The sequence below is a fragment of the Pedobacter sp. Leaf250 genome (assembly GCF_920984735.1).
Lineage (GTDB): Bacteria > Bacteroidota > Bacteroidia > Sphingobacteriales > Sphingobacteriaceae > Pedobacter.
The window spans coordinates 1-57,671 of the sequence record NZ_CAKLBU010000008.1 but is presented as its reverse complement, the minus strand read 5'-3'; the positions used below and the strand labels follow the sequence as shown (position 1 = coordinate 57,671).

The 57,671-nt window shown below is 37.1% G+C and carries 42 protein-coding genes; 22 read left to right on the top strand and 20 right to left on the bottom strand.

Annotated elements, in window-relative coordinates; all coding sequences use genetic code 11:
• Positions 1–24 precede the first annotated feature (24 nt).
• Together LUA91_RS08725 and LUA91_RS08720 are read right to left on the bottom strand one after the other, a co-directional pair.
• Positions 25–792: a phosphosulfolactate synthase gene (locus LUA91_RS08725; protein WP_231425669.1), complete on the bottom strand. Its 768-nt coding sequence runs from the start codon at positions 790–792 to the stop codon at positions 25–27.
• A 60-nt stretch (positions 793–852) separates the two neighbouring features.
• Complete coding sequence (locus LUA91_RS08720; protein WP_231425668.1) at positions 853–2,256, bottom strand: tetratricopeptide repeat protein; 1,404 nt, start codon at positions 2,254–2,256, stop codon at positions 853–855.
• A gap of 248 nt (positions 2,257–2,504) precedes the next feature.
• Here LUA91_RS08720 and LUA91_RS08715 point away from each other — a divergent pair, with 248 nt between their 5' ends.
• The gene (locus tag LUA91_RS08715) at positions 2,505–2,969 is read left to right on the top strand and encodes a nuclear transport factor 2 family protein (protein WP_231425667.1); all 465 of its coding nucleotides are present in this window, start codon (positions 2,505–2,507) and stop codon (positions 2,967–2,969) included.
• A gap of 77 nt (positions 2,970–3,046) precedes the next feature.
• Here the strand turns inward: LUA91_RS08715 and LUA91_RS08710 are convergent, their stop codons facing one another.
• Entirely contained in the window at positions 3,047–5,557 is a 2,511-nt protein-coding gene (locus tag LUA91_RS08710) for a M1 family metallopeptidase (RefSeq protein WP_231425666.1), read from the bottom strand.
• Positions 5,558–5,680: 123 nt separating this feature from the next.
• Between LUA91_RS08710 and LUA91_RS08705 the strand changes: the two genes are divergently transcribed.
• Both LUA91_RS08705 and LUA91_RS08700 read left to right on the top strand, forming a co-directional pair.
• Complete coding sequence (locus tag LUA91_RS08705; RefSeq protein WP_231425665.1) at positions 5,681–7,222, top strand: aldehyde dehydrogenase family protein; 1,542 nt, start codon at positions 5,681–5,683, stop codon at positions 7,220–7,222.
• A gap of 120 nt (positions 7,223–7,342) precedes the next feature.
• A complete protein-coding gene (locus LUA91_RS08700) occupies positions 7,343–8,059 on the top strand; it encodes a 3-ketoacyl-ACP reductase (RefSeq protein ID WP_231425664.1) in 717 nt (238 codons plus the stop codon).
• A 63-nt stretch (positions 8,060–8,122) separates the two neighbouring features.
• On the opposite strand, the gene LUA91_RS08695 is transcribed toward LUA91_RS08700, so the two are convergent.
• Positions 8,123–8,764 carry a GIN domain-containing protein gene (locus LUA91_RS08695; protein ID WP_231425663.1) on the bottom strand — a complete coding sequence of 214 codons (642 nt, stop codon included), beginning with the start codon at positions 8,762–8,764 and terminating at the stop codon, positions 8,123–8,125.
• A gap of 363 nt (positions 8,765–9,127) precedes the next feature.
• On the opposite strand from LUA91_RS08695, the gene LUA91_RS08690 reads away from it, so the two are divergent.
• From LUA91_RS08690 to LUA91_RS08675, 4 genes are all read left to right on the top strand, one after another.
• Positions 9,128–11,872, top strand: a complete 2,745-nt coding sequence (locus tag LUA91_RS08690) for an outer membrane beta-barrel family protein (protein ID WP_231425662.1) — start codon at positions 9,128–9,130, stop codon at positions 11,870–11,872.
• Positions 11,873–11,877: 5 nt separating this feature from the next.
• A complete protein-coding gene (locus LUA91_RS08685; protein WP_231425661.1) occupies positions 11,878–12,660 on the top strand; it encodes a GLPGLI family protein in 783 nt (260 codons plus the stop codon).
• Positions 12,661–12,714: 54 nt separating this feature from the next.
• The gene (locus LUA91_RS08680; protein ID WP_231425660.1) at positions 12,715–13,284 is read left to right on the top strand and encodes a Crp/Fnr family transcriptional regulator; all 570 of its coding nucleotides are present in this window, start codon (positions 12,715–12,717) and stop codon (positions 13,282–13,284) included.
• 171 nt (positions 13,285–13,455) lie between these two features.
• Positions 13,456–13,890, top strand: a complete 435-nt coding sequence (locus LUA91_RS08675) for a carboxymuconolactone decarboxylase family protein (protein WP_231425659.1) — start codon at positions 13,456–13,458, stop codon at positions 13,888–13,890.
• Positions 13,891–13,927: 37 nt separating this feature from the next.
• On the opposite strand, the gene LUA91_RS08670 is transcribed toward LUA91_RS08675, so the two are convergent.
• On the bottom strand, positions 13,928–14,725 hold the full coding sequence (locus LUA91_RS08670; RefSeq protein ID WP_231425658.1) for a rhamnogalacturonan acetylesterase: 798 nt from the start codon (positions 14,723–14,725) through the stop codon (positions 13,928–13,930).
• Positions 14,726–14,821: 96 nt separating this feature from the next.
• A complete protein-coding gene (locus LUA91_RS08665; protein ID WP_231425657.1) occupies positions 14,822–16,453 on the bottom strand; it encodes a glycoside hydrolase 43 family protein in 1,632 nt (543 codons plus the stop codon).
• Between the two features lie 336 nt (positions 16,454–16,789).
• Between LUA91_RS08665 and LUA91_RS08660 the strand changes: the two genes are divergently transcribed.
• The 11 genes from LUA91_RS08660 to LUA91_RS08610 all read left to right on the top strand — a co-directional run bounded on the left by LUA91_RS08660 (position 16,790) and on the right by LUA91_RS08610 (position 32,559).
• Positions 16,790–17,746, top strand: a complete 957-nt coding sequence (locus LUA91_RS08660) for a pectinesterase family protein (protein WP_231425656.1) — start codon at positions 16,790–16,792, stop codon at positions 17,744–17,746.
• A 159-nt stretch (positions 17,747–17,905) separates the two neighbouring features.
• Positions 17,906–19,579 (top strand): glycoside hydrolase family 28 protein, encoded by a 1,674-nt coding sequence (locus tag LUA91_RS08655; protein WP_231425655.1) that lies wholly within the window; start codon positions 17,906–17,908, stop codon positions 19,577–19,579.
• Between the two features lie 4 nt (positions 19,580–19,583).
• Positions 19,584–21,515, top strand: a complete 1,932-nt coding sequence (locus LUA91_RS08650; RefSeq protein WP_231425654.1) for a glycoside hydrolase family 88 protein — start codon at positions 19,584–19,586, stop codon at positions 21,513–21,515.
• Between the two features lie 123 nt (positions 21,516–21,638).
• Entirely contained in the window at positions 21,639–22,655 is a 1,017-nt protein-coding gene (pelA, locus tag LUA91_RS08645; RefSeq protein WP_231425653.1) for a pectate lyase, read from the top strand.
• Between the two features lie 89 nt (positions 22,656–22,744).
• Positions 22,745–24,256 carry a tagaturonate reductase gene (locus LUA91_RS08640; RefSeq protein ID WP_231425652.1) on the top strand — a complete coding sequence of 504 codons (1,512 nt, stop codon included), beginning with the start codon at positions 22,745–22,747 and terminating at the stop codon, positions 24,254–24,256.
• Position 24,257: 1 nt separating this feature from the next.
• Positions 24,258–25,904, top strand: coding sequence for a UxaA family hydrolase (locus tag LUA91_RS08635; protein ID WP_231425651.1), 1,647 nt, complete (start codon positions 24,258–24,260; stop codon positions 25,902–25,904).
• Between the two features lie 232 nt (positions 25,905–26,136).
• Positions 26,137–27,537 (top strand): glucuronate isomerase, encoded by a 1,401-nt coding sequence (gene uxaC / locus LUA91_RS08630; protein ID WP_231425650.1) that lies wholly within the window; start codon positions 26,137–26,139, stop codon positions 27,535–27,537.
• Positions 27,538–27,644: 107 nt separating this feature from the next.
• A complete protein-coding gene (locus LUA91_RS08625; RefSeq protein ID WP_231425649.1) occupies positions 27,645–28,700 on the top strand; it encodes a sugar kinase in 1,056 nt (351 codons plus the stop codon).
• Positions 28,693–29,355 (top strand): bifunctional 4-hydroxy-2-oxoglutarate aldolase/2-dehydro-3-deoxy-phosphogluconate aldolase, encoded by a 663-nt coding sequence (locus LUA91_RS08620; protein ID WP_231425648.1) that lies wholly within the window; start codon positions 28,693–28,695, stop codon positions 29,353–29,355. The genes LUA91_RS08625 and LUA91_RS08620 overlap by 8 nt, the downstream gene beginning before the upstream one ends.
• A 20-nt stretch (positions 29,356–29,375) precedes the next feature.
• Positions 29,376–30,815 carry an MFS transporter gene (locus LUA91_RS08615; protein WP_231425647.1) on the top strand — a complete coding sequence of 480 codons (1,440 nt, stop codon included), beginning with the start codon at positions 29,376–29,378 and terminating at the stop codon, positions 30,813–30,815.
• A 118-nt stretch (positions 30,816–30,933) separates the two neighbouring features.
• Entirely contained in the window at positions 30,934–32,559 is a 1,626-nt protein-coding gene (locus LUA91_RS08610; protein ID WP_231425646.1) for an NADP-dependent glyceraldehyde-3-phosphate dehydrogenase, read from the top strand.
• A 117-nt stretch (positions 32,560–32,676) separates the two neighbouring features.
• Here LUA91_RS08610 and LUA91_RS08605 read toward each other — a convergent pair whose 3' ends face one another.
• The 5 genes from LUA91_RS08605 to LUA91_RS08585 form a co-directional block, all read right to left on the bottom strand.
• Positions 32,677–33,420 (bottom strand): rhamnogalacturonan acetylesterase, encoded by a 744-nt coding sequence (locus tag LUA91_RS08605; protein WP_231425645.1) that lies wholly within the window; start codon positions 33,418–33,420, stop codon positions 32,677–32,679.
• Complete coding sequence (locus LUA91_RS08600) at positions 33,420–34,442, bottom strand: pectinesterase family protein (RefSeq protein WP_231425644.1); 1,023 nt, start codon at positions 34,440–34,442, stop codon at positions 33,420–33,422. Before LUA91_RS08600 ends, LUA91_RS08605 begins: the two co-directional genes overlap by 1 nt.
• Before the next feature lie 79 nt (positions 34,443–34,521).
• Positions 34,522–36,087: a DUF4957 domain-containing protein gene (locus LUA91_RS08595; RefSeq protein ID WP_231425643.1), complete on the bottom strand. Its 1,566-nt coding sequence runs from the start codon at positions 36,085–36,087 to the stop codon at positions 34,522–34,524.
• Between the two features lie 11 nt (positions 36,088–36,098).
• Positions 36,099–37,895 carry a RagB/SusD family nutrient uptake outer membrane protein gene (locus tag LUA91_RS08590; protein ID WP_231425642.1) on the bottom strand — a complete coding sequence of 599 codons (1,797 nt, stop codon included), beginning with the start codon at positions 37,893–37,895 and terminating at the stop codon, positions 36,099–36,101.
• Between the two features lie 22 nt (positions 37,896–37,917).
• On the bottom strand, positions 37,918–41,106 hold the full coding sequence (locus tag LUA91_RS08585; RefSeq protein WP_231425641.1) for a TonB-dependent receptor: 3,189 nt from the start codon (positions 41,104–41,106) through the stop codon (positions 37,918–37,920).
• Between the two features lie 267 nt (positions 41,107–41,373).
• On the opposite strand from LUA91_RS08585, the gene LUA91_RS08580 reads away from it, so the two are divergent.
• Both LUA91_RS08580 and LUA91_RS08575 read left to right on the top strand, forming a co-directional pair.
• Positions 41,374–42,408, top strand: a complete 1,035-nt coding sequence (locus tag LUA91_RS08580; protein ID WP_231425640.1) for a LacI family DNA-binding transcriptional regulator — start codon at positions 41,374–41,376, stop codon at positions 42,406–42,408.
• A 105-nt stretch (positions 42,409–42,513) separates the two neighbouring features.
• The gene (locus LUA91_RS08575) at positions 42,514–43,698 is read left to right on the top strand and encodes a class I SAM-dependent rRNA methyltransferase (protein WP_231425639.1); all 1,185 of its coding nucleotides are present in this window, start codon (positions 42,514–42,516) and stop codon (positions 43,696–43,698) included.
• 72 nt (positions 43,699–43,770) lie between these two features.
• Here LUA91_RS08575 and LUA91_RS08570 read toward each other — a convergent pair whose 3' ends face one another.
• Together LUA91_RS08570 and LUA91_RS08565 are read right to left on the bottom strand one after the other, a co-directional pair.
• A complete protein-coding gene (locus tag LUA91_RS08570; RefSeq protein WP_231425638.1) occupies positions 43,771–44,022 on the bottom strand; it encodes a DUF6814 family protein in 252 nt (83 codons plus the stop codon).
• A gap of 10 nt (positions 44,023–44,032) precedes the next feature.
• Positions 44,033–45,556 (bottom strand): MFS transporter, encoded by a 1,524-nt coding sequence (locus LUA91_RS08565; RefSeq protein ID WP_231425637.1) that lies wholly within the window; start codon positions 45,554–45,556, stop codon positions 44,033–44,035.
• A gap of 137 nt (positions 45,557–45,693) precedes the next feature.
• Between LUA91_RS08565 and LUA91_RS08560 the strand changes: the two genes are divergently transcribed.
• The gene (locus LUA91_RS08560) at positions 45,694–46,584 is read left to right on the top strand and encodes a bestrophin family protein (protein ID WP_231425636.1); all 891 of its coding nucleotides are present in this window, start codon (positions 45,694–45,696) and stop codon (positions 46,582–46,584) included.
• On the opposite strand, the gene LUA91_RS08555 is transcribed toward LUA91_RS08560, so the two are convergent.
• From LUA91_RS08555 to LUA91_RS08530, 6 genes are all read right to left on the bottom strand, one after another.
• Positions 46,581–47,210, bottom strand: coding sequence for a Pr6Pr family membrane protein (locus tag LUA91_RS08555; protein ID WP_231425635.1), 630 nt, complete (start codon positions 47,208–47,210; stop codon positions 46,581–46,583). The genes LUA91_RS08560 and LUA91_RS08555 overlap by 4 nt on opposite strands.
• A 102-nt stretch (positions 47,211–47,312) precedes the next feature.
• Positions 47,313–47,858 carry a peroxiredoxin gene (locus tag LUA91_RS08550; RefSeq protein ID WP_231425634.1) on the bottom strand — a complete coding sequence of 182 codons (546 nt, stop codon included), beginning with the start codon at positions 47,856–47,858 and terminating at the stop codon, positions 47,313–47,315.
• Positions 47,859–47,902: 44 nt separating this feature from the next.
• Complete coding sequence (locus LUA91_RS08545) at positions 47,903–49,273, bottom strand: S41 family peptidase (RefSeq protein ID WP_231425633.1); 1,371 nt, start codon at positions 49,271–49,273, stop codon at positions 47,903–47,905.
• Between the two features lie 268 nt (positions 49,274–49,541).
• The gene (locus LUA91_RS08540; protein WP_231425632.1) at positions 49,542–50,816 is read right to left on the bottom strand and encodes a hypothetical protein; all 1,275 of its coding nucleotides are present in this window, start codon (positions 50,814–50,816) and stop codon (positions 49,542–49,544) included.
• A 174-nt stretch (positions 50,817–50,990) separates the two neighbouring features.
• Positions 50,991–51,536: a hypothetical protein gene (locus LUA91_RS08535; protein WP_231425631.1), complete on the bottom strand. Its 546-nt coding sequence runs from the start codon at positions 51,534–51,536 to the stop codon at positions 50,991–50,993.
• Positions 51,529–52,086: an RNA polymerase sigma factor gene (locus LUA91_RS08530; protein WP_231425630.1), complete on the bottom strand. Its 558-nt coding sequence runs from the start codon at positions 52,084–52,086 to the stop codon at positions 51,529–51,531. Before LUA91_RS08530 ends, LUA91_RS08535 begins: the two co-directional genes overlap by 8 nt.
• A gap of 154 nt (positions 52,087–52,240) precedes the next feature.
• Here LUA91_RS08530 and LUA91_RS08525 point away from each other — a divergent pair, with 154 nt between their 5' ends.
• Complete coding sequence (locus tag LUA91_RS08525; RefSeq protein ID WP_231425629.1) at positions 52,241–54,478, top strand: S41 family peptidase; 2,238 nt, start codon at positions 52,241–52,243, stop codon at positions 54,476–54,478.
• 51 nt (positions 54,479–54,529) lie between these two features.
• On the opposite strand, the gene carB is transcribed toward LUA91_RS08525, so the two are convergent.
• Positions 54,530–57,367, bottom strand: coding sequence for a carbamoyl-phosphate synthase large subunit (gene carB, locus LUA91_RS08520; protein WP_231425628.1), 2,838 nt, complete (start codon positions 57,365–57,367; stop codon positions 54,530–54,532).
• Positions 57,368–57,671: the final 304 nt, after the last annotated feature.

Genomic DNA, 57,671 nt, shown 5'->3' with positions numbered 1-57,671 from the left:
CATTTCTTGCCAATGATGATGTATTTATTTAGTTTGATTTAGGAAATAGTCAAAAGTATCTCCACGTAAACCTAAACGAATGGTTTCTAATGGAATAACTTCTGCCGGTGCGATGTTGCCCAAGTTTACATTACTTCCAATTAATTTAATAAACCAAACTTGTTGTTCTTTTTGAGGCGCTTCCCAAATGATGGTTTCCTCAGGAATTTGAGTTAGTATTTCATCAACTAAACCTTCACGTACCTCTCCGCTTCCACGGTAAATACCAACATTTCCACCCTCACGAGCTTCTGCAATTACTTTCCAGGAGCCAGCCTGAATTTCTGCCTGCATTAATTTGATCCATTTGTACGGCGCAAAAATTTTCGCCGCATCCTTACTTCCAACTTCAGAAATTACAGTTACCTGTTTAGATAATTCGCTAATGTAATTGCATTTCAAATCATGTTCAATTTCGATTGATCCATCAGAAACTTCCGCATATTCCATTCCATATTGATCTAGAATACGTTGATAATCTTCAAACTGGTTACGAATAATAAATGCTTCGAAAAGCGTTCCACCGAAATAAGTTGGAATGCCTGCACTCTTATATAAAGCTAATTTTTCTTTAAGATTTGGGGTAACATGTGATGTAGCCCAACCTAATTTTACGATGTCTGTATAAACGCCGGCAACTTCAATAAAATCTTCTACCTGGCGAAGGCTTAATCCCTTATCCATAACCATAGTGTAGCCGCTTTGGCGTGGTTTAGATGGACGTTCGGGAACGTTTAATAATGGGTAATTCATATGCGTACAAAAGTGAAAAAAATTTTGAGATTTATTTGTTAAATTTTTCTCACAAGGCTGTTACCTAATATATCGGTTTATCACGTTGATAATGGCACTGTTATCCTGCAGTTGCGGCAAATATTCAAACAAAATATAATGCTTATCCGGGTCGGTTGTTAAAGCAGTTTCCAAATAACCAAGCGCATCGGCATAATTTCCCATTGCAAAAAGGTAGGCAACCATGCGGTAATACAATTCGGCAGCATCAGGGTTATTTTTAATTGCCTCTGCTATCGTTTCCGATGCCTCCAACAATTTCCCCTGCTCATAAAGTACTGTACTAAAATCTAACCATGCCTCAACATCAAGCGGATTATATTCTAAAACTTTCTCGTAAGCAGTAACAGATTCTTCAATTTGGCCAAGTTTGTAATAAGCATCTGCCATGGCGAACCAAAAATCAGCGTTTTCAGCTTCTAAATCGATGGCTTTTTTGTAAAAGTGCAGCGATTCAAAATAACGTTCTTCATGATTTAACGTTACACCAATTCCAAACCAGGCATCAGCCATTTTCGGATCCATTTTTACCGACTTCTTGTAGTAGGATCTGGCTTCATCCATCTTTTCAAGCTTTTCATAACACTCGCCCATTGCACAATAAGTATCTGCGTTTGGCTGCTCATACTCAAAAGTTTGCTTGTAAACTTCTATTGCTTCATCGTATTTGTCCAATTGAACCAGGGCATTCCCTTTATTGAAATATGCTGAGCTAAAATCTTCCTTGATCAGTATGGCATAATCGTAAGCATCAATTGCTTTCTCAAAAAGATTAAGCTTATGGAAACTGTTTCCCAGGTTATACCAGGCCGCATAAGAATAAGGATCAGTATCAATATATTGCTGATAAAATTTAATACTTTCCTCTTGTTTGTCAAGCACATCATAACAGAAAGCCAATTCGTATAAGCCGTCTTGGTTTTCCATATTTTGCTCTAAACTTAACTTGATATAAGTAATTGCACTTTCATAATCGCCCATACTTTGGTGTACGTATGCAATTTGCAGCAAAATCTCATCCGTACTTTCGGCAAGCAATAAAGCTTTTTCATAATTTTCTAAAGCTTCGCTAAACCGTTCGGTATTTTGAAAAATATTACCACGAAGCAAATAAATGTCTGGTTCTGATGGTTCCAATAATTCGGCCTTTTGTAAAGAGATAAAAGCCTGTTCATTATTATTGGTTAAAATAAAAAGATGCGCTTGTTTGATCAAAAATACAGTTGCATACGGATGCTGACTGATCGCAAAATCAACCACTTGCAATGCTTTTACCGGATCATTTTTTTCGATGTAAAAATCTACAATGTATTCGAAAGCGCCGGCATCGAAAAAATACTGATCCTGATTACGGAGCATTTCTTCGTAACGTTCCACAGAGCGTTGTGCGTCTTCGTTGGATTCAAAAAAGAATTCTTCTTCCATATCTAATAACTATTAAAGAACCGTGCCATAAGCAGAAAAACACATTATAATTTTACTGATTTTAATTATTCATTTTATAAATAATTATTAACATAAAATGTTAAAACAATCGTAAATAGCTGAAAATAAAGCTAATTGAATGTGATTAAGATGTCTGAATAATCAATTGTTTTATCAACATCGCGGTTCCTTTTCCCTTCTATTACAAAAATAATATAAATTTAGTGTAGTAACGTAATCGAGAAGTCATGAAAAGATATGCCATTTTTGCCCTATTTGTATGTATATTAAGTACAAATGCATTTGCTCAAAATGAGGAAGATGCTATTAAAAAAGCAGTGAATAATTTATTCACAGGAATGAAAAATAGTGATAGCACGCTGGCAAAATCTGCTTTTGCACAAGATTGCATCATGCAGACTATTGTGAATAAAAATGGTGTCGCTTCTGTGCGTACAGAAAAATTAGATGGTTTCTTAAAATTTATCGGTACACCAAACAAAGAAAAATATGATGAGCGAATCGTATTTACAAAAATTTTAATTGATGGTCCTTTGGCTTCGGTTTGGACTGATTATAAATTTTATGTTGATGAAAAATTTTTACATTGTGGCGTAAATTCTTTCCAATTGATTAAAGGTGATAAAGGCTGGAAAATTGCATACTTAATTGATACAAGGAGGAAAGAAAATTGTAATTCATTAGCTCAATAGTTATTGGTTTAAATAGATTTATTTATAAAAAAGCTCCACAGATTTACATCTGCAGAGCCTATTCTTTTTAAATATGCTTACTCCTTAGCTAAATCCGCAGCTGCTTTTTTAAATATATCAGCCTGTTTATTTAAATTCGTTTTTGCATCGCCACTTGCTGTTGAAGCTTGTTGCGATTTACCTTGAGCAGTTGCTGCATAAGCACTTGAAAGTTGTTTGTTCAAATAACTTTGCAGTTTTAAACGCTTAATAGCATCGCTAATATTTTTTACACCTTTTTCAGTAACAACAGGATTGGTATTTGCCCTTAAGTATTGGAAGTATTGACCAATTACGCCAAAGATTTTATTTCTGTCACCCGTGGCCAGAATGTTATCGTAAAAAGCCTGGTTTTCATCTTTTGGATCACTTACATATAATGATGCAATTGATGAAGCAATGTGGTCTTTTGTATCTTGATCCAAGGTAGAAAGAGCAACGCCTCCTTCTTGAGGAGCCAATTTTGATAATCCTGCAACCGAAGCAGCAATTACCTTGTACGATCTATCCTTAACTCCATCGACCAATAGCGCTTTATAGGTTTGATCTCCTGTTTCTGCTAATTTTGAAATCGCGGCCGCTCTTGCTTCTGTATTTTTATCCGTTTTTGCCATTTGCAACAGAATTGGCAAAGCAGCTGCTTTAATTTCAGCATCGTCTAAGTTTAAACCTTCAATACTTAAGGCTCGCAAATCTCCAGATTTATCTTTCAAAGCACCTAACAAAATCTGCTGGCCGCTTTTAGCTTTACTCTGCATAATAAACTGTAAAGCCTCAATTCTGTTGGCGTAAGTTGGTGCATTTTTATACTGAAAGTAATAATTTTCTGCAATCTTATTGTCGTTGATTTCGCCCACAATAATTTTATCTGCATCAAAATCGATCAACTCTGGTTTGGCACTTACATCGAAAGAAAAACTTTGCTCACGGCTATTAATTAAAATTTCTTTGGTAATTTTTTGTCCGCCGGCATAGATCACAACTTTAACAGGCAAAGTGAAAGTTTGCACAGCTGTATCTTGCGTTTGCTTTACATTAATTGTAGCTTTTCCATTGCTATAGCTATAATCGACGGCTAAAATTGGATGCCCGCCAGCGTAATACCATTGATTAAAATAAGGACTCCAATCTTTACCAGTAATGTCTTCCATGGCTAAACGTAACTGATGGGTTTCACCATTTTTAAAGGCATTTGTTGTTAAATATTTGTTTAAACCTTTATAAAAAGCAGCATCGCCCATTTGATTTTTCATTGCATATAAAATAACCGAACCTTTCGCGTAGCTGATATTATCAAACATGTCTTCTTTATCCTTGTAATAAAAACGGGCTAAAATCGGGCTTTCGCCGTTTTTGGTAGAACTGATATAAGACTGAAGTTTTTCGTAACGAGATTTATCCTCCGCATCTTTTCCTTCATCATAGCCATGCCAAATGATTTCTCCAAATGTGGCGAAAGATTCGTTCATGGTGAGATTAGACCATGATTCTGCTGTAACATAATCACCAAACCATTGGTGAAAAAGTTCGTGAGCAATAGTTCCTTCTTCGTTTCCATCCAATAACTCACGGTCGGTTTTTTGAATATGTTCTCCGTGAAGTGTTGCTGTTGTATTTTCCATTGCGCCCGAAACATAATCTCTAGCTACAACTTGTGCATATTTATTCCATGGATAATCTACACCTAAAATGTCGCTGTAGAATTTCATCATTATTGGCGTTTTACCAAAAATCTGTTTAGCAAAAGGCGCATATTTTGGCTCCAGATAATAGTTTACTTCTTTGCCTTTGTAGGTATCTTTTGTGATTTTGAAATCGCCAATGGCCATCATAAATAAATATGGCGAATGCGGTAAATCCATTTTCCAGGTATCGGTTCGGGTACCATTTGCATTCGGTTTCTGACTCATCAATTTACCGTTGGATAAAGTGGTGTATTTCGACTGAACCGTCATTGAAATTTCTTGAGTGGTTTTTTGATCAGGCTTATCAATAGTTGGGAACCACGCCGATGAGGATTCGGTTTCACCTTGCGTCCAAATTTGGATGGGTTTATTTTTATCAGCGCCATCTGGATTGATGAAATATAACCCTTTTGCATCAGTGATTGCAGCACTTCCCTGCACTTTTAATTCATCAGGCTTGGCTGTGTAGGCGATGTAAATAGTATATTTTTCTCCGTTGATGTACTTTTTATTCAAGGTTATTTTCAGTTTGTTATCACTGTAAGCATACTTTAAAGGCGTATTTCCTTTTGATCCAACTAAAGCAACATTTTTAATATCCATACCTTGTGCATCCAGCGTCAGAGAATCTGTTGCGTAAAAATGAGGCTTCAATGTTATCCATGCTTTACCATATAAATATCGTTTTGCGTAATCAAAAGAAACATCAAGTTTGGTATGTACCAGATCATTAATTTTTGTTGGTGTTACACGATACACAGATAAATTTGCCGATTTGTCTGCTGATTTTTCTTGCGCTAAAAGGGTGCTTGCCATAAAAACGGAGACGAGCATGGCGCTGCAAGCAAAAAATTTTTTATTCATATTTTAAAATTTAATAAGGCTATTGCGTTTAAAGCAATATATTAAGAATTGTGACAAAGTATAGTGTCAAATGTAACTTGCTTTATGGTAATTTTTTGTTTTTTTGTGTAAATCGTTAGATATATGAATACAGATATTCAATCCATTTTAAACAACCTTGGTGTTACAGAAAGCAATGCTGCATTTAGCACCGGAAGCAATTGGGGAGGCGAATCGAATGCAGAAATTCTAGAAAGTTTTTCCCCTGTTGATGGTAAACTTATTGCAAAAAGCAAAGTTGCAACTACTGCAGATTATGAAGCAATTATCGCCAAAGCCCAACTGGCCTTTGCAGATTGGAAAACCGTTCCGGCACCCAAAAGAGGAGAAATTGTTCGTCAGTTTGGCGATGCATTAAGAGAAAATAAAGATGCTCTGGGTACTTTGGTTTCTTATGAAATGGGGAAAAGTTTGCAGGAAGGTTTTGGTGAAGTGCAGGAAATGATCGATATCTGCGATTTCGCAGTGGGCTTATCACGCCAGCTTTACGGATTAACCATGCACAGCGAACGCCCGAGCCATCGCATGTACGAACAATGGCACCCGCTAGGAATTGTAGGAATAATTTCTGCTTTTAATTTTCCTGTTGCAGTTTGGGCCTGGAATTCGGCACTTGCTTTAGTTTGCGGAAACGTTTGTATTTGGAAACCATCAGAAAAAACACCATTAACAGCAATTGCTTGTCAGCATATTATTGCCAAAGTTTTTAAGGCTAATGATGTAGCGGAAGGTGTTTGCAATTTAATTATAGGAGATAAAATTGTTGGCGAATTAATGACAAATGACGGTCGGGTTCCATTGATCTCGGCAACTGGGTCTACACGAATGGGTAAACAGGTAGGTGCCGCTGTTGGTGCCCGTTTAGGAAAAAGCTTGTTAGAATTGGGTGGAAATAACGCCATCATAATCTCTGAACATGCTGATTTGGATATGAGTTTAATTGGTGCTGTTTTTGGTGCTGTTGGTACCGCCGGGCAACGTTGCACATCAACAAGAAGATTAATTATTCACGAGAGTGTGTATGATACTTTTAAAGAAAAACTGGTAAAAGCTTACGATCAGCTACGCATTGGCGATCCGTTAGATCAAAATAATCATGTTGGTCCATTGATTGATACCGATGCTGTTGCTGCTTATCTTGATTCGATACAGAAATGCAAAGCCGAAGGTGGAAAATTTGTGGTTGAAGGTGGTGTTTTAACTGGCGATCATTACAGCAGTGGCTGTTATGTTAAACCTTCTATTGCTGAAGTTAAAAATGATTTCAAGATTGTACAGCACGAAACCTTTGCACCAATTTTATATTTGATTAAATATAAAACTCTTGATGAAGCAATCGCATTACAAAATGGTGTTCCGCAAGGTTTATCATCAGCTATTATGACTTTAAATTTGAGAGAAGCTGAACAGTTTTTATCAGCAAAAGGATCTGATTGCGGCATTGCAAATGTGAATATAGGTACATCTGGAGCAGAAATTGGTGGTGCTTTTGGTGGCGAAAAAGAAACTGGCGGTGGCAGAGAAAGTGGCTCGGATGCGTGGCGTGCTTACATGAGAAGACAAACCAATACCATAAACTATTCTAATACATTGCCATTGGCGCAGGGAATTAAGTTTGATTTGTAGTAAAAAATTCGTCATTGCGAGGCAAGAAGCAATCTTAAAACGATCGCTATACTTTTAATCCCAATGCATTAAGATTGCTTCGTGCCTCGCAATGAAGTGACAGTAAAAAATAATATTAAAATGGAAAACATATCAGGAAAAAATGCTTTGATTACTGGCGCCGGTAAAGGCATCGGAAAAGCGATTGCTATTGCCTTAGCTATAGAAGGTGTAAACGTAGCAATAGTGGCCAGAACCAAAAGCAGTTTAGATGAATTGGCTGCAGATTTGAAACAATACAATGTTAAAATTGCAGTGACTATAATGGATGTAAGCGATATGAATTCGGTTAATGAAGCCGTAAAAGCGGTTCAATCTGAGTTGGGCTTTATCGACATTTTGATTAACAACGCTGGTATCGGCAAATTTGCTAAATTTTTAGAAATGGAACCAACAGACTGGCAAAATGTAATACAAACTAACCTATTAGGCACATATTATGTAACCAGGGCGGTGGTGCCTGAAATGATCGAAAAACAAACTGGTGATATTATTAACATTTCAAGTTCATCTGCTTTTAGTCCGGCAGCTGTAACCAGTGCATATTCAGCATCAAAAGCAGCCATTAATGCTTTATCAGTTTCATTGATGCAAGAAATGCGCAAGCACAATATTCGCGTAACGGCTTTATCGCCAAGCACAACCGCCACTGATATGGCTATCGACTTAAAATTGACAGATGGCAATCCCGATAAGGTAATGCAACCAGAAGATTTGGCCGAATTAATTGTATCTCAATTAAAGTTAAATAGAAGAGTGTTTATTAAAGATGCTGCTGTTTGGTCTACAAACCCATAAAAACAAAAAAAGTTACTAATCCATAATGGTTAGTAACTTTAACTTAAAATTTATGATGGATTATTAGAACAACTTTTCTAATAAGTCGGTCTTAATTTCATCGTAGCGAGAATTATTATTGCTGGCCAAAACCGGTTGAACAGCTACTTTTATGTTACTTTCCTGTGCTATAAAATCGTTCATTTTAATTTTCGATGTTGCACCCATTACTACCATGTGGTTTTCGGTAGAGCCATCTAAAGTTAAGCTCGCACCATCATTTACTGTGGTTGATAAATTAACAGTGTTTGATTTGATATTTGCTGTTGCATGATCATTCAAAACCACATCCAAATTTAGTAAATTGAATTTTCCTGACATTGTAACTGTTGAGTTATTCGATGCCTCGATGGATGAAACATTATTTACATGCGCTACTACGGTTAACATATTCTTATCAAAAGAACTTATTCTTAATTCAGCTCCTTGTTGCTGCACCAACGCATTTTTAGTATAATAAGCATCGTAAACTTCAACACTTTCTTTGGCATCCTGAACAAGAATTAATTTAACATTACCACTCACTACAATTTTGCTGATGTTTTTAACGTGAGTTAAAGCAGTATAGCTCGAGTTGTTTTCTGCAGCTTGTGCTGTCAAGGTTGCGCCGCTTAAAGTAACCATTACCAATGCTGCTGCGAATAAATTTTTGATAGAATTTTTCATGATCTTAATATTTTATGTTTGACAAATCTTTTTTTTAAAACCCTATTAATTAGGCGTTTTCTGTAAATAAGACGTGGGCAAGCTTAAAACGTTTCAGGCAAAACCGAAGCTTTATACCAGGGTGTTGTATTTATAGACGAACGCCTTAATTGTGTAGACCAAAAATGATTGGTTGATGGCAGCCAATATGTAATGTAATGATTTGGAGATATTTGTTAAAAAAGGTTAAAGCGTATAACTTAACTAACATATTAGTTTTATATTCGGCAAACAAAACTAATCAGATCTATGAAACGCCTTCTCCTATTGCTGTGCAGCATTGTGCTCTTAAATTTTAGCACAAAGGCACAAGTTTTACATTCCATGAAAGGAAGAACTATCGATACCGCATCTACAACTCTTTTAGCAGGATCGACAATTGCCATCTTAAATTCGAAAGATTCTACACTCGTAAAATTCACCCGATCGGCAGAAAACGGAACATTTGAACTCAATGGAATTAAAAACGGAAAGTTTATTCTATTGGTTTCCTATCCAAAATATGCCGATTTCGTTGATCATTTCACGCTTGATTCTACCATCCAGAACAAAGATTATGGTAAAATAAATTTAACAGGTATGGCAAAAATTCTGGCCGATGTAATTATCAAAGGAAACAGAAACGCCATCAAAATTAAAGGAGATACCACCGAATTTGATCCAAAGGCTTTTAATATTGAACCCAATTCGAAAGTTGAAGATTTAATTAAGCAGTTTCCAGGTATCCAAGTGGATAAGGATGGCAAAATAACTGCTCAAGGTAAAGCTGTACAAAAAGTATTGGTTGATGGAGAAGAATTTTTCGGTGATGACCCCACTTTGGTAACTAAAAATCTTCGGGCAGATATGGTTGAATCTGTTCAATTATATGATAAAGCCAGCGACCAAGCGAGTTTTACAGGCATAGATGATGGCGAAAAAACCAAAACCTTAAACGTTAAGCTAAAAGAAGATAAGAAAAATGGTTATTTCGGAAAAGTGCAGGGCGGTTATGGAACAGATGATTTTTACAATGGTCAGTTTATGTTCAACAAGTTTTGGGGTAAGAAAAAATTCTCTGCGTATGGTATTTTAGGAAATAATGGAACAGTTGGTTTAGGCTGGGATGATCGAGATAAATATGGTGGTTCGGGCGGAATGACGATGAGTGATGATGGCGGAATGTATTTCAGCAGCAGTGGCTCGGATGATTTTGACAGTTATGATGGACAATACAATGGTCAGGGAATTCCTGTTGCCCGCACTGGTGGTTTACATTTCGATAGCAAATGGAACAAAGACAAAGAGTCGCTAAACACCAATTACAAAATAGGATCAATTAGGGTTAAAGGCGATAGAAATACCATCAGCCAAAACAACTTAAGTTCTGGTGTAATTAATAACGTATCAAATCAATATACAGATAATGATATGTTTAGGCAGAAGTTGGATGCAACTTACGAAGTAAAACTCGATTCGACACTGACCTTAAAAGTGAATGTAGACGGAACCTTAAAACAGAGCAATACTTTTAACGATTTTAATACTTCAAGTACTGATGGAAACAATGATTTGCTAAACACCACGAAAAGATCCTTAAAAAATAAAGTGGATGAGCAAATGTTTAACATGAATGCTTTGTTTACCAAAAAATTCAAAAAAAAAGGCCGTACACTTTCATTAAACTTAAATCAGGCCATTACAAAAAGTAATAGCGATGGGTACTTAAATTCTGCAAATAGCTTTTTCGAAACCACAGGGAGAAGAGATAGTTTAATTAATCAATACAAAGTTAACGACATTACCAACAGTGCTTTCAAATCGAATTTGGCTTACACAGAGCCATTATCAAAAACCATGACTGTTATTGTTAACTATGGCTTAAGTTTGATGAACGGAAAATCTGATCGTAAATCTTTCAATCAATCGGCTAGTGGGAATTACGATATTTTAGATACTGAATTTAGTAACGATTACGAATTAGATCAAATTATCAATGCTGGTGGAGCAATCTTCAACTACAAAAAAGGCAAAACAGTAATCAATTTCGGATCGAAATTTAGCGGTGTAAATTTTAAACAAACTGATTTATACAACAACAAAACTTATGATCGTAATTTTGTGAATTATATGCCGCAAGCATCATATCAGTATAGGTTCTCTCAACAAAAATCTTTCCGGTTGAGCTACAGTGGAAATACAAACCAACCATCATTGGATCAAATTCAGCCGATTCGGGTAAACACCGATCCATTGAATATTTCTTTGGGTAATCCAGATTTGCGACCATCTTTCAGAAGTAATATTAATGCAAGTTATAATTCGTATAAAGTATTAACCAACCAATCTGTTTGGCTAAGTGGATCTTACACTTTTACTGCAAATCCAATTGTGAGTGATGTGACAACTGATGCTTCTACAGGTAGAAGTAGCTACAGAGCAGTAAATATTAACGATAAAATGTCGACCAATTTTTACGCTTATGCCCAAACCAGTAGAAAAATAAATGTGATTGATATGAATGCTGGTATCGGTTTAAATGCGAATGGCAACTCTTCGTACAACTACATTACTACTATAAACAATGGAGTGGCTACAACAGCGCTTAATAACACAAAAAATTATAGTTATGGGCTAGATATAAACGTGAATAAATATGTAGATAAGAAGTTTAACTTTTATTCACGTTTTGGTCCAACTTACAATATCTCAAGAGCCAGCGTAGGTAATTTTGGTAACAGCGACGGTTGGGGCTGGACTGGTTATGCTTCTGGAAATGTTCAATTACCTGCTAAGTTTGAAATTACAACCGATGCTCAATACGAATTCAGAGGTAAAACACAAACCTTTAACGAAACCTTCTCCCGTTTACTTTGGAATGCTTCGTTAACTAAAAAGTTTTTCAAATCAGATAACTTAAAACTCATGATGACGGTAAACGACATTTTAAACCAAAATGTTGGCTTCGATAGAACGGCTTATAATGGAAATATCACCCAAAGTAGCTACACCACTATCATGCGTTATTTCATGTTCTCGATAATATGGGATTTTAATAAAATGGGCGGCGGAATTAAAACTTCAAAATAATAATCATGAAAACTACATTTAAATATATCATCCTATTTGCTGTTATTTTCATCAGCAAAACTATACAAGCGCAAAATGTTCACTTTGTACAAAATGGCGTAATTGAGTTTGAAAAAAGATCGAACATGTATGCTTTAATCAAGAAAAAGATTAACAAAGAAAACGAATCATGGATTCTCCCTGCATACGAACAATATAAAAAGAACAACCCTCAATTTAAAGTTTCGAAAAGTATCTTAAGTTTTAATAAAGATAAAAGTTTATACAAATGGCCTCCCGTTGATGAGGTTATGAATAATAATTGGGTGAGCAGAGATATTTTTTCAGACTTGAAGAATACCATTTCAACTGATTTTGATACTCAAAGTAGTATCACGCAAAAAAGCATCTATGAAGAAACCTATTTGGTTAAAGATAGTGTGCGTAAAATCAATTGGAAAATAACGGATGAAACACGCGAAATAGCTGGTTATGAATGTCGTCGGGCGAATGCAATCATTATGGATTCGGTTTATGTGGTGGCATATTATTCCAACCAAATTGCAGTTTCAGGCGGACCTGAATCTTTTACAGGTTTGCCAGGAATGATTTTAGGATTAGCACTTCCTCATGAAAACATGACATGGTTTGCAACAAAAGTTACTGAAACAACAATTCCAGAAAAGGATTTAACCCCTCCGGTTAAGGGTAAGCCAACAGATAATAAAGGATTAACGGCTATTGTAACTAAAGCATTTAAAAATTATGGACCTGAAGCCTTGGCCGAACTCAAAGTTTACTCCTTTTAACAAGGGCTAACTTTAGAAGTTAATACCTAAATTGGTGCATCAATATCAATTGTGATGTATCAGGAATTATTTATCCATATTAATAAATTTATAGATTTGAGCAGTGAAGAGCAGGATATTCTTGCCTCACTACTCAAATCTTTTTCTTTTAAAAAGAAGGCTTATTTGCTCGAAGCCGGAGAAATTTGTCGTGCCAATTATTTTGTGGTAAAAGGATGCCTTCGTCTTTATTTTATCGATATAAAAGGTGTGGAGCAAACCACTCAATTTGCTATAGAAAATTGGTGGATTTCTGACTTAACCAGCTTCATTTTTGAGAAACAATCAGATTTCTATATTCAGGCTGCTGAGCAAACAGAAGTAATTGCTATTGAACATCATCACTATGAAGAAATGTTTGATAAACTTCCAAAACTAGAAAAATACTTTAGATCGATTTACCAAAAACTCCATCAGGCTTCACAAATCAGAATTAAATACCTTTACAGCCTAACCGCCGAAGAAAGGTATACCAGTTTTAATAAATTATTCCCCGAATTTGTGCAACGCATTCCACAATATATGTTGGCTTCTTATCTTGGTTTTACACCCGAGTTTTTAAGTAAAATAAGGGCAAAAAGGTAGGTTAAAGCGCAAAGAATTACAAAGGAAAATGTTGATTGTGAAGTACATAAAACTTTACATTTCTTTGCGAAAAATTTTGTGTTCTTTACGGTTAAATCATTTCTTAATCTACATTAAGTTTTTTGATTTCATTCTTCCAGATCTTTACATCGTAATCAAAAAATTAAGAAAATGGAAAATAGAATTAACATTCAAAAAGTTGAACCAGCAGCTTACCAGGCCATGTATGGTTTAGAAAAATATTTATCAACCAGCACTGTAGATCCTATCCTTTTGGAGCTGATTAAAATGCGTGCTTCACAAATAAATGGTTGTGCTTTTTGTTTGAATATGCATGCTGCTGATGCCCGTAAAATTGGCGAAACAGAACAACGTTTATATCTTTTGAATGCCTGGAGAGAAACTACCTTATTTACTAAAGAAGAACAAGCCGTTTTGGCTTTAACAGAAGAAGTTACTTTGATCAATAACCACGTTTCTGATGAAACATATAATAGGGCTGCCAGCTTTTTTGATGAAAAAACACTATCGCAAATCATTATGGCCATTGTAACCATTAATGCCTGGAACAGGATTGCTATTACCTCAAAACGGATGGTTAGCTAAAGCTAAGTATAAAGGCACTAAGTAAAATTTAGTGCCTTTACTTTTTATATTCAGTGTTAATTTTGGTCAGGGCATTATAAACCAACTTCGCTATTTCTTTAGCTCCATCAGGTTGAAAATGGGTATTGTCTTTTTGCCCTTTCGGATAAGCTTCGTACTTCCCAGAATCTAAATTCATGAAGTAATTTTTCGTGACAAAGTCGTTTCCTTTTGAGGTAAAAAATACTGCTGAAAGAGATGTTAAATCTATTACTGGCACCTTTAGTTCTTCCGCAACATCTTTTACAGCTTGAGGATATTCTCCATGTGCGCTGCCAAGCTTGCCATCTTTCCAGGGATAATTTCTTGTAACTGGTGTAATTAAAATTGGAATAGCACCTTTCGCCCTCGTTTCTTTTATATACATCCTTAAAAAATCTTTGTAACCTGGAATATCTACATAACGTTCAGGCTTATCTTTTGCGGCATCATTATGTCCAAACTGAATTAAAACCAGATCGTTTTTCTGTAGAGAATGAGCAACTTCTTTCCAGCGCCCTTCTTCAAAGAAAGTACGCGTACTTCTTCCCCCTTTTGCTTTATCAATAACAACAGCACTATCACTCTTTATTAATTGATGAAGATTTTTAAGATGATCTCTATCTAAAAACTGCTGAAAAACTTGTCCCCAACCCATTAAAGGAAAACGTTTTTGTTGATAATCTTTTTCCAAAGAATAATCAGCTACGGTGGAGTCGCCGATCAGGTAAACCTTTACTGGTTTTGGCTGGAGTTTAAAAGCCATCAAGGTGATCGAAATAGCTGTTGTAATAATTATAAATCTATATATTTTCATACGTTGATAAAGATCTGTGCGAACACAGACTTTGGTTTTTTAAAGATATTAATATATCCCGTAGTCTGTGTCTTCACAGATCACTTTACTGTTTCATCATTTCTCTACCCTAAACCAATCATATTCTGCAACACCAGAATCATTAATTTGTGTATCCCGAATGGCAAACAAACCTACTTTTGCCCCAATCCACTGCCCGGCAGTTGCTTGAAATTCATCGCCAACATTGGTAAAGTTAATTCCATCTTCGCTATAACTAAAATGGCATTTTGCACCACTAGATACCTTTATTTTAAAATGAACAACTCCAGATTTTAACTTAACAATTTCCTTCTCATTTTCAGCTTTTCCTTTATCGGCACTTTGGCAAAGGCCATAAAACAAATACAAGCCATCCTTTTTATTTTTGATACTGACTTTGGCGTAACTTCTGCCCATTACCACTAATCCGGTTTGCTCATTCTCTAATTTAGGATTCGGCTTGAAATTTACTTTTGTACTAACCGAAAATTCATCAGCCGGAAATTTTTGCATTAATAAGTTAGGCACATCCCAAAGGTTTTTAGCTTCATCGGGTATTTTGGCTGTGTAAAGTTTTAAAATACCTTTGTTTGCATCAGTAAAGATCCAGGTAGGTTGTGGATTTGCTTGCCATTGCCATTGCAAACCCAATTGCCAGGAGTTAAATTCGTCACTTTCTATTGGCGTTTCAATTGGATAAACTTTACCTACGTTCGGTTTTTTATACGTCATAATCGGCTCTCCGATACCATCGCCATCTTTATCCAATCCGATAACAGGCCAGTTATTTATCCATTTCATCGGTTGCAAATGAACCACTCTGCCATAAGCATCTTTATCCTGAAAGTGGAGAAACCAATCTTCTCCAGTTTGTGTATTTACCCAAGCGCCCTGATGTGTGCCATTTACTGTTGATTTACCTTGATCCATAGCTACTTTTCTTTCATACGGGCCATAAATATTCTTACTTCTCAGTATCAATTGCCAGCCAGTAGAAACGCCTCCAGCTGGCGCAAATAAATAATAATATTCATTGCGCTTATATACTTTTGGTCCTTCAATGGTTGGGTCTAATTCATGTCCGTCATAAACAATTCTTCCAGTTTCGGTTGCTTTTAAACCATCTGTTGTAAGCGGCATAATGGCCAAAACACTTTTTATTCCGGCCCGGCTCCCAGCATAGGCATAAGCTAGATAAGCTTTTCCATCTTCATCCCAAAACGGACAAGGATCAATTAAACCTTTGCCTGGGGCAACTAATTTTGGCGCAGACCAATCGCCATTTATCGTTTTTGCTTTGGTTACATAAATTCCGAAATCGGGATCGGGATAATAAATGTAAAACTCACCATTTCGGTAGCGGATAGATGGTGCCCAAACACCGTTGCCATGTTGGGTTTTTTCGAAATGTTCAAATGGCGGCTGCCGTTTTAAAGCATGACCAATGATTTTCCAATTCACCAAATCTTTTGAATGCAAAATAGGTAAACCTGGAATGGCGTCGAAGCTAGAAGCAATCATATAAAAATCATCCCCAACCCGAATGGCGTCTGGATCAGAATAATCAGCATTGATCACTGGATTTTTAAAGGTTCCGTTTCCCTGATCGGCCACCCAAACTTTTGAAATATAATTTGGTTTTGGGGTTTGAGCCAAGCAACTTAGGCAAAAATTCAAAACGAGAATAAAAGAAAATGTGAATTTCATTTTTATATAATATTTGGTTGGAATGGCTTTCGTGTAATTGTGAGGTACGAAACAACCTCAATTTGCAGCTATAAAAAGCGATGGTTATCAGTTTGGTTCGTAATTCGCAATAACGATTGTTTAGCCTGTTAACAAGATTAAACCTTTTTTTACTTTATCACAAACCTTTACTGTGCAATCGTTCCCGATATCGTTTGCGATGATTATTGACTCATTTTCTGCTTTGCGGTGTGATATAATGTTTAAACTTGTTCATCATATATTTTAAAACGCGGCTACGTTTCAAAGTTTTATACTTTTACGTGGCCGATTTTAATTAAAGCCTAACCAAATCTGATGAAAGCAATTATTTTATTTTTAGTTACGATAGTTTCGGTTGCTGCAAATGCCCTTGAAACCAAACCTGATTTTACAGTGGCAGCAGATGGAACAGGAAATTTTAAAACCGTGCAGGAAGCTATTAATGCTGTGCCAGATTTTAGAAATAGGGTTACTTTAATTTTCATCAAAAAAGGGATTTATAAGGAAAAACTAATTCTTGCCGCCTCAAAAAAGAATGTTAAATTTATTGGAGAAAGCTTGAATGAAACCATTTTAACGTACGATGATTGGGCGCAAAAGAAAAATACCTTTGGCGAAGAAAAAGGAACATCAGGATCATCGAGTTTTTATATTTATGGCGAAGGCTTTTCTGCCGAGAACATTACTTTTGAAAATTCATCTGGCCCGGTAGGGCAAGCCGTAGCCGTTTGGGCAGGGGGCGATAAATCTACCTTCACAAATTGCAGATTTTTAGGCTTTCAGGATACGCTTTATACTTATGGAGCAAATAACCGCCAATATTACAAAAACTGTTATATTGAAGGAACGGTAGATTACATTTTCGGTGCCGCCACAGCCTGGTTTGAAAATTGCACCCTTTTTTGCAAAAAGCAGGGCTACATTACAGCTGCTTCAACAGCTGATACCACCAAATATGGTTACGTTTTTAACAATTGCATTGTTAAAGGTGATGCATTGGCAAATAGCTTTTACCTCGGTCGCCCATGGAGGCCTTATGCTAAAGTGGTTTTTTTGAATTGTGAATTGCCAGATTTAATCCGCCCGGAGGGCTGGAACAATTGGGGCAAAGAAAGCAACGAGCAAACCGCATATTATGCAGAGTACAAAAGCAAAGGCAGGGGTGCAAATCCTAAAAATAGAGTTCCATGGTCACATCAACTTACTGAAAACGACTATAAAAGTTACATTTTGGAAAACGTTTTCCGAGGTTGGAACCCGCAAGGGAAATAAGTTGGATAACTTACTGTTTAGCAACACATAACACACTCATTTTAATTTATTCTATGCTACTTTTTCCGGCAACGTTTGCATAGATTTCTCTTCGCTTTTAGCGCCAAACAACGTACACTTGTTATTACGATAACCAAGTATAATTTAACAGCACAAATAATGAAACATATTTCTGGTAGTTTATACCTTTCTAAAATAGCCCTCACTTGTATTTTTTTATTTTCAGTAAGCGCCGCAATGGCCCAACAGAAAACCAAAATGCCCGTTATTCAACAGGTAAATATTAAAGCTGATACCACAAGCATTGTAAGTTTTGGTGCAAAAGGCGATGGCGTTTCTTTAAATACAGAAAGCATTAATAAAGCCATAACGGCGGTTAGTCAGAAAGGTGGCGGTGTAGTTTTAATTCCGAGCGGATTATGGTTAACGGGTCCTATCGAATTAAAGAGCAACGTAAATTTACATTTGAGACGAGATGCACTGCTTCAATTTACAGATGATTTCAATCAATATAAATTAGTAGAAGGAAACTGGGAAGGTCAGCCAGCGTGGCGTAATCAAAGCCCAATTTCAGGTACCGATTTAGAAAATATTGCCATCACAGGTTCAGGCATTATCGACGGAAACGGTGGTGCATGGCGCATGGTTAAACGCGATAAGTTAACTGAAACCCAGTGGAAAAAATTAGTGGCTTCTGGAGGTTTGGTGAGTGAAGACGGCAAAATGTGGTATCCATCAGATAAAACTTTAAAAGGATCAAAAACCAAAAATGCAGGAGTGGTTGCGGCAGGGCAAAGCAAAGCTGACTTAGAAAGCATCAAAGATTTTCTTCGCCCGAATTTACTGGTGCTAACCAATTGCAAAAAAATCCTTTTAGAAGGCGTAACCTTTCAAAACTCTCCGGCTTGGAATTTACATCCATTACTTTGCGAAGATTTAACCTTAAGAAATTTACAAGTAAAAAATCCTTGGTTTGCGCAAAATGGCGATGGTGTTGATATTGAATCTTGCAAAAACGTACTAATCGAAGGCAGCACTTTTGATGTTGGCGATGATGGAATCTGCATTAAATCAGGAAGAGATGAAGCGGGCAGAAAACGTGGCAAACCGACTGAAAATGTAATCATCAGAAATAATGTGGTTTACCATGCTCACGGCGGTTTCGTTGTAGGCAGTGAAATGAGTGGCGGCGCCAAAAACATCTGGGTTTACGATTGCTCATTCATTGGAACCGATATTGGAATCCGTTTCAAAACTACACGCGGTCGTGGTGGTGTGGTTGAAGATATTTACATCAATAACATCAACATGATCGATATTCCGGGTGAAGCCATTTTATTCGACATGTATTATGCTGCCGTTGATCCGATTGTTTTGGCAGGAGAAAAACGAGAAGCAATTAAAACAGTTGTGGTTCCGGTTACGGAGGCAACACCGCAATTTAAAAATATCTATATCAAAGATGTGGTAGCAAACGGAGCTGAGAAAGCAATTTTTGTTAGAGGATTGCCTGAAATGAACATCAAGGACATCTACTTAGAAAACGTAACCATTCAAGCCAAAAAGGGCGTGGAGATTATTGAGGGAACCGGCATTTATTTAAAAAATGTAAACGTGATTACCGAGGATACTAACCCAGTTATTAAAATCCAGAACGGAAACAACATCAACTTCAGTGGTTTTAAATATAAAGACGGTGCGGCTTTACTTTTCGATATTAGCGGAGAAAAAACAAAGGGCGTTAAAGTTTCCGGAACAAACGTTTCTCAAGCTAAAAAACAATCAAATATCGGTACTGAAGTAGCTAAAAAAGCTTTGGAAATTTCAAAATAAGATCATGAAGAAATCACTTTTATACACCGCTCTTACATTATTGGGTTTTTCAACATTATCTCAAAATGTATGTGCCCAAAAGAAACTTTCTGAACAGTTAACATTAACTGCAATGGAAACTTTGTGGCAGGATACCACTGTGCTTAAAGGCCCTAAAGGACCAAGATGGTCGTACGATATGGGTGTGGTTTTAGAAGGTGCTGCAGCGGTTTGGCGCAACACTGGCGATGGAAAATATTTCAAATACATTCAAAGTTCAATGGATGCTTATTTGGATAAGGAAGGAAACATCGCTACCTATAAAGCGGAAGATTTTAATATCGATAACATAAAAAACGGCCGTGCTTTATTGTTGCTGTACAAAGTTACAGGTCAGCAAAAGTATTTATTAGCAGTTAACAAGTTATATAATCAGATTAAAACCCAACCGCGGACAAAAGAAGGTGGTTTTTGGCATAAGAAAATTTATCCTAACCAAATGTGGCTGGATGGATTATATATGGGCCAGCCTTTTTATGCAGAATATGCAAAGCTGATGAAAAAGGATGCTGATTTTGATGATATCGCCAATCAGTTTATCTGGATGGAAAAAAATGCCCGTGATGCAAAAACAGGTTTGCTTTACCACGGTTACGATGAGAGCAGGGAAGAAAAATGGGCTGATAAAAAGACAGGTCTTTCGCCAAATTTCTGGGGAAGAGCAATGGGCTGGTACATTATGGCTTTGGTTGATGTGTTGGATAACTTTCCAAAAGATCATCCAAAATATAAAGAGTTGCTAGCAATTTTAAATCGTACGGCAACGGCAACAGTTAAATATCAGGATGCAAAATCGGGTGTATGGTGGGATATTTTAGATATGCCAACCAGAAAAGGAAATTATCTGGAAAGTTCAGCCTCGAGCATGTTTGTTTATGGCTTGGCGAAAGGCGTTCGCAACGGCTGGTTACCACAATCATTTATGGCTGCCGCGAATAAAGGTTATACTGGCTTAAAGAAAGAATTTGTTGAAAAAGCGGGTAACGAACGTATTAACTTAACCAAAACGGTTTCAGTTTCTGGCTTGGGAGGAAAACCACGTTACCGCGATGGAAGCTTTGAGTATTATATTAGCGAGAAAGTAATTACAAACGATCCGAAAGGCATGGGCGCATTCATTTGTGCGGCTGCCGAGATGGAAGTTGCCGCTTTGCCAAAATCAGGAAAAGGCTTAACCGTTACCGTTGATAATTTTTTCAACAACGAATACATGACAGGCCCTTCGGGCGATAAAATCCCATTCCACTATTTATGGGAAGAAGATGATAATAATGGTTTCTCTTTATTTGGTAAGGTATTTAATGATGCTGGCGTAAAAACGGCTACTCTTAAATCTGCACCGACTACAGCAAACTTAAAAGGAAGCAACATCTACATTATTGTTGATCCGGATACACAAAAAGAAACGGCTAATCCGAATTTTATGAATGCTGACCACGCCAAACAAGTAGCCGAATGGGTTAAAGCTGGTGGTGTTTTAGTGCTTTTATTAAATGATGTGGGCAACTGTGAGATTACCAAATTCAACGCATTGCCAGAAATGTTCGGAATTAAATTTAATGAGGATAGCCGAAACAAAGTACAGGGTTCAAATTTCGAGCAGGGAGCTATTAAAATTCCTGCAGGGAATTCAATTTTCAAAACAGCGAAAAAGGTTTATATCAAAGAAATTTCAACCATTGTAGCTAAAAGCCCTGCGGTTTCTGCCTTAACGGATAACGGCGATGTAATTATCGCGACAGCAAAATATGGTAAGGGAACAGTGTTTGCCGTTGGCGATCCATGGTTTTATAATGAATATATCGATGGTAGAAAGTTGCCAGAAGACTTAGAAAATTATAAAGCAACGAATGATTTAGTGAACTGGCTGATTAAGCAGGTTCCGGGAAAGAAATAAGATTTGCCACGGAAGTGATAAAGAAATAATGTCATCCTGAGCTCGTCGAAGGAGTCTTCGACAGGCCCAGACTGACAATAGTTAAATTAAGTGGATAAGATTGGCAACAACAACCTAACAAACATGATAAGAATTAAAACATTACTCACCATTGCCTGCAGCAGCTTGCTGATTTCATGTTATGCCCAGCTGCCGACAGATTCTACCGCAGAAAAAATGTTGGTTTATCAGTTAGGAAACGGTGGATGGCCAAAGCAATTGGAAGACAAAAGTGTAGTAAACTACGACGCTAGCTTAACACCAGAATTGCTAGCCAAAATTAAATCAACCAAAGATTTACATGCCACTTTTGATAACAAGGCAACCAGTAGAGAAGTAGTTTATTTAGTAAAGGCCTATAAAAAAACGCAAAACAAAACTTATTTAAAAGCTGCAGAAAAAGGCCTGGATTATATTTTGACGGCGCAATATGCAAATGGTGGCTGGCCGCAATATTATCCTGATCAATCCTCGTACCGTTCGGAAATTACCTACAACGATGATGCGATGATCAATGTTTTAAATATCCTTCAAGATATTGCTACACAAAAAAATGATTTTGAAGTAGTTAGTCCGGAGTATGTTAAAAAAGCCGAGAAAGCAGTTGCGAAAGGTATCGATTGCATCTTGAAAACCCAGGTAAAGCAAAAAGGCGAATTAACCATTTGGGCAGCACAATATGATAAGGATTCGATGTTGCCTGCAAAAGCAAGAGCATTTGAACCTGCATCGTTAGCTACAGGAGAATCAGCTGGAATTGTCCGCTTTTTAATGGACATTAAAAATCCATCAGCAGATATAAAAAAATCTATCACCGCCGCAGTAAAATGGTTCGATACTTATAAAATAGCCGGCTACCGTTTCGATAGGGAAAAGGGAAAAACAGCAGCTTTGGTTGCAGATGGAACTAGCATGGCCTGGGCCCGTTTTTACGACCTGGAAAAAAACGTTCCAATTTTTGGCGATCGTGATAATAGCATCAAATCGAAACTGGAAGAGTTAAGTCCGGAAAGAAGAAATGGTTATGCCTGGTATGGTAACTGGGGACAAAAAATCATAGAAAAAGAATACCCAAAGTGGTTAGCCGCTAACAGTAAATAACATAAAGTATAACTCGTTGTTGCGAGGTACGAAGCAAACACTATTGAGAATAATTTGCTTCGTACCTCAATGACGGAAATCTTAAAAACATGCTTTTAAACAAAGAAAATTTAAAAAACATCAGCGGTGAAAAGGTGATTAAACCAACAGCTGAAATGTTGGAGTTACCAGAAAAGGTAATTCAGTTTGGTACTGGCGTTTTACTACGCGGTTTGCCCGATTATTTTATCGATAAAGCCAATCATCAGGGCATTTTCAACGGTAGAATTGTTGTAGTAAAAACTACCTCAAAAGCTGGAGTTGATGATTTTGCTGATCAGGATAATTTATATACGTTAAGTGTTAAAGGTATTGAAGATGGTGTTGAAGTAGAAGAAAACATGATCAATTCTTCAATCAGTCGTGTTTTATCTGCAACTTCAGAATGGGCAGAAATTTTAAAAACTGCACATCAGCCAGAACTTAAAGTGGTAATTTCTAATACCACAGAAGTTGGCATTGTTAAAAGCGAAGATAAAATCACCGACACGCCACCGCAATCTTTTCCAGGGAAATTACTTGCTTTCTTACACGAAAGATATAAAGCCTTTAATGGATCTGACGATAGCGGGATGGTAATTGTACCGACAGAATTAATTAGCGACAATGCCGATAAATTAAAAGAAATCGTTTTGGATTTGGCTGTTCAAAATAAATTAGGCTGGGACTTCGAAAACTGGTTAAGAACAGCAAACCATTTTTGCAAAACATTGGTAGATAGAATTGTTCCCGGAAGACTCCCGGAAGCATCACAAAAAGCACTTGAAAATGAGCTGGGTTATACCGATGGTTTAATGATCATGGCTGAACCATTCAGACTTTGGGCTATAGAATCTTCCAGCGAAAAGGTGAAAGAAATATTATCTTTCGCATCTGCTGATAAAGGAGTTTTCATTGTTCCATCTATCGATAAATTTAAAGAGCTAAAACTTCGCTTACTTAACGGCACACATACCATTAGCTGCGGTTTAGCAATTTTAGCTGGTTTCCATACCGTTAAAGAGGCTATGGCAGATAAAGAATTCTCTAATCATGTTTTAAAATTGATGAAAGAAGAAATTGTACCTGTAGTAGAAAGCGGCGACATTACAAAAGAGGAAGCCATTTCCTTTGCCGAAAGCGTAATCGATCGTTTCAGTAATCCATCATTAGCACACCAGTGGCATGCCATTACTTTGAACTATACGCAAAAGTTGCAGATGCGCAACATGCCATTAATTAGAAGATATTACGCACTTAAAAATGAAGTTCCGCAATTAACTGCGTTAGGCGTTGCAGCTTACATCATTTTCATGAATGTAACCAAAGATGGCGATCAATACATCTCACATGTAAATGGGAAAGCCTTCCCTGCTCAAGATGAATTTGCTGATGTGCTTTACAACTACTGGAAAAATCCTGAAACAGTTGTAGACAGCACTTTAGGCGATAGACGTTTGTGGGACAAAAATTTAAACAATTACCCAGGCTTTAATGCAGCGGTTAAATCGTACGTTGAATTATTACAAAATAAAGGTGCAAAGGAAACTTTAAGTAACTTGCATACAGAAAGAACAAATTAAAATGGTTACTAGAATTTTAAAAATCCATCCGAACGATAATGTGCTTGTTGCCCTTCAAAACCTGGCAAAAGGCGAAACTATTATTCACGATGGCCATGAATATACACTACAGGATGACATTACTGCCAAGCATAAGTTTTTTATGCAAGATATGAATGCCGGTGATCATATCATTATGTACGGTGTTTTGGTTGGGAAAGCACAACATTTTATCCTTAAAGGTGGATTAATGGATACTGAAAACACCAAACATGCTTCTGATCCTTATGAGTTTAGACCGTACCATTACGAGTGGCATGCGCCTGATGTATCAAAATTTGAAGGCAGAACTTTCAATGGATATATCCGTAACGATGGTAGAGTAGGAACAGCGAATTATTGGTTATTTATTCCAACTGTTTTTTGCGAAAACCGCAATTTAGACGTGATTCGTGAGGCTTTACACAATGAATTGGGTTATGCTGTAACCGATAAATATAAATCTTATGCCCATCAGTTGGTAGAGGCTTATAAAAACGGCGAAACTTTGGAAGAGGCTGATCCTAGTTCAATTGGATTGGCTAACCCGGCGGCAAACCGCGTTTTCAAAAATGTTGATGGCATTAAATTTCTAAACCATCAGGGTGGTTGTGGTGGCACCCGTCAGGATGCTGCTGTACTAAGCAAACTTTTAGCGGCTTATGCCGATCATCCAAATGTGGCTGGGGTTACCGTTTTAAGTTTAGGTTGCCAGAATTTACAGGTAAAGGATTTCGTTGATGATTTAAAACAGCGTTCTCCAAACTTCGATAAACCATTATTTATTTTCGAACAGCAACAATCGCAAAGCGAAGAACAATTGGTTAAAGAAGCGATTAGAAAAACCTTCATAGGTTTAACTGAAATCAATAAAATTGAGCGTGAACCTGCCCCGATAAGTAAATTGGTTTTAGGCGTAAAATGTGGTGGAAGCGATGGTTTTAGTGGCATCAGCGCAAACCCGGCAGTTGGTTACACTTCCGATTTATTGGTGGCTTTAGGCGGAACAGTTTTGTTAGCAGAGTTCCCTGAACTTTGTGGTGCTGAACAACAGTTAATCGACCGTACAAAAGATGAAACGGCGGCTCGTAAATTTATTCAATTGATGACGGCCTACAATCAGGCAGCAGAAAATGTTGGCTCTGGATTTTTCATGAATCCTTCGCCGGGAAATATCAAAGATGGTTTAATTACCGATGCCATCAAAAGTACCGGTGCAGCAAAAAAAGGCGGAACATCGCCAGTTGAAGACGTTTTAGACTACACTGAACCAGCTACAAAACCAGGATTAAACTTGGTTTGTACACCTGGCAACGATGTCGAAGCCACAACCGGTAAAGCTGCATCTGGTGCAACATTGATTTTATTTACCACTGGTTTAGGTACGCCGACTGGAAATCCGGTTTGCCCAACCATTAAAGTATCCACTAACAATGCTTTAACCAAACGCATGGGCGATATCATCGATATCAACTGCGGACCAGTGATTGAGGGTGAGAAAACCATCGAACAAATGGGCGAAGATATTTTGGAATATTGTATCAAAGCGGCAAGTGGCGAGGTGATTCCGAAAGCTGTTTTGCTTAATCAGGATGATTTTATTCCTTGGAAAAGAGGCGTAAGTCTTTAAAGTTCAAAGTCTCGAGCTCAGCGTTTAAAATTCAAACCGCCTATCATTGCGAGGCACGAAGCAATCTTAATTACTTAAATGAGATTGCTTCGTGCCTCGCAATCACGAGAATATAACTAAAACAAAAAATCCGTGGGCTGTATCCTCACAGATTACATTAAAAAATATGATATAAAAGACGGGCCATTTGAAACACTCAAATCTCCCTTCTAATGTCTCAAATCTCAAAAGAATGAAACCTTTTTTAGACGAAAACTTTCTTTTGCAAAATGAAACTGCTGAAAAGCTTTACCATGATTTTGCAAAATCTTTACCAATAATTGATTATCATAATCACTTGATTCCAGATCAAATTGCGAACGACAAGCAATTCGAAAACATCACTCAAGTTTGGTTAGCCGGCGACCACTACAAATGGAGAGCCATGCGGGCAAACGGTGTGGATGAAAAATACATCACTGGCGATGCTTCTGATTTTGAAAAATTCGAAAAATGGGCAGAAACTGTACCTTATACTTTGCGTAATCCATTATACCATTGGACACATTTAGAATTGCAAAGATATTTCGGCATTACCGATATTTTATCAGGCAAAACAGCTCGTAAAATTTACGATGAATGTTCTGCAAAGTTACAAACGCCAGAATATTCGGTTCGTGGCTTGTTGGCCAAAATGAATGTAGAGGCCGTTTGTACCACCGATGATCCTTTAGATAATTTAAACTTTCACCAGCAGTTGGCGGCAGAAGGTGTGGCATTAAAAATGTTGCCAGCTTTCCGTCCGGATAAGGCGATGAATAGTGATGATGTTGCTGGATTGAATGAGTACATCGATAAGCTGGAAGGCGTTGTCAGCACAAGCATCACCAATTTCCAAGATTACATTACTGCTTTAAAAAGCCGCCACGATTATTTTGCTGAAAACGGTTGTTCGGTTTCCGACCATGGTTTAGAGCAGATTTATGCTGAAGATTATACTGACGAAGAAATTTCTTCAATCTTTGATAAAATCCGTAGCAAAAACGATATCTCTTACGAGGAAAACCTGAAATTTAAATCAGCTATGCTGATCTATTTTGCAGAATGGGATCATGAAAAAGGCTGGGTTCAACAATATCACTTAGGCGCTTTGCGTAACAACAATGCCCGTATGCTACGTCAGTTAGGGCCTGATACAGGTTGGGATTCAATCGGTGATTTTAGTCAGGCCAGAATGCTTTCTAAATTTTTAAACCGTTTGGATAACCAGGATAAGCTTGCAAAAACGATTATCTACAATTTAAATCCGGCAGATAATGAATTAATTGCTACGATGATCGGAAATTTTAACGATGGTTCTGTTGCGGGTAAAGTTCAGTTTGGCTCGGCCTGGTGGTTTTTAGATCAGAAAGATGGCATGATCAAACAGTTAAATGCTTTATCAAATATGGGGCTTTTGAGCCGTTTGGTTGGCATGTTAACAGATTCTAGAAGTTTCTTGTCTTTCCCTCGCCATGAATATTTCCGTAGAATTGTGTGTAACCTTTTTGGTGAAGATGTAGAAAATGGCGAATTGCCAAATGATATCGAATGGGTGGGCAAGATAGTGCAGGATATTTCTTATTTTAACGCAAAAAATTACTTTAAATTTTAAATCAAAACCTCGGTCTGTGCCTCCACAAACCGAAACATTATTTAAATAAATAGTTTGTAAAAAAACACAGACCATTTACAAATAAGGCAAACCGATCAAACACAAAAATGAGTGACCAAATATCATCCTTAGCTAAAAAAGGAGAAAAAGTTTTAAGTTTTGGAGAAATCCTTTTACGCATTTGCCCTGATATGGATGGACAATGGCTAAAAGAAAACAAATTGCCTTTTTATGTTGGCGGTGCAGAATTGAATGTAGCAACTGCGCTTGCTTTATGGAATGTTCCTTCTGCGTATCTTTCGGCAATGCCCGATAACTCTGTTACCCGCGAGATTGAAGATTACTTAAAAGTTAGAAATATTGATACTTCGCCGATGGTTTTTCACGGCGATCGCTTAGGTTTATATTATCTTCCAAAAGGAAAAGATTTAAAAAATGCTGGTGTAATTTACGATCGGGCAAACTCATCGTATGCAGATTTGAAAGTTGGCCAGATTAATTGGGATGAGGTTTTTAATGGTGTAACTTGGTTTCATTTCAGCGCCATTTGTCCTGCCATCAATCAATCTATTGCTGATGTTTGCCTCGAAGCATTGAAAGCTGCAAGCGAAAGAAATATAATCATTTCACTAGACTTAAATTACAGGGCCAAACTTTGGAAATATGGTAAAGACCCTATCGATGTGTTACCAGAACTGGCAAAGTATTGCACTTTGATTATGGGTAATGTTTGGGCAGCCAATAAAATGCTTGGTACTGCCATTCACCAAGATTTGCTCCCTACAGAAGGTTATGCAAAGGAAACGTTACTGCAACAGGCAACTGATACATCCAAAGAAATATTAAGTTTGTTTCCTGCATGCAAAGCTGTAGCCAATACTTTCCGCTTCGATCACGGAAAGGGCATTAGATATTACACCGCGATTTACGCTGAAGATAAACTTACTGTATCTGAAGAATATGTTTCAGAAGAAATTTTAGATAAAGTAGGCAGTGGAGATTGTTTCATGGCAGGATTAATTTATGGATTTTACAACCATTTACCTGTTAAGGAAACCTTAAATTTTGCAACTGCAGCAGCCTACGATAAATTATACATTCCAAGCGATGCCACAACAAGCACTGTAACGGATATTGAAAAAAGAATAATAAGCCATGATTAGTAACAAACACAAAATTTTAGATGCCATTTTAGAACAAGGTATGTTGCCGCTATTCTATCAGGATAGTGAAGAGGGAAGTGTGGAAATATTGCGCACATTATACAATTCTGGTGTTCGTGTTTTTGAATACACCAATCGTGGTAAATCTGCTCTGCCAAACTTTAAAAAGCTTAAAGAAGTTCGTGATGCCGAAATGCCTGATCTTTATTTGGGAATCGGAACCATTAAAACCCCGGCAGATGCAAATGCTTTTATCGAAGCCGGAACCGACTTCATTGTAGCACCAATTGTAAATCCTGCGGTAGCGGAAATTGCCAATAAAATTGGAATGTTGTGGATTCCTGGCTGTATGACGCCAACAGAAATCAGCATTGCGCAAGAGCATAAAGCAATGTTAATTAAAATTTTTCCTGCTAATATTCTAGGTCCAGAGTTTATTTCATCAATTAAAGATCTTTTTGCTGGTCAGTTATTTATGCCAACAGGAGGCGTAGAAATTAATCTGGATAACCTTAAAACCTGGTTTAAAGCTGGCGTTTGCGCCGTTGGTATGGGCAGCAAATTAATTAGTAAGGATGTAATGGCAAAAGGCCTTTACGAGGAATTGGCCGATAAGACTAAATTAGCGCTTGATTTAATTAAGCAGAGTAAATAAACTTAATACACCTAACCAAAATGAACCAACCAAAAGTAGGTAAATACAGATGGACGATATGTTTACTCCTGTTTCTTGCCACCACGATAAATTATTTAGATAGACAGGTACTTTCGTTAACATGGACAGATTTTATCAAACCAGAATTTCACTGGGATAATAACGACTATGGTAACATCACTGCATTGTTTTCGATCTTCTATGCGGTATCGATGCTCTTTGCTGGTAGATTGGTTGATAAATTGGATACTAAAAAAGGCTTCCTTTGGGCTATAGGCGTTTGGTCTGTAGGTGCGTGTTTACATGCATTTTGCGGAATAGCAACAGCAGGAATTATTGAAGGAAATTGGTTTGTTGGGTTTGAAGGCGCTAAAGATGTAATTGCAAGAATCAACGATACTGGAATGGTAGTTTCAGTAAGTGTTACCTTATTCATCTTTGCCAGGTTTGTTTTAGCAGTTGGAGAGGCAGGTAATTTCCCGGCAGCAATTAAAGCCACGGCAGAATATTTTCCTAAAAAAGACAGGGCTTTTGCAACCAGTATTTTTAATGCCGGAGCAACTGTAGGTGCATTAGCCGCTCCAATTACCATTCCTTTTATTGCAAAAGCTTATGGCTGGGAAATGGCTTTTATCATTATCGGTGCCCTGGGTTTTGTTTGGATGGGCCTTTGGGTTTTTGTTTACAACAAACCAGAATTACATAAAAGAGTGAGCCCTGAAGAGTTGGCCTACATTCAACAAGATGTTATCGCTGATCGTAAATTGGCTGATTATGTTGAAGAAACTAAAGAAAAAGTATCGTTTATCGATTGTTTTAAATACAAACAAACCTGGGCTTTCGCTTTTGGCAAATTCATGACAGATGGTGTTTGGTGGTTCTTTTTATTCTGGACACCGGCTTACTTAAAATCTGTTTACGGAATGGATTCTACTCAAAGTGCTTTACCATTATTTGTTCTTTACATGATCACTTTGCTATCAATTATTGGCGGTTGGTTGCCGACTTATTTCGTAGAGAAGAAAGGAATGAACCCATATGAAGGTAGAATGAGAGCGATGTTAATATTTGCATTTTTCCCTTTATTAGCCTTAGCAGCACAACCATTAGGCCACATTACTTATTGGATTCCGGTAATTATCATCGGTATTGCAGGCGCAGCACACCAAGCATGGTCGGCAAATATTTTTTCTACCGTGGGCGATATGTTTCCTAAAAAAGCAATCGCAACCATCACAGGTATCGGTGGTATGGCTGGTGGTATTGGCTCATTCATTATCAATAAAGGCTCTGGTTTGTTATTTGATTACACTGGAAAGAACGAGATTGTATTTATGGGATTTAAAGGCGAAGAAGCTGGTTATTTCATTATCTTCTCGATTTGTGCAGTATGTTATTTAATAGGCTGGACTGTAATGAAAACTTTAGTGCCAAAGTATAAAGTAATTGAATTAGCATAAAATTTAGGCTGAAGATGTGGCGAATTAACTACCGCCAAATCTTCAGCCTTTAAAATAACATTAATCTATACTTAAACTATAGATTAACACAACCATAAACCCTAACAACCAAACCAAATTGAGCACACCTTTAAACCTCGAAAGCATTTTCGTTGAAGAAAGCCAGATTCCGGATGAATTTAGGCTGAAAGAAGAAATCAATCAGAAAGAATTTCTTTCCAACGGAGAAATGAAACCCTGGAACGGACCTTTTAATGAGGTTTTTTCACCAGTTTGTATTAAAACACCAACTGGTTACAAACGCAAACGAATTGGCAGTTTTCCTGTCTGTACCGAGAAAGAATCTACTGAAGCATTAGATGCAGCTGTAGCCGCCTATGATAATGGCCGCGGCCAATGGCCTACCATGAGCGTTGCCGATCGCATTACCTGCGTAGAAAATTTTACTCATAAAATGCTGGAGCAAAAAGAAATTGTGGCCAAGCTAATCATGTGGGAAATTGGTAAATCTTATGCAGATTCCATCAAAGAATTTGATCGCACGGTAGAATATATTTATGCCACGATTGATGCTTTAAAAGATATTGACAGGCAATCTTCGCGTTTTGAAATTGAGCAGGGAATTGTGGCGCAAGTTCGCCGCTCTCCACTTGGTGTAGTACTTTGTATGGGTCCTTTTAATTATCCCTTGAATGAGACTTTCACCACTTTGATTCCTGCTTTGATTATGGGCAATACGCTTTTATTCAAACCACCTAAACACGGTACGTTATTGCATTATCCATTGCTTGAGGCATTTCGTTCCAGTTTTCCAAAGGGCGTTGTAAATACAATATATGGCCGTGGAAATACCATAGTTCCGGGCTTGATGAAATCTGGCAAAATCAATGTACTGACGTTAATCGGTTCAAGTAAAGTAGCCAATGAATTGAAAAAACTGCATCCAAAGGTAAACCGCTTAAGAGCAATTTTAGGTTTGGATGCTAAAAATGCAGCAATCATCACGAAAGATGCTGATTTAGATTTAGCAGTTTCGGAAACGGTTTTAGGATCGCTATCTTTCAACGGTCAGCGTTGTACAGCATTGAAAATTGTTTATGTACACCGCAGCATAGCACAAGAGTTTTTAAAACGTCTATCTGCCGAAGTAGAAAAACTAAAATTTGGTATGCCTTGGGAAAAAGGCGTAAACCTGACCCCGCTTCCTGAATTAAATAAACCAGAATATTTGAAAGATTGTATTGATGATGCAATTGCTCATGGTGCAAAAGTGGTTAATAAAAACGGCGGACAAACCTTCGAAACTTTTGTTTATCCTGCTATTGTTTATCCCGTAAACAGCAACATGAAATTGTATCGCGAAGAGCAATTCGGCCCGATTGTTCCGGTGGTTCCATTTGATGATTTGGAAGAACCAATTGAATACTTGATTGGCTCGCCTCACGGACAGCAAGTGAGTATTTTTAGCAGCAATGCCAATGTTATATCTTCTTTAATTGATCCTTTGGTAAATCAGGTAAGTCGAGTAAATATCAACTGCCAATGCCAACGTGGACCAGATGTTTTCCCTTTTACAGGGCGTAAAGATAGTGCTGAGGGAACACTTTCTGTAGTAGATGCATTGCGTTCGTTTTCTATCCGTTCGTTGGTAGCCACCAAATTTACGGATGATAACAAGAAGCTATTGAATGAAATTGTGAATGGAAATGATTCGAATTTCTTAAGTACGAAGTATATTTTTTAGGAAATAACTTTATTAGTTAGCCGCAGATTCGCAGATTAAATTTTGAGAATTTGCGGCTATTTTGTTGGTATGTGTTAAATTTAAATCGGTCGTCTTTGCAAAATCTGCGGCCAAACCTTATTTTAACTTCTTCGCCAAACCTAACTTTTTTTCCTTAATCCCTTGCACCACTAAACCCGCAATTTCTTTTGCTCCATCAGGACTCAAATGCGTATCATCTTTTTTCCCTTGCGGATAATTAACATGTCCTGAATCAACATGAAGGAATAATTTAACCGAAGCCTGATCGCCCAGATTTTTTAACAAATTTTCAGTTTTAATGAGCATATCAATCAATGGAACATGTAGTGAGTCGGCCACTTGTCTCGTTACACCCGGATAGCCACCGTGTGAATCTACCAGCACTCCATTTTTAAAACTTCTTCTGGAGATTGGCGTAAGCAAAACTGGAATTGCTTTTTTACTTCTGGTTTCGTTCACATAATTAATCAAATTGATTTTGAAATCAACTAAAGAAACACCAACACTTGGCTTGTCGATTTTTTCATCATTATGCCCGAATTCTATAAAAACATAATCGCCTGCTTTTAAATTTTCAAGAATGGGTTGCCAGCGTTTTTCGGCACGAAATGATTTTGTACTTCTTCCATTTAATGCCCGGTTATCTACCTTCACTTCATCCTTAAAAAAGGATTGTAACTCCATTCCCCAACCTGTTTCAGGAAACTTATCTGCTGCTTTATTTGCCGCTGTAGAATCGCCAATTATATAAAGTGTGGTTTGCCTTTTCTGAAAAGTAAAAGCACTTAAAAGCACTAGAAAGCCAATAGCCAAAAAGCCGTAAAATTTCGATTTCACCATTATTTATTTGTTAGAGGATTCCACTTATCCGGTCCGTTTAAAATATTTTTCATTGTATATTGTTTAGCTTCCTTCGTTGATAATTGCTTGGTCCAGATTAACCTAGTTTTTGGTGATGCACCTAAACCAACACTTTTATATTCGGCATAAAAAGTGGTGTTTTCCTTATCAGGAAACATTTTGTCACCTTTCCAAGGGTTCCAACCTTCAGGGAGAATATGTTTGCCCAATTCACAATCAATAAAAACTGTTTTGGCATAAGGGCGCCATGGCCTACCGAGATAAACTTTTGAGACTTTCTCTTCAGCTGTGATTCTGCAGTTGAAGAACACAAAACCATAAGCCTGATTTTTTGAGGTTGAAGCAGCAGTAATGTAAGAGTCGCTTAGACTTTTTATCTCACAGTTTTGAAAAACAACGGTCGATTTTCCGAAAATAAAATCAGTTGTGCCCTCGATAAAACAATCAGAATAAAACTGACGGCTATTTTCCGTTGCAGCGTACAATGTATCTTGATTACCCGAAATATTGCAATTCTTAGCAATAAAACGATCGCCTTCTACATGTAAAGCTACAGCCTGCCCAACGCGACCTGCGGAATTAATAATAGTAAGATTCTCAATGGAAACATCATTTCCTTGTATCAAAACCGTATAAGATGTATAAGTTGACATTTTTGACAAGCCAAAATCATCCTTTCCTCTGGTGACCAGTTTGCCAGAATAATCATTGTTGGTAATAATGGTTTTGTCTTTGCTTTCGCCAATCAGTTTCATATTTGTTTTCCAAGATGGAATAATGAGCTTCTCCTTATAAATTCCATTTTTAATGTTGATGATTACCTGCTTTTCTCCTAAATCCCGGATGGAGTTTACCGCTTCCTGAATGGTTTTGTAGTTTCCGTTGCCATCTTGAGAAACCGTTATTTCTGACGGATATTTAGGATCCTGGGCAATGGCATCAGTGAACGTGAATACTAAAAGAAGAAATGATAAAAAATAAAATAACCTGGGCTGACTCATATTATAAATGTAAAACCTATTGATCAAATTTCTACAAAAAAAAGGCAGATAAATCTGCCCTTTGAAAAAATTAACGTAATTAGTTTCGCCATCTAGGATCGCCAACACCATTAGCTCTTAAATCTGTTTGGCTGATGGTAAAGTTACCTGCAGCTGCATTGGTAAATCCAGGATTTAAGGTTGTAAAAGTTCCGGTATCGTATTTTGCACCAGATGTTGCACTACCGGCCATGTAACTTGCCGCATTGAAATAATTGTTAGCAGTAAAGTTAGCAGGCACAATAATAGTAGAAGCCTGATTGGTTAAAATACCTCCTGAATTGGCAATAATATTTTTTGAAGAATAAATTTCATGCTTGGCTAAACGTACATAAAAAAGTCTGTTTGCTGCACCATTGCATATTCCATTTAATGTATTTGTGGCCGCTGTAATTATAGATGTAAATGCCGGGAAATTAGTAGACCCTGCCGGATCCATTCTGAAAAAATCTCTGGCAATTACAGAATTGTAAACTGTATTATTAGAGAAGTTTAATGTTTTGGCCAGGCCAGTTCTAAAGTCAATAAAATCACCACCGTTACATTCTATGTTGCTAAATAAATTACCCTTAATGGTTACAGATTCTATTAGTGCCTTAACATTCACATAAATAAACCCTTTTACGTAGTTTTTGATATTCGAATTCTCTATCGAAAGGTTTCCGTAAGCTGCATCTGATGCATCGGTATATACAATGGTTTGGTTTCCATCCAATGCACCTGTTCCATCGATATCTAAATCTTTCAGGGATAAACCTGCATTGGCTTTCATTCTAAATACCACACCTTTAATAATGGGTTTATCTGATGGTTTGGCACCTTTGATTGAAATTGTTTTAGATACCAAAACATCGGCATTGATTGTATAAGTTCCTGGGAAAAGTGCAAAAACATCTCCTGCATTGGCATTGGCAATCAATGTAGCCAAATTATCAGCAGGCGTTACAGCTATTGCACCACCTAAATCAAGTGGAGTAGTAAAAGTAATTGTTCCGCGTACTTTTGCTCCGTTTAATAATTTCGCAGTATACAATGTTTCGCCTGTTAAGCCTGTAATTACGGCTTCACCTGCAGCAACTTCGGAAGCTGTAATGGTACGGGTAATATTGCCCGGTGTTAAGGTAATAGTGCTTGCCGCTTGGCCAGCAGGCCAGTTAAGTGCTACGGAAGTTGCCGTTAATTTTGCGGTATTAACCGCCTGAAAAATTTGTTCAGGATCAGTTTTAGCTGTAGCAGTAACATATTTTGAATCCGTTACACCTTCGCCAATTGCCTTTACCCTGATGGCATATTGAGTATCACCCGCCAAACCCGTAACAGTATAAGGTACTTGCAAAAATGTAATGTCGTTTATTGTTCTAACAGGAGCTCCTGAAAAATCTGCTGTTTCAAAAACCTCAATTGTATACGTTTTTGCATTATTAACTGCTTTCCAGGTTAATCTAACACCTGTTTTATCAACAATTGTAGCGGTTAAACCCGTTGGAGAAAATGCCCTGTCTACTTGTAATTTGGTAATTTCCTCTGTTACATTGTCCTTACATCCTGATAAACCCATTGCGGTTAACAGACAGAAAACGATGATATATAATTTATTTCTATTCATAACCCAATTCATTATAAGTTTAAATTCTTATTGTTTAACAATCCGTTAGATGAGTCTAAGAAAACTTGCCATATTGGCCAAAACTGCTGCGCATTCGGATCTTTTACAGCCAATGCATCCCAGTAAGTAGTTGCATCACCTGTTGCTGCTAAAGACCATGCTTTGTTTGAAGTATATCCCAAAGCCACGCCTTGTGCATCGGTATCGCCGAAGTTTAAACCGTAAATTTCTATCGTTTCGCCATTGGCCAATGTTTTATAATAAATTTTAAGTGGAAGTGATGCATATTTACCCTGTCTGGCTTCTAATTGTTGAAGTTTAGTTTTAGCTTCAGCAATCTTAGTATTCAATAAGTTCCAGCGGATTAAATCTCCCTTTCTTAACATCTCACCAGTAAATTCTAAAGCCCTTTCATTCACAATTGCATCGAAAAATGTTTGTTTAGATGCAGTTGACGTAGCCATAAAAGCCGTTACTTTAGCCGCATTACCCGGGAAAGCACGATCACGAATCATTTTTAAATATGGTGCTGCTGCTGCTGGTCCATCTAATTCGTTAATAGCTTCTGCTGCCATTAAAACCACATCTGCATAACGCATATACATCCAGTTTAAACCATCATCATTGGTTGATGTAACCCTTCTTTTCATCCATTCGTAACGGTATTTACCAAAATATAAACGACCTAAACTTGATGGCACCTGATAGCCACCTGTATCGCCTGTTCCACCATCCCATTCGTAAGGAACAACCGTAACATCTCTTCTTACATCACCCGTTTCATATTCATAAAGCATAATTGGATTTGGCCCATTCGTACCACCTTTATTCTGACCAGTATATTTATCAGTTTTTAAGTGTTTCACACCTAAATCAAAAATAACACGACCTCTACCTTCACTAAAAGGAATTTCCCAGATCGACTCCAATCCGGCGGCACCTGCTTCTTCATTCAGTTTTCTAAAAACTTCTTCAAAGCCTAATAAGCGAAGCTTACCGCTGTTGATGATATCGACACATTCTTTTTTTGCAATGGCGAACATTTTATCTTTCGATAAATCTGCATCAGTACTTAAACGAACTGTTCCATCCAAACGCTGCGCATAACCTCCGGCAGCTAATGCTAAACGAGCCCTTAAGCCTTTGGCAAATGCTTTGCTTACACGCTCCACTTTTGCAGTGGTGGCGTTATCATTTGGCCAGGGTAAATAACCCGCAGCTTCATCTAAATCTTTCAAAAGCTGTTTGTAAATAATGTCCCTGTCATTTCTGGCCAGGTAAGTTGTTGCAGTAGTAATCGGTTCAAAACGAGCCGGAACATCACCCCAACCCTTAATCAAATCATTATACAAAACCGCACGAAGTGTTAAAATTTCGCCAAGAATTTGAGCCATTTGTGGGCTACTTGAAATATTTCCATAAGTTCTAATCCCTCTAATAGCCAAATTAGCACGTTCAATCCCTTCGTAAAATTTTGCCCAGGCATTGTTATCAGTATTCATCTGCCCATTATTCACGTTGGTGTTGTAATTCGATAATCTCGATTTATCATCAGCAGTTGCCTTCAAAGCATTGTTAACCTCTGTATCGTTGTTAATGCCATAGAATACCAAGAAACGACCACGGTAAGAGTTTGTTTCGCCAAATGATTGAATAATTCCTGCTACTGCCCCTTCTGCCAAACCTGGTGTAGAAAAGATAACCGATTCATCCAACGAAGATTTGGTTGGTGCTTCTAATGCCTTTTTACAGCTATTTAATGTTGTAATTCCTGCAATGATGAACAGGGTGTATATAATCTTTTTCATATTCTTAAAATTAAAACTCCGCCTAAAAATTAACATTTAAACCAAACACAAACGACTGACTTTTTGGATAAGCAGAATAATCTACCCCTGGAGTAAGGTTTGTTCTACGACGTGTAGAAACTTCAGGATCGAAACCAGTATAGTTTGTAAGTAACCAAAGGTTATAAGCAGATGCGTAAACCCTTAATTTCTTCATTTTCAATTTTTCAGAGATTTTTGATGGTAAAGTATAACCCAATGTTAAGGTTGATAAACGCAAGAAAGATCCATCTTCAACAGCCCAATCGCTTAAAACAAAAGTTTTCATAAATGGTGACCATAAAGTAGTGTTAGCATTCATAGCTGTTAATTCAGCTGGGTCGTTACTAATCGTTCCATCCGGGCGAAGATTATTCCAACGGCTACCGCTTTCCATAATAGAAATCATGTTTCTAGAACTGTACTTACTGGTTGAAGTGTATTCGATTTTATTGGCGTTATAAATGTCATTTCCATAGCTCCAGTTGAAATAGGCACCGATATCGAAGCCATAAATTCTAGAATTAACAGAAAAACCACCAGTGTTTAAAGGATTTGCATTTCCGATAACCGTTCTGTCTGATAAGTCAATTTTACCATCACCTGAAAGATCCTGGATTTTCATTGAGCCCGGACGAAGTGCGCCAATAAAAGCAGTGGCATCAACAACACCAGGTTTTAATGTCCAGGTTCCGGTTGTGGCATTATAGCCAGAGAAATCAGAAACTTCGTATCTGCCTGCATTTCTATAGCCATAAATTCTACCAACTGATGATCCTTCTTCCACTAAATAATCTACGTTAATTTCTGTGGATGCCCAATTAGATGTACCATTGATGTTTTTAATCGCACCTAATGAAATGATTTTATTTCTATTGAAGTTGATATTGGCACTAAAGCTTAAATCAAAATTTGTTTTTTTAATGGCGTTCCAGTTCAATGAAAACTCAAGTCCTTTGTTTTGCGTTTCGCCAATGTTACGGTACTGAAAATCATATCCTGTCCCTGCTACCGGAAACTGCAATAATAAATCTTTAGTGCGATTCAAATAGGCATCGATGGTACCTGTTAACTTATAATCGAACAATGAAAAGTCCAATCCTATATTTTTGGTAACTGTAGTTTCCCATTTCAAATCAGGATTAGCCATCGTTTTTGATGCAGCCCAGTAATTGTTGAAACCATTTACCCAGGTGGTAACCGAGTTCTGGAAAGTTTGGTTCATTTGGCCTGGAGGAATATTATTGTTACCAGCAGTACCGTAACTCGCTCTTAGTTTTAAATCAGTTAACCATGATTTTGTTCCTTTCATAAATTCCTCTTGCGAAATTCTCCAAGCTCCGGAAACTGATGGAAAATAACCCCACTGATTTTCGGGAGAAAATTTAGAGGAACCATCAGCCCTGAAAGTAGCACTTAACAAATATTTACCCTGATAATCATAATTGGCTCTTCCAAAGAACGACAGTAACTTATCATCCGGAGAAAAGTTGTTATCAATGGCATTGGCCTTACCTTGAGTAGTTAATACCCTTGCATCTTGAAAACCAAAAGATTTTGGAAAACCATGAATAACATTGGTTAAAATGCCCAATTCTGTTTTGATAAACTCTTGACCTAACAAAACATTCAGATTGTGATTTTTACCTAAAACCTTACTAAAATTATAGTTTAATGTATTGGTATTTCTAATGCTGTTTCTGTTGGTATTGGTTAAAATTAACGCCGGTAGGTTTTGATTTTCTGCCGAAGGCACATTTCTTACATAATAAGTGGTGGTTCCGTAAAAACGATCCATGTCATTTCTAAAACCATCGTATCCTACTTCAGAACGTAATCTTAAATTCTCAATAATATCATAGCTTATTGCACCATTGATGTTATAGGTTTTACGATGAACATATTGATCATTATCTGAAATGGATATTAAAGGATTGTAAAGGTTAAATTCATCATCTGTTTCAGTTGTAGTGGTTAATCCAGGAACCGGAAACGATGGATAAAGCATTGCATTTTTCAGTCGTGAATCGGCAGATGAAACTTCATTTTGCTCGTTGGCACCACCACCTTTTGTTTTGGTATCGGCATACCTCAAACCAAAATCCAGCGTAAGGCCTTTGTATAATTTATGGTTTAATTTAAAGTTGATGTTTTGTCTTTCGAATTCTGAAAGTTGCATAATCGCTTTATCTTTCACAAAACTATGGCTTAGGCTATACTTTGTTTTTTCGCCACCTCCGCTAATGTTCAGGTTTTGATTAAAAGTAGTTCCGGTGCGACCAAAAATAATATCCTGCCAATCATTTGCAGGCACATTTCTATACAAATCAATATCCTGGTAATTACCAAAATACTGTGTATAATCATTTGGCGTTTTATCTAAAAGCGCTCTCTCGTATTGCCATGTAACATAATCAATTGGCGTTAAAACATCCAACTTATTGGCCAGTTGTTTAATACCCGTAAATACATTGTAGCTTACAGATGTTTTTCCATCCTTACTATTTTTTGTGGTAACCAAAATTACTCCGTTTGCACCTCTTGATCCATAGATTGCTGTAGATGAAGCATCTTTCAACACATCAATGGTTTCGATATCTTGTGGCGCAATATCAGCAATTGAAGCTACAGGAAAACCATCAACAATGTAAAGTGGAGAGTTATCACCAGTGATGGAACCTCCACCACGAACACGTACTACTAAATCTGCATCGGGCGAACCTTCTGTAGAGGCGATATTAATACCTGCCACACGACCTTGAATAGCTTCTAGCGCTGATGAAACAGGAGCTGCTGCAATTACGTCTGCTCCAACGGAAGAAACTGCCCCTGTTAAATCTTTCTTGCGAACCACACCATAACCAATGTTAACAGTAACCTCTTGTAGGGTATTGGCATCTTCCTCTAGTGTAATATCCAATTTGCTTTGCTCGGCAAGTGTGATGGTTCGGGTTTTGTATCCAATGTAAGTAAACGTAAGCACCCCACCTTTTTGAGGTACGGTAACTTTAAATACGCCATTTGCATCGGTACTGCCGCCAGTTTTCGAATCTTTTACGGTTACACTAACGCCCACTAAAGGTTGCCCATCAGCCTTATCTTTAACGGTTCCTGTAAATTGCTTGGTTTGGCCATGCGCTACAGAAAATCCAAAAAAAGATAGAAATGATAAAACGAGTAAAACTCTGTTCATAATTATGTATTTAATTGAAAAATTTGGTTTCTATTAAGACTGATGCAATCGCTTGCACGTAGAATATAATTCTCTATCGAAGTATGATTGTTTGTTAATATTTGGTTAGATTGATGTAACAATTTTACAAACTTAAAATCGATTGAAACCAGATTTAACTAAAAAAGTGTGCAAACGTTCCCAAAAACGTCGTTTTAACGCTTATTAATATGGCTTTGAAACATGCCATAAAAGATATTTTTTGTAACTTGTACGCATTACCATAAAATGAGATTTGAAACTTCCACCATAAAAGACATTGCCAAGGCGCTCGGACTGTCAACTTCGACGGTTTCGCGGGCTTTGAGAGATCGTTATGAGATTAGCGAAGAAACCAAAAAGCTTGTTTTAGCCTATGCAGAAAAGGTAAATTATCGGGCCAATCCCATTGCCCGAAGTCTAAAAGAAAGGCGAAGTTATTCCATCGGAATCATTGTTAGTGAAATTGCCAATAACTTCTTTTCGCAGGTAATTAACGGCATAGAATCCATTGCTTACGATCGCGGTTACCACGTAATAATTTCCCAAACTCACGAATCGCATAAGCAGGAAAAACTCAACGTAGAGCATTTGGCATCAAGATCAATTGACGGATTATTGATAGCGCTTTCTTCTGAAACACAAGACATTACTTATCTCCGCGACTTATACGCAAAAGGACTTCCAATCGTTTTTTTTGATCGGGTTCCTGAAGATTTTGCTACACATAAAGTAATTGCAAATAATTTTAAAGGCGCTTTTGATGCTACTGAACACCTCATCTTATCAGGCAAAAGAACCATAGCACACCTCACCAATTCCGAAAATTTATCAATCACCCGGGAACGATTGAAAGGCTATCAAGCTGCGCTAGCAAAATACCACATCGAATTTAAACCCGAGTTGGTAAAATATTGCCAACATGGCGGCATGCATTCTGCCGAATTGGAGCAGGCTGTTAAGGAACTTTTACCTCATAAACCCGATGGAATTTTCATTTCTAGCGATCGATTAACCACTGGTTGTATTATGGCTCTGAAAAAAACAAATCCTGAAATTGCGCACAAAATCGCTATTGCTGGATTTACCAATTCCAACCTGGTTGAGTTATTTTCTCCATCACTAACATCGGTTAAACAGCCCGCTTTCGAAATGGGCCAGGTGGCTACCGAACTTTTAATCTCAATGATTGAGGCGAAAAGGGAAATCACAGAATTTGAAACCAAAATACTGGATACAGAACTGGTAAGGATGCAAAAAACGTTGGGAAACAGGTTTCTGTAAAGCTAATAGCGCTAGGAGTTTTGCGACAAGCGTTACCATAGTTCATTTGAACTATAGACATCGACTCCAAACCCCCAACTGCAAACTAATTACTACCTTTGCAACATGGTAGAAATCGTATTAAAAAAGGGGAAAGAAAAAGCAGCATTACAAAGACATCCATGGGTATTTTCTGGCGCATTAGAAAAAGTTAAAGGAAAACCCGAAAATGGGGAAGTGGTTAAAGTTTTCGCTTTTGATAACGAATTTTTAGCTTACGGCTACTACAACAGCAACTCGAGAGTGGCTGTTCGGTTATTGGAATGGGATGAAACGCAAACCATTGATAAAAAGTGGTACGAGAACCGATTGAAACAGGCCATTGCTTCAAGACAGTTTATTCTTAGTGAACAAACCAATACTTGCCGTTTGGTATTTAGCGAAGCCGATTTTCTTCCAGGATTGATCGTTGATAAATATGCAGACTTCCTTTCGTTACAAATATTAAGTTCAGGAATTGAAGGTGTAAAAAACGATATCGTTGAAATTTTAAAGGCAGAACTTCAGCCAAAAGGAATTTTTGACAAGAGTGATGCAACAGCCCGTACACACGAAGGTTTACCGATAGAAAATGGTTTGCTTTGGGGCGAAAATCCACCGGAGTTTTTAGAGGTAAAGGAAAATGGTATTGCTTATCACATTAACATAGCCGAAGGTCAAAAATCGGGATTTTATTGCGACCAACGTGATAACAGACAAATTTTAGCCAGTTATACAAAAGGCAAAAAAGTATTGGATTGCTTTAGTTACAGTGGTGGTTTCAGCTTAAACAGCTTGGCTAACGGAGCAGCCAGCATCACCAGTGTGGATAGTTCTGGCTTGGCTGTAGAAACGCTAAAACAGAATGTCGCACTCAATAAATTTGATGCAGCAAAGGTTACAGCCATTCAATCGGATGTGAACAAACAGTTAAGGGCTTTCAAAGATTCAGGAGAATTGTTCGATGTTATTGTACTCGATCCACCAAAATATGCGCCCTCGCGTTCGGCATTAGATCGAGCTGCCCGTGCCTACAAAGACCTAAACCGTTTAGGCATGCTTTTACTCGAAAAAGGTGGTTTATTGGCAACCTTTTCTTGCTCCGGCGCTGTTGATATTGAAACCTTTAAACAAATTATTGCTTGGGCTGCGCTTGATGCAGGCAAGGAAGTTCAAATTATTAAACAGTTTTGCCAACCCGAAGATCATCCGGTTAGAATTTCATTTTCAGAAGGCGAGTATTTGAAAGGATTGTTGTTAAGGGTATTGTAATAGCTAATTATTGCCACGGAAATCATGGAAACTGGTTTTAATTTAAGTGATTTCTGCTTTCTTGGCAAACAACTAAATATCTTCTGAACTTTCGGGCAACCGATCATATTCTCCCTTCCATGCGTAAAACCCAAAAATCATCAGGCCCAAACTAATGGGCAGAAAGATGAAGAGAATAATGCCCCACTGCAACATAGTATTGGTCCGTTCGATAGCTGTATGGGTTAAACCAACCTTTTCCACTGCCTGAAGAAACAAAAATGTCATGGCTACTGGCCCCAAAATCATCCAAACTAAACCTAAAAATTTCTTTAACGCATTCATTTCTATAATATTAATCGTTAATACTTTCGTCTTTTTTATTTGATAGATATATCGTTCCAATCACCAGGCTTAAGGCGGCAATCCCAATTGGGTACCACAAACCAGATAATGGCGTAGAGCCTGAAAAGCTGGCCACTAATGTAGCGATAAATGGCACCAAACCCCCAAATACACCATTTCCTATGTGGTATGGCAACGACATGGAAGTATACCTGATTTTGGTTGGAAACAACTCGACCAAAAAAGCTGCAATTGGTCCATACACCATGGTTACCAATAAAATCTGAAAGAAAATTAAACCCACAAATTTCCAAAATATTGGTTTTGGCAGTACTTTATCTTTCAAAACTTCAGGGCCGGAAATAATTCCACCTTGTACCGAAATAGTATCTGTTTTAACCAAATGGAAAGACGCTCCATTTTTTAATTCGATTTTGGTTGTTGTGGTTCTTAAACTGTCAGCTGTATTGGCAATTGATGCGGCAGTTACCGGTGCAGAAGTTGATGATAAAATATCATGTTGTTCTATCTTGGTAAAATCGGTATCATCCAGAAACATTTGATAAATTGGTCGATAGAAAATAATACCCAAAAGCATTCCACTTAACATGATCCATTTTCTACCCACCTTGTCGCTCCAGGCGCCAAAAATCACAAAAAATGGCGTAGCAAAAGCAATTCCCCAAAGCAAAATATAGCGTGAATCATTAAAATCAAGCTTACAAGTGTTCTCTAAAAACGATTGCGCATAAAATTGTCCGGTATACCAAATTACACCTTGCCCCATGGTTGCACCAAACAGGGCAAGCAACACCATTTTAAAATTAGCTTTGTTATTAAAACTTTCTTTTAGCGGGTTTTTAGAAACATTTCCTTCGGCTTTCAATTTTGAAAACATGGGCGATTCATGCATTTTCATGCGGATATAAATGGAAACAACAACCAACAGGATAGAAAGAAGAAAAGGAATTCTCCAACCCCAATCGCCAAAGGTTTCAGCACCCAGAATATTTTTTGTGATTACAATTACACCTAAAGAAAGGAATAGTCCAAGTGTTGCCGTGGTTTGAATCCAGCTCGTGAAAAAACCACGTTTATTTTTTGGCGCATGTTCTGCCACATATGTCGCTGCTCCGCCGTATTCGCCACCAAGTGCCAAACCCTGCACCAATCTTAAAATCAAAACTAAAATTGGGGCTGCATAACCTATACTTTTATATGATGGGATTAAGCCGATTAGAAAAGTAGAACCCCCCATTAAAACCAAGGTTAAAAGAAAGGTGTATTTACGACCGATTAAATCGCCCAATCGGCCAAAAACCAGGGCACCAAAAGGGCGAACAATAAAACCTGCAGCAAATATAGCCAGGGTGTTAATCAAGGCAGAAGCACCAGCATCTTCAGGAAAAAGTTGATGACCAATAATAACAGCCAAACTGCCAAAAATGTAAAAATCGTACCATTCAATCAGTGTTCCAAGTGATGATGCACCGATTACTTTAAAGATATTGTTCTTTGGTAAAGTTTCGCTCATGAGGTGTAGGGAATATTTGGTTCCACAAGATAAACATTTGCATGACAAACAGCAACCTGCACTGTTTGTGATTAAATTTGTTACATGACCAAACATTATGACTTCTGTTTTGTATTTTCATTTTCCAATTAACATATATGCTTTTAATACAAAACATTAGATTAAGTAGAATTTTAAGAAATACCTGGCATGTAGATCTGATTATGATCGGATCGTGTACCGCGGCTTACTTCATTCGAGAATATTTAATTGCCCATCATTTCGTTATTCCAACCATTATTCCAACTGTTTTAGGTACAGCAATTGCATTTTTTATAGGTTTTAATAATAACCAGGCATACGATCGTTGGTGGGAAGGAAGAAAAATTTGGGGTGCAATTGTTAATGATTCCAGATCATTCGCAAGGGCATTATTAAATTACATTGATGAAGATCCAGTTTCTGCCAAAAGAATGATTTATCGTCACATTGCTTTTTTATACGCTTTGAAGGCGAGTTTACGAGGCGCTGTTGATGAAATTTACACCAAATATTTATCAGAAGAAGATTTAAATGAAATTGCAAAGCATACAAATCTTCATAATGCGATTTTAAATATTCAATCAAGAGATTTGCAGAAACTATCAAAAGCCAATCAAATAGATGGTTTTAGGTTTATCGAAATTAATGAAATGCTGGTTCGCTTTTCTGATTCGATGGGTATGAGTGAACGCATTAAGAACACTATTTTTCCCACTACCTATACCTATTTAACCAAAGTATTTATCTGGCTTTTTGTAGTTACTTTCACATTGGTAATTAGCCAGGATGCCGGTCCGGCAGCTATCTTTTTGGGTTGGTTAATTGGTTTTGTATTTGTATCCACTCAAATAAACGGGATGAGTTTGGTTAATCCATTTGAGAACAATTCTGCGGGCGTTCCTTTAAATCAGATAACCCGAACGATAGAAATCAATCTCTTACAAATGTTGGAAGAAACAGATATCCCAGAGCCCATTAAACCTATTAACGAAGAGTATATTCTTTAATTTTTGTGAAGCTTTTTTCCTAGCCAAATGAGTAAAATGGAAAGCACATAAAAGAGCAGAACACAAAAAAATGCATTTAAAATAGCTTGAGGATAGCCTAAATTGATCACATTAACAAATGGATAAGGATATTCATGAATGAAATATCCACGTACTACAACGAATATAATGTAAGCCATCGGATAGATTAACCAGCTAAAAGCATCTTTATATTGAAGGTTTGATTTGTCAACGAATAAAATCCAAAAAACTAAAAATATGACGGGCGTTACTACGTGTAACATTTCGTCGGCTACCCGAGCCCATCCTACAGGAAGCACTAAGCCACGCAGCAAAACATTATAGATAAGACCAACTACTAAAATATAAACTGTTAACGCAGTAATGGTCGATGACTTAGTAAAAAATTTCCCTATCCTGTGGTTACTCAATAACAAAACAGAGCCGAAACAAATACCTAGCAGTATATTTGTTGTTACCGTGAAAAAAGATAAATAAAGCTTTGTAGTTGTCCAAAAATCGTAATTGGCGGCTTTAAGGCTCACTATAAACTGAAGGACGAGGGCAAACCAAACTATAGCTGTACCTATTGCTATATAAATTTTAGTAGCAGGAGATGACTTCATATTAATTGGGAGGATTTAAATATGGTGATCGCAAAGGCAAGTTAATCATTTTTAGCTTTAATGGTAAAGCGATTTACATTTTGAAATGCCTTAAATTAAAATCTATTTTTGCATCACTGCTTTAATTATTTTGTCTTCAAAAGCGATTGATTTTGCTTTAAATTCTGAATTTGTAAATGAAATGTTGGCCATTGCTGTAATGATTTTGCCATTCTTACCAATCAAAATATTAGACGGAAAGCCGTGATTGATATTCAGCTTTGCGATATCGGCTTTGCTTAAGCTAACGATTTCATATTTATAACTATTTTTCGTTTGAAAACGTTTTGCTGAAAGTGGCGAATCGTGGGTGATTCCAATAAATCTTACGCCCTGTTTAGCATATTTTCCAACCAAATTATTCAGTTCGGGCATTTCTGCAATACACGGCGAACAGTTTTCAAACCAAAAATTAATTACGATAACTTGATTATCTAAACTTTGTTTAGTAAAAACTTTTTTATTTGTTTTCAGCCCTTTGAAATCAGGCAAATCCTTTCCAACCAAATCTTCGAAAAAGGTTTCTTGAGTGGCCCATTTAATTGGAGCATCCTGGGCTATAAGTTCGCTAAACCAAAGAGATATTAAAACTATTAAGCAAATTCGCACTAGTAGAAATATGAAAAGTAGATAAAAACAGAAAACTTAAAGCACTATTTATTCAACTTTTTGCTGAGAAAATCAATTGAAGTAACCAATGCAGCATCTTTATTCGACATAAAATCTTTAATTGTGGGGATCACCTCAATATCAGGTTTCACACCATAACCAACAAACTCACGTCCATCTGGATAAGTGTCCTTTTTGGTACAAATTCTTGCACTTCCTCCACCAGGAAGATCAAATAAATATGGCTGGCCGGTACTGCCGAAAGAATTTCTACCAATTTTTGTCATGTGCTTTTGATTATCCGCATAAATCAAAAAATCTTCTGCTGCCGATGCTGTATTATGGCCTATCAATAAAACAGTGGGAACCACGATACGTTTTGCGGGAAGAGTATTCTTTAATGGGTTGTAATCAAAATTATAATAATATTTATCGTTAAAGGTTAAAAAGGCCTTTTTGTTCCATTCGCTATTAGCAGTATCTTTCACAGCGGTATATCGGCCCCAAGCTTTAAAAGCAGAACTAAGTTGGCGGGTGGTGTAACGAGAACCATATAGCAAACTATCATTAGTTAAATATTTTAATATATAGCTTCCAATGCTCGTACTTCCACCTCCATTATTCCTTAAATCAATAATAATTGCTTTGGCTTTGTATAATTCTGGCAGCTTGGCAGTAAACAATGAATCAATTTTTTCATCGCCGAATGAATTTAGTGCAACATAAGCGATCTCTTTAGGATACCACTTAAAATCCAAAAGTGATGATTCTGGTGGGAAAGCTGGAAAAACTTCCTTTTCTTCAGTTCGCTTATGGGTTAATTTTAAAGCTATAATTTGCCCTTTTGGTTTTTTGATTTTAATCTGGAACTGGCTTCCTTCTAACCCCTGAAGTAGCTTACTAATACTCCAATCCTGCAACACATAATCAGTAGAGGAAGAAACGTATGGCGAAACGTATTCCGCAATGTATTTAGCCGTAGGGCTTCCATTTACCTCAATTATTTCGCTACCGACAGGAATTTCCTCTTTTTTGCTCAAATTAACTCGTGTGATAATCGCTTTATTTTCTACATTCTCGATAAAAAAACGATAGTCGCCAAACATGGTATTCATTGGATCAAAATCTTTACCGTTTGGCATATAGATATTTGTATGCCCATCTTTAAGCAAAGCACAAAACCGTTGCATTTCACGGTAATACTCGTAATCTGTTTTAGTTTCAGGAATTGAAGTAATTATCGCTTTGTAGGTACTGTCCCATTTAACACGATCAACTTTATCCAGGTAAACGAAGTTATAGTTTACCTCTTGCCAAAACTTAGAAAGCCCATAAATTTTATCTGCTTTAGTCAGTTTGTTTGATTGAGCTAAAACAGTAAATGGCAAGAGTATCAATAAAAGTATTCTCTTCATATTGTTGAGTATTATTAAGGATGATTTTATTTCAGTTATTAAACCTTGAAAGAATTAATTGAAAATTATAAGAATCGTGAGAAATACACATATGATTGTAAAAAATCATAAAAAAGCCTTGCCAAATTTCTTGGCAAGACTACAGTTTGTTTGGTTAAATTTTCTTTTTCAAAGATTTATCGGCTTCGTTCGAAATGACGATTAATGAGTCTGCGTTAGAAGTAAAATGTGATTTTTCAATCTGCGAATCTGCGGCATCACTTTATTGCTATTTAAAAGTAACAGAACCATATTCTGTTTTCACACTTACATTTGCTGCGCCACCACTTCCTATTTTACCTGAATATTTTTTGTTTTCATCATCCTTACTTACCAAATTAGAAGTAACATTCGAACCATATTTAAAACCGGCATAAGAAGTTGAAACGTTAAAATTTCCATTAAAGCGATCTCCAAAGCCTAATCCTACACTTACATATTCACCACCAAAGGTAAAGTTTTTACAGGCTGGTGTAATTTCACTCACATTTAACTTGTTGTAATCCATATTAATGTTTGCATCGCCATTTAAGGTGCCTAATGTAACGTTTGAATATTCTGCATTAACAGCCAATTTTCCAGCTGATGCAATATTTAAATCACCATAAGCTTGTTTAACCACTGTATTTCCTTTCACAGTATTGATGTTCACTTTGGCATATTCTGCGTTCAATAAAAGGTTACCCCCAATAGTGCCAACAGTTAAACCTTTACCATATTGAACTTTAATATCGGCCGACCTTCTGATGGTATTAATATTTACACCAACATATTCAGCATCCAACTCCAGGGTACCAACTGAGCCAATAGTTACCGGGCCGTTATATTCATGTTTTACCACCGCAGCGTTTAAATCCTGTATATCACACTTTCCGTATTGTACATTCACATAATTATTAGCATTGCTCAAATTGCCTGCTACCAAATTCCCATATTGAACTTTTAATGAAGTTGGGCCAGAGAAATTGCCTAATTCTACATTTCCATATTGTTGTAGAACTGATAATGGATTAGATGATGGCATATAAACCACATAATTGATTTTAACTTCTCTTCTCCACGTGGTTACACCATTTCTTACTCCTCTGCCCCAACGTCCGCCTCTATCAGCTAAATTGGTTTTAATGGAAACGACGTCACCGTTTTTATTGGCATCAATATTTACAGCATCCAGTAGCTTTTGCACATCATTATCAGAATTGCTGAAAGCTTTGATATCAATATCTACTTTCACTTCTTTCCGATCCCAGGTTTTGATAATGATTGAACCGTATTGATTGTTAAGATTTACTTTATCGCTATTATCAACGCTAAAGCTTTTTGTAAATGTCTTCGATCGTTCCGCATCTGCTCCAGGTTGAACATCCTGATCTACACTTACTGTACTTTTAACCGATACTGATGCGTAGGTATTATTTGATGCGCTGACCACAATGCCTTCTTGCGCATTCGTTTTTACGGCGATAAAAGCCACAATGGCTAAAAATATTTTTATTGTTTTCATGTTTGTTAATTGTTAAACATTTATTGGCCAAACCTGCCGACCGGTTTTGCTTTTAAATGCAGTGAGCGTATTGTGTTAGTATCGAGTATTAAGTATCAAGTATCAAGACTTAAAGTACTTTGAACTTTACACTTTTTACTTTCTACTTTAAACTTTTTACTTTTAAACTTTCCACTAAATCTGATTTACTCTTTTATAATCATCTACCTGATTAATGATTAGTAATTGCTGTTTTAATAACTGCAATTGAATTTCGCGGTTTTTAACCATTGCTTTTACTACAAATGTTTGGTTTGGCGATGTTGGAAGTTCCGATCTCAGTCTTTCGTACTCTTCATCAAGCTTAGCTAAATCTGCGGTAAACTTTTTGTAGAGTTCGGGATTAGCCGAGGCGAAAATGGCCAAACTATCTCTTTTTTCGGTAATTAAGCCTGTAAAATGAACCTCTTTTTTTGCATAAGCTTCATTAACATCAGCGATTTCTAAATCTTTGTTTTGCATCCTTCCGGCGTATAACCAAACTAAACCGAAAACAACTACGATACTTGCGGCCACACTCATCCATAAGTACAGCTTTACTGGCTTTTTTTTATTCTTTTCTTCTTGAAATTTCTTGGCATCTAACTCCAATTCAATCTTTGCCCAAAGGCCAACTGGTGGCTCCATGAAATCAAAAGCCTTTCGGTTTTCTTTAACAAAAGTTTCTAACCTGTTATTCATCTCTCATCCCTTTCTGTTCTAAAATACTTTTTAACTTTTTCTTCGCCCTCATATACTGTGTGCGACTTGTATTTTCACTAATTTTTAAAATGTGTGCAATTTCCTCATGATCGTAGCCCTCCAAAAGGTATAAACTCAATACCACTCTATAACCATCAGGCAGTTCTGCAATTGCGTTTCTCACTTCATCGGCTTGCAGCTTAATTTCGTAGTCATCTGCAGATATTTCATCTGGTAATTCAGCTATTTCATCTGTTCCAACAAATTCAAATTTGCGTTTGCGCAGGTAATTGATTGATTTATTAATTACAATTTGCTTTAGCCAGAGCCCAAACGTGGTTTCCTGTCTGAAATCAACAATTCGGGTAAAGGCATCTAAAAACGATTCCTGCAAAACATCTTCAGCTTCTTCTTCATAATTTAGAATTCGTAACGCTACATTATACATTGCCTTTGCATACAGTTTGTACAAATCAAACTGCGCTGCCCGGCTGCCCTGCATGCATGCTTTTACTAGCTCTAGATTTTTATCTACGTAAACGGTCTCCAAAATTTTGAATATTCTGATTATAAGACATAAGGGATTTTAAAACGTTGCATCAAGGTATAAAAAAATTTGAAAAGGATCTCTTGTTTGATATTTGGATTGCTTAGGCTTAGCATTTATATTTACAAAACCAATTTATTCAATCCTATCTAAATTTATGAAATCATCACTTCTCATTGTACTATTATTGATATCGTGCAAAATTCACTCTCAATTTAAAATTAACGGCAGTTTTGAAGAATTAGATAAAAACAGAATGCCTCAAGGGTGGCTTTTCTCGTTTAAGGAGGAACAAAAAAAGGCTTATCCGGTACAATTGGATAGCCTGATAAAACAGGACGGAAAATATAGCCTTTTAATTGAAAAAAAAGGAGCAGGAGCAGATTTTGGTGTAATCGACTATCCCATAAAACAAACTTTTGAAGGCAAGAAAATTGAAATAAAAGGTTATGTTAAAACTGAAAATGTAAGTAAAGGCTATGCAGGCTTATGGGCAAGAATTGACGACAAGAATATCCAGTCGATTGCTTTTGACAATATGCAAGATAGGGGAATATCAGGAACTACCGATTGGAAGCAGTATTCGATTGAATTGGATTACAAAAGCGAAGATGTTAGAACCTTGCACATTGGCGGATTGCTGGTAGGAGAAGGAAAAGCCTGGTTCGATCATTTCGAAGTATTTATTGATGATAAACCCATTGCTAAAGCTACATTGAAAAAAATCATTGTACCCAAAGCTGATCTTGATACTGCATTTGCAAAAAGCTCTGGTATAAAAGAAATCACTCTTACTGATCAGTTAACCACAAATTTAACTATTGCAGGTCAGTTTTGGGGTTTTCTGAAATACCATCATCCTGCTATTGCCAAAGGTGATTACAATTGGGATGCAGAATTATTCAGGTTATTGCCTTCGGTTATTCAAGCTAAAAATAATAAGGAATTGAATACTACGCTTGAAACGTTCCTAGATAAGTTACCAAAACCAGATGCATGCAAAAATTGTAAATCTATCGCTAATGCGAATTATGAAATAAAACCTGATTATGGATCAATATTCGATAGCAGAATTATGGAGGAATCGGTGTTGCAAAAACTCGAATTTGTAAGAGATAACCGAAATAGAGCAGTAAACTATTATATCGATATGGCTCCGCAAATAGGCAACCCAGTATTTAAAAATGAAAAGCCATATTCGGCAATGACCTATCCAGATGCAGGTTATCGTTTGTTATCGCTCTACCGTTATTGGGCCATGATCAATTATTTTTTTCCGTATAAAAATGTGATTGGGCAGGATTGGAACAACGTATTAAAAACCTCGTTGCCTGAATTTGTAAATGCAAAAAATGAACTGGATTATGGAAAAGCTGCTTTAAAACTTATTGCATCGGTAAACGATACACATGCCAATTTATGGAGTGGCAGCAAAGCGATTAATGATTTTAAAGGAAAATATACTGCACCATTTCAGGCAAAATTTATTGAAAATAAATTAACAATCACCGCATTACATACCGATACACTTGATGTTAGAGAGAAATTAAAAGTAGGCGATATCATTACATCAATACAAGGAAAAGAAGTAAAAGATCTTATAAAAGAATATCAACCACTTACCGCGGCATCTAATTACGACACTCAACTTCGCGATTTGCCAAGAAGTTTCTTGCTTAGGAGCAATGAAGCCCGTTTGAAAATTGCAGTTAATCGAGATGGTAATCAATTCGAATACGATTTATCAATGGGAACATTAACTCAAGGACGAAGAGATCCTGATTTTGATAAAGCCGAACCTTTCAAACTTATCAATGAAAATATTGGTTATGTGTTCCCGGGGAAATATAAAAATGCAATGCTACCAGATATCAAAAAGAAATTCGAAAATACTAAAGGCATCATTGTAGATATGCGATGTTATCCATCAGAATTTATGCCTTTTACTTTTGGGAATTACATTAAGAACATGTCTACCCCATTTGTTAAATTTTCCATCGGAAGTACAGATTATCCAGGTTCATTTAAATATGGACCAACAATAGCCAATGGCAAAAAATCATCTGATAATTACAAGGGTAAAGTTGTGGTTATTGTAAATTCAACGTCGCAAAGCCAGGCGGAATACACAACAATGGCTTTTCAAAGCTCACCTAATGTAAAAGTAATTGGCAGTACAACTGCAGGTGCTGATGGTAATGTATCGTACATCATGTTGCCCGGTGGTTTAAATACCATGATATCGGGACTAGGTGTTTTTTATCCTGATGGGAAACCTACACAAAGAGTAGGTGTAAAAATTGATGAAGTGATTTATCCAACCATAAATGGAATTAAGCAAGGTAAAGATGAACTGCTTGAAAAAGCGATGGAAACCTTGAATAAAGGCTGGTAAAAAATTATTTCTGATTAAAAAAAAGGGCGATGTTTCCATCGCCCTTTGCTATTATTTACTCAAGTACATTGATTTATCTTTATAAAGCTTGCGGAAATAAGGATCCTCTAAATCTTTAATGAAACGAATGGCTTCACCGGTAGATTTCATTTCCGGACCTAACTCTTTAGTTACTTCAGGGAATTTCTCGTAAGAAAAAACCGGTTCTTTAATCGCGTAGCCTTTTAGTTTACGTTCGATGGTGAAATCTTTTAATTTCGCTACACCTAACATAATTTTTGCAGCAATGTTAATATAAGGAACATCGTAAGCTTTCGCGATAAATGGAACTGTTCTCGAAGCTCTTGGATTTGCTTCAATTACATAAACTTTCTCATCTTTAATGGCAAACTGAATGTTCAATAAACCACGCACATCTAAAGCTTTTGCAATTTTAATCGAGTATTCTTCCATCGATTTGGTTACCGTTTCCGGTAAGCTGAAAGTTGGCAATACCGCGAATGAATCTCCGGAGTGAATACCCGCAGGCTCAATATGCTCCATCATCCCTACAATGTGAACATCATCGCCATCAGAAATCGAATCCGACTCGGCTTCTTCTGCCCGATCTAAAAAGTGATCGATCAATACACGGTTGCCGGGTAAATCGCCCAACAATTTAACAACTGCTTTTTCAAGATCTTCATCGTTGATGACGATACTCATGCCTTGTCCGCCCAAAACATAACTCGGACGAACCAATACCGGATAGCCCACTTCGTTTGCTACAACGATGGCTTCTTCAGCATTTTCAGCAACGCCATATTTTGGATAAGGAATATTTAACTCTTTCAATAAATCAGAGAAACGACCGCGATCTTCAGCGATATCCATGTTCTCGAAAGAAGTTCCGATAATTTTGATGCCTTGTTCGGTTAGCTTTTCAGCCATTTTCAAAGCGGTTTGTCCACCTAACTGAACTATAACACCTACAGGTTTTTCCAGTTCGATAATTTCACGAACATGTTCCCAGAAAACTGGCTCGAAATATAATTTATCGGCCATGTTAAAATCGGTAGAAACCGTTTCAGGGTTACAGTTAACCATAATGGCTTCGAAACCCGATTCTTTAGCGGCTAACAAACCGTGTACACAAGAATAATCGAATTCTATACCTTGCCCAATACGGTTTGGACCAGAACCTAAAACGATTACTTTTTTCTTATCTGAAGAAATTGATTCGTTTTCTTGATCAAATGATGAGTAGTAATATGGTGTTTGCGCAGGAAATTCCGCAGCGCAAGTATCAACCATTTTATATACCCTGTTTATGCCTAAAGCTTTACGGCGATCGTAAACTTCATCTTCAGTTACGTTTCCTAGCAACCAGGCAATCTGGATATCAGAGAAACCTTTTTGTTTTAGCGTGAAGAAGAAATCTTGAGGAATGTTATTTAAAGAATATCTTTTTAACTCCGTTTCTAAAAGAACAAGGTCTTGAATTTGATTTAAGAACCATTTGTCAATTTTTGTAACCTTACGGATCGATTCCAAAGGTACTCCCATAGCCATGGCATCTTTTATTAAGAATAAACGGTTCCATGAAGCATGCTCCAAACCGTCCATAATTTCTTCGATGTTACGAACTTGTCTGCCATCTGCACCTAAACCAGCACGGCCAATTTCTAAACTCTGACAAGCTTTTTGCAAAGCTTCGATGAAAGTACGGCCAATGGCCATTACCTCACCAACAGATTTCATTTGTAAACCCAGTTCTTTATTGGCGCCTTTAAACTTGTCGAAATTCCAACGTGGAATTTTAACAATTACGTAATCTAAAGTAGGTTCGAAATATGCTGAAGTGGTTTTGGTAATCTGATTTTCGATTTCATCTAAGTTGTAACCGATAGCCAACTTAGCCGCAATTTTAGCAATTGGATAACCAGTTGCTTTACTTGCTAACGCTGATGAACGAGATACACGAGGATTAATTTCGATGGCGATAATATCATCATTAGCAGGGTTAACCGAAAACTGAACGTTACAACCACCAGCAAAAGTTCCGATGGCACGCATCATTTTAATTGCCTGGTTACGCATTTCCTGGTAACAACGATCAGATAAAGTCATTGCAGGAGCAACTGTAATTGAATCTCCTGTATGGATACCCATTGGATCGAAGTTTTCGATTGAGCAAATAATAATTACGTTATCATTGCTATCTCTCAATAACTCCAATTCGTATTCTTTCCAACCTAAAACAGCTTGTTCTACTAATACTTCGTGAGTTGGAGAAGCTTCTAAGCCGCGTTTAAGCGCTGCATCAAATTCTTCTTTTTTGTGGACAAAACCACCACCAGAACCACCTAAAGTATAAGATGGGCGAATTACCAATGGAAAACCGATTTCCTGTGCAGCTTCTTTACCTTCTAAAAATGAATTGGCAATTTTAGATGGTGCTACACCAACACCTATATCAACCATTAATTGGCGGAAAGCTTCACGGTTTTCAGTTTTTTCGATGGCCGCTACATCCACACCTACTACTTTAACACCATATTTTTCCCAAACACCACGCTCTGAAGCTTCTACACAAAGATTTAATGCGGTTTGACCACCCATTGTTGGCAATACAGCATCAATGTTAGGCAAATCAGCAGAGGCAATGTGCTCCTGTAAAATAGCCTCGATTGAATCAACTGTTAAAGGGCGAAGATAAACATGATCGCCAATTACTTTATCCGTCATGATGGTTGCCGGATTGGAATTGATAATGGAAACGGTTATTCCTTCATCTTTTAAGGAAAGTGCCGCTTGCGAACCTGCATAATCAAATTCGCAGGCCTGGCCAATAATAATTGGGCCTGATCCGATAATTAATACTGAGCGTATGGAAGTGTCTTTAGGCATGATTAAGCTTAATACAAAAATTAAAATTCTAAAGTGTGCGCCTTTTTAGGCTGAAGAAGCAAGAAGGTTGTTTGCTTGTAAAGAAGAAAATCCCAACTGTTCTGTCGGGATGCAAAGATAGAGTTTTCGTATCGTTTTTAAATCAATTTTTTAAAATAAAAAAGAGGAGTTTATAAGTAGTCGTGGTCGGAAGAAATTCCGACCATTTTTTATGTTTTAAATATTTTGTCCGGATCTCCTCCAGCGAATACAATTAGGATGGCTGTTATCATATCCCTTAATTCCATTACTATACGCCTTTTAG

What these genes read in the sequence shown, in the direction of transcription:
- LUA91_RS08725 (WP_231425669.1), bottom strand. Translation starts at nt 792, where the DNA reads ATGAATTACCCATTATTAAACGTTCCCGAACGTCCATCTAAACCACGC.
- LUA91_RS08720 (WP_231425668.1), bottom strand. Translation starts at nt 2,256, where the DNA reads ATGGAAGAAGAATTCTTTTTTGAATCCAACGAAGACGCACAACGCTCT.
- LUA91_RS08715 (WP_231425667.1), top strand. Translation starts at nt 2,505, where the DNA reads ATGAAAAGATATGCCATTTTTGCCCTATTTGTATGTATATTAAGTACA.
- LUA91_RS08710 (WP_231425666.1), bottom strand. Translation starts at nt 5,557, where the DNA reads ATGAATAAAAAATTTTTTGCTTGCAGCGCCATGCTCGTCTCCGTTTTT.
- LUA91_RS08705 (WP_231425665.1), top strand. Translation starts at nt 5,681, where the DNA reads ATGAATACAGATATTCAATCCATTTTAAACAACCTTGGTGTTACAGAA.
- LUA91_RS08700 (WP_231425664.1), top strand. Translation starts at nt 7,343, where the DNA reads ATGGAAAACATATCAGGAAAAAATGCTTTGATTACTGGCGCCGGTAAA.
- LUA91_RS08695 (WP_231425663.1), bottom strand. Translation starts at nt 8,764, where the DNA reads ATGAAAAATTCTATCAAAAATTTATTCGCAGCAGCATTGGTAATGGTT.
- LUA91_RS08690 (WP_231425662.1), top strand. Translation starts at nt 9,128, where the DNA reads ATGAAAGGAAGAACTATCGATACCGCATCTACAACTCTTTTAGCAGGA.
- LUA91_RS08685 (WP_231425661.1), top strand. Translation starts at nt 11,878, where the DNA reads ATGAAAACTACATTTAAATATATCATCCTATTTGCTGTTATTTTCATC.
- LUA91_RS08680 (WP_231425660.1), top strand. Translation starts at nt 12,715, where the DNA reads ATGTATCAGGAATTATTTATCCATATTAATAAATTTATAGATTTGAGC.
- LUA91_RS08675 (WP_231425659.1), top strand. Translation starts at nt 13,456, where the DNA reads ATGGAAAATAGAATTAACATTCAAAAAGTTGAACCAGCAGCTTACCAG.
- LUA91_RS08670 (WP_231425658.1), bottom strand. Translation starts at nt 14,725, where the DNA reads ATGAAAATATATAGATTTATAATTATTACAACAGCTATTTCGATCACC.
- LUA91_RS08665 (WP_231425657.1), bottom strand. Translation starts at nt 16,453, where the DNA reads ATGAAATTCACATTTTCTTTTATTCTCGTTTTGAATTTTTGCCTAAGT.
- LUA91_RS08660 (WP_231425656.1), top strand. Translation starts at nt 16,790, where the DNA reads ATGAAAGCAATTATTTTATTTTTAGTTACGATAGTTTCGGTTGCTGCA.
- LUA91_RS08655 (WP_231425655.1), top strand. Translation starts at nt 17,906, where the DNA reads ATGAAACATATTTCTGGTAGTTTATACCTTTCTAAAATAGCCCTCACT.
- LUA91_RS08650 (WP_231425654.1), top strand. Translation starts at nt 19,584, where the DNA reads ATGAAGAAATCACTTTTATACACCGCTCTTACATTATTGGGTTTTTCA.
- pelA (WP_231425653.1), top strand. Translation starts at nt 21,639, where the DNA reads ATGATAAGAATTAAAACATTACTCACCATTGCCTGCAGCAGCTTGCTG.
- LUA91_RS08640 (WP_231425652.1), top strand. Translation starts at nt 22,745, where the DNA reads ATGCTTTTAAACAAAGAAAATTTAAAAAACATCAGCGGTGAAAAGGTG.
- LUA91_RS08635 (WP_231425651.1), top strand. Translation starts at nt 24,258, where the DNA reads ATGGTTACTAGAATTTTAAAAATCCATCCGAACGATAATGTGCTTGTT.
- uxaC (WP_231425650.1), top strand. Translation starts at nt 26,137, where the DNA reads ATGAAACCTTTTTTAGACGAAAACTTTCTTTTGCAAAATGAAACTGCT.
- LUA91_RS08625 (WP_231425649.1), top strand. Translation starts at nt 27,645, where the DNA reads ATGAGTGACCAAATATCATCCTTAGCTAAAAAAGGAGAAAAAGTTTTA.
- LUA91_RS08620 (WP_231425648.1), top strand. Translation starts at nt 28,693, where the DNA reads ATGATTAGTAACAAACACAAAATTTTAGATGCCATTTTAGAACAAGGT.
- LUA91_RS08615 (WP_231425647.1), top strand. Translation starts at nt 29,376, where the DNA reads ATGAACCAACCAAAAGTAGGTAAATACAGATGGACGATATGTTTACTC.
- LUA91_RS08605 (WP_231425645.1), bottom strand. Translation starts at nt 33,420, where the DNA reads ATGGTGAAATCGAAATTTTACGGCTTTTTGGCTATTGGCTTTCTAGTG.
- LUA91_RS08600 (WP_231425644.1), bottom strand. Translation starts at nt 34,442, where the DNA reads ATGAGTCAGCCCAGGTTATTTTATTTTTTATCATTTCTTCTTTTAGTA.
- LUA91_RS08595 (WP_231425643.1), bottom strand. Translation starts at nt 36,087, where the DNA reads ATGAATAGAAATAAATTATATATCATCGTTTTCTGTCTGTTAACCGCA.
- LUA91_RS08590 (WP_231425642.1), bottom strand. Translation starts at nt 37,895, where the DNA reads ATGAAAAAGATTATATACACCCTGTTCATCATTGCAGGAATTACAACA.
- LUA91_RS08585 (WP_231425641.1), bottom strand. Translation starts at nt 41,106, where the DNA reads ATGAACAGAGTTTTACTCGTTTTATCATTTCTATCTTTTTTTGGATTT.
- LUA91_RS08580 (WP_231425640.1), top strand. Translation starts at nt 41,374, where the DNA reads ATGAGATTTGAAACTTCCACCATAAAAGACATTGCCAAGGCGCTCGGA.
- LUA91_RS08575 (WP_231425639.1), top strand. Translation starts at nt 42,514, where the DNA reads ATGGTAGAAATCGTATTAAAAAAGGGGAAAGAAAAAGCAGCATTACAA.
- LUA91_RS08570 (WP_231425638.1), bottom strand. Translation starts at nt 44,022, where the DNA reads ATGAATGCGTTAAAGAAATTTTTAGGTTTAGTTTGGATGATTTTGGGG.
- LUA91_RS08565 (WP_231425637.1), bottom strand. Translation starts at nt 45,556, where the DNA reads ATGAGCGAAACTTTACCAAAGAACAATATCTTTAAAGTAATCGGTGCA.
- LUA91_RS08560 (WP_231425636.1), top strand. Translation starts at nt 45,694, where the DNA reads ATGCTTTTAATACAAAACATTAGATTAAGTAGAATTTTAAGAAATACC.
- LUA91_RS08555 (WP_231425635.1), bottom strand. Translation starts at nt 47,210, where the DNA reads ATGAAGTCATCTCCTGCTACTAAAATTTATATAGCAATAGGTACAGCT.
- LUA91_RS08545 (WP_231425633.1), bottom strand. Translation starts at nt 49,273, where the DNA reads ATGAAGAGAATACTTTTATTGATACTCTTGCCATTTACTGTTTTAGCT.
- LUA91_RS08540 (WP_231425632.1), bottom strand. Translation starts at nt 50,816, where the DNA reads ATGAAAACAATAAAAATATTTTTAGCCATTGTGGCTTTTATCGCCGTA.
- LUA91_RS08535 (WP_231425631.1), bottom strand. Translation starts at nt 51,536, where the DNA reads ATGAATAACAGGTTAGAAACTTTTGTTAAAGAAAACCGAAAGGCTTTT.
- LUA91_RS08525 (WP_231425629.1), top strand. Translation starts at nt 52,241, where the DNA reads ATGAAATCATCACTTCTCATTGTACTATTATTGATATCGTGCAAAATT.
- carB (WP_231425628.1), bottom strand. Translation starts at nt 57,367, where the DNA reads ATGCCTAAAGACACTTCCATACGCTCAGTATTAATTATCGGATCAGGC.